General features: G+C 60.2%; 42 protein-coding genes and 5 pseudogenes (1 of these 47 running past the window's edge). 23 read left to right on the plus strand and 24 right to left on the minus strand.

Annotation, left to right across the window (positions count from 1 at the left end; genetic code table 11):
* Window positions 1-505 (minus strand): annotated as a pseudogene (locus GCT13_RS11865) (molybdopterin-dependent oxidoreductase); the annotation flags it as partial.
* 266 nt (window positions 506-771) lie between these two features.
* On the opposite strand from GCT13_RS11865, the gene GCT13_RS11870 reads away from it, so the two are divergent.
* Together GCT13_RS11870 and GCT13_RS11875 are read left to right on the plus strand one after the other, a co-directional pair.
* Complete coding sequence (locus GCT13_RS11870) at window positions 772-2,127, plus strand: YhjD/YihY/BrkB family envelope integrity protein (RefSeq protein ID WP_152758107.1); 1,356 nt, start codon at window positions 772-774, stop codon at window positions 2,125-2,127.
* Window positions 2,128-2,523: 396 nt separating this feature from the next.
* On the plus strand, window positions 2,524-3,711 hold the full coding sequence (locus GCT13_RS11875; RefSeq protein ID WP_152758109.1) for a porin: 1,188 nt from the start codon (window positions 2,524-2,526) through the stop codon (window positions 3,709-3,711).
* Window positions 3,712-3,836: 125 nt separating this feature from the next.
* Here the strand turns inward: GCT13_RS11875 and GCT13_RS11880 are convergent, their stop codons facing one another.
* The gene (locus GCT13_RS11880) at window positions 3,837-4,748 is read right to left on the minus strand and encodes a proteasome-type protease (RefSeq protein ID WP_152758111.1); all 912 of its coding nucleotides are present in this window, start codon (window positions 4,746-4,748) and stop codon (window positions 3,837-3,839) included.
* A 279-nt stretch (window positions 4,749-5,027) separates the two neighbouring features.
* Between GCT13_RS11880 and GCT13_RS11885 the strand changes: the two are divergent.
* Together GCT13_RS11885 and GCT13_RS49135 are read left to right on the plus strand one after the other, a co-directional pair.
* Window positions 5,028-5,920: pseudogene (locus GCT13_RS11885) on the plus strand (hypothetical protein); the annotation flags it as partial.
* Window positions 5,921-6,328: 408 nt separating this feature from the next.
* Window positions 6,329-6,571, plus strand: coding sequence for a response regulator transcription factor (locus tag GCT13_RS49135; protein ID WP_227746802.1), 243 nt, complete (start codon window positions 6,329-6,331; stop codon window positions 6,569-6,571).
* Window positions 6,572-6,605: 34 nt separating this feature from the next.
* On the opposite strand, the gene glmS is transcribed toward GCT13_RS49135, so the two are convergent.
* On the minus strand, window positions 6,606-8,423 hold the full coding sequence (gene glmS, locus GCT13_RS11890; protein ID WP_152758113.1) for a glutamine--fructose-6-phosphate transaminase (isomerizing): 1,818 nt from the start codon (window positions 8,421-8,423) through the stop codon (window positions 6,606-6,608).
* 159 nt (window positions 8,424-8,582) lie between these two features.
* Here glmS and GCT13_RS11895 point away from each other — a divergent pair, with 159 nt between their 5' ends.
* From GCT13_RS11895 to GCT13_RS11915, 5 genes and pseudogenes are all read left to right on the plus strand, one after another.
* Window positions 8,583-10,541, plus strand: a complete 1,959-nt coding sequence (locus GCT13_RS11895; RefSeq protein ID WP_152758115.1) for a glycosyl transferase family protein — start codon at window positions 8,583-8,585, stop codon at window positions 10,539-10,541.
* Window positions 10,538-12,223: an NfrA family protein gene (locus GCT13_RS11900; protein ID WP_152758117.1), complete on the plus strand. Its 1,686-nt coding sequence runs from the start codon at window positions 10,538-10,540 to the stop codon at window positions 12,221-12,223. Before GCT13_RS11895 ends, GCT13_RS11900 begins: the two co-directional genes overlap by 4 nt.
* Before the next feature lie 23 nt (window positions 12,224-12,246).
* Window positions 12,247-13,356: pseudogene (wecB, locus tag GCT13_RS11905) on the plus strand (non-hydrolyzing UDP-N-acetylglucosamine 2-epimerase); the annotation flags it as partial.
* A gap of 278 nt (window positions 13,357-13,634) precedes the next feature.
* Window positions 13,635-13,982 (plus strand): hypothetical protein, encoded by a 348-nt coding sequence (locus GCT13_RS11910; protein WP_152758122.1) that lies wholly within the window; start codon window positions 13,635-13,637, stop codon window positions 13,980-13,982.
* 24 nt (window positions 13,983-14,006) lie between these two features.
* A pseudogene (locus GCT13_RS11915) lies at window positions 14,007-15,649 on the plus strand (DUF2334 domain-containing protein).
* A gap of 64 nt (window positions 15,650-15,713) precedes the next feature.
* Here GCT13_RS11915 and GCT13_RS11920 read toward each other — a convergent pair.
* From GCT13_RS11920 to GCT13_RS11960, 9 genes and pseudogenes are all read right to left on the minus strand, one after another.
* Window positions 15,714-16,481: an alpha-amylase family protein gene (locus GCT13_RS11920; RefSeq protein WP_227746795.1), complete on the minus strand. Its 768-nt coding sequence runs from the start codon at window positions 16,479-16,481 to the stop codon at window positions 15,714-15,716.
* A gap of 274 nt (window positions 16,482-16,755) precedes the next feature.
* A complete protein-coding gene (locus GCT13_RS51155; RefSeq protein ID WP_265335286.1) occupies window positions 16,756-16,878 on the minus strand; it encodes a hypothetical protein in 123 nt (40 codons plus the stop codon).
* A gap of 50 nt (window positions 16,879-16,928) precedes the next feature.
* Window positions 16,929-17,720, minus strand: a pseudogene (gene bcsG / locus GCT13_RS11930) (cellulose biosynthesis protein BcsG); the annotation flags it as partial.
* 337 nt (window positions 17,721-18,057) lie between these two features.
* On the minus strand, window positions 18,058-18,858 hold the full coding sequence (locus tag GCT13_RS11935; RefSeq protein WP_152758128.1) for a transglutaminase family protein: 801 nt from the start codon (window positions 18,856-18,858) through the stop codon (window positions 18,058-18,060).
* 13 nt (window positions 18,859-18,871) lie between these two features.
* On the minus strand, window positions 18,872-19,822 hold the full coding sequence (locus GCT13_RS11940; RefSeq protein WP_152758131.1) for an alpha-E domain-containing protein: 951 nt from the start codon (window positions 19,820-19,822) through the stop codon (window positions 18,872-18,874).
* Window positions 19,823-19,950: 128 nt separating this feature from the next.
* A complete protein-coding gene (locus tag GCT13_RS11945) occupies window positions 19,951-21,360 on the minus strand; it encodes a circularly permuted type 2 ATP-grasp protein (protein ID WP_152758134.1) in 1,410 nt (469 codons plus the stop codon).
* Between the two features lie 360 nt (window positions 21,361-21,720).
* Window positions 21,721-22,173, minus strand: coding sequence for an HU family DNA-binding protein (locus GCT13_RS11950; protein ID WP_152758136.1), 453 nt, complete (start codon window positions 22,171-22,173; stop codon window positions 21,721-21,723).
* 229 nt (window positions 22,174-22,402) lie between these two features.
* Window positions 22,403-23,899 carry a MocR-like pyridoxine biosynthesis transcription factor PdxR gene (gene pdxR, locus GCT13_RS11955; protein ID WP_152758138.1) on the minus strand — a complete coding sequence of 499 codons (1,497 nt, stop codon included), beginning with the start codon at window positions 23,897-23,899 and terminating at the stop codon, window positions 22,403-22,405.
* Between the two features lie 191 nt (window positions 23,900-24,090).
* Window positions 24,091-25,611, minus strand: a complete 1,521-nt coding sequence (locus GCT13_RS11960; RefSeq protein ID WP_152758140.1) for a peptide MFS transporter — start codon at window positions 25,609-25,611, stop codon at window positions 24,091-24,093.
* Between the two features lie 772 nt (window positions 25,612-26,383).
* Between GCT13_RS11960 and GCT13_RS11965 the strand changes: the two genes are divergently transcribed.
* The 7 genes from GCT13_RS11965 (at window position 26,384) to GCT13_RS11995 (ending at window position 34,291) form a co-directional block, all read left to right on the plus strand.
* On the plus strand, window positions 26,384-26,953 hold the full coding sequence (locus GCT13_RS11965; protein ID WP_152758142.1) for a cupin domain-containing protein: 570 nt from the start codon (window positions 26,384-26,386) through the stop codon (window positions 26,951-26,953).
* Window positions 26,954-27,162: 209 nt separating this feature from the next.
* On the plus strand, window positions 27,163-28,779 hold the full coding sequence (locus tag GCT13_RS11970) for a peptide ABC transporter substrate-binding protein (protein ID WP_152758143.1): 1,617 nt from the start codon (window positions 27,163-27,165) through the stop codon (window positions 28,777-28,779).
* 18 nt (window positions 28,780-28,797) lie between these two features.
* Window positions 28,798-29,736 (plus strand): ABC transporter permease subunit, encoded by a 939-nt coding sequence (locus GCT13_RS11975; protein ID WP_152758145.1) that lies wholly within the window; start codon window positions 28,798-28,800, stop codon window positions 29,734-29,736.
* 5 nt (window positions 29,737-29,741) lie between these two features.
* Complete coding sequence (locus tag GCT13_RS11980) at window positions 29,742-30,632, plus strand: ABC transporter permease (RefSeq protein ID WP_152758147.1); 891 nt, start codon at window positions 29,742-29,744, stop codon at window positions 30,630-30,632.
* Window position 30,633: 1 nt separating this feature from the next.
* Window positions 30,634-31,623: an ABC transporter ATP-binding protein gene (locus GCT13_RS11985; protein ID WP_152758149.1), complete on the plus strand. Its 990-nt coding sequence runs from the start codon at window positions 30,634-30,636 to the stop codon at window positions 31,621-31,623.
* Window positions 31,620-32,618 carry an ABC transporter ATP-binding protein gene (locus GCT13_RS11990; protein ID WP_152758151.1) on the plus strand — a complete coding sequence of 333 codons (999 nt, stop codon included), beginning with the start codon at window positions 31,620-31,622 and terminating at the stop codon, window positions 32,616-32,618. Before GCT13_RS11985 ends, GCT13_RS11990 begins: the two co-directional genes overlap by 4 nt.
* A gap of 155 nt (window positions 32,619-32,773) precedes the next feature.
* On the plus strand, window positions 32,774-34,291 hold the full coding sequence (locus GCT13_RS11995; protein ID WP_152758153.1) for an OprD family outer membrane porin: 1,518 nt from the start codon (window positions 32,774-32,776) through the stop codon (window positions 34,289-34,291).
* Window positions 34,292-34,369: 78 nt separating this feature from the next.
* On the opposite strand, the gene GCT13_RS12000 is transcribed toward GCT13_RS11995, so the two are convergent.
* The 3 genes from GCT13_RS12000 to GCT13_RS12010 all read right to left on the minus strand — a co-directional run bounded on the left by GCT13_RS12000 (window position 34,370) and on the right by GCT13_RS12010 (window position 36,346).
* Entirely contained in the window at window positions 34,370-34,669 is a 300-nt protein-coding gene (locus tag GCT13_RS12000) for a hypothetical protein (protein ID WP_152758155.1), read from the minus strand.
* Between the two features lie 71 nt (window positions 34,670-34,740).
* A complete protein-coding gene (panE, locus tag GCT13_RS12005; RefSeq protein ID WP_152758157.1) occupies window positions 34,741-35,676 on the minus strand; it encodes a 2-dehydropantoate 2-reductase in 936 nt (311 codons plus the stop codon).
* 313 nt (window positions 35,677-35,989) lie between these two features.
* Window positions 35,990-36,346 carry a glycosyltransferase gene (locus tag GCT13_RS12010; protein WP_152758159.1) on the minus strand — a complete coding sequence of 119 codons (357 nt, stop codon included), beginning with the start codon at window positions 36,344-36,346 and terminating at the stop codon, window positions 35,990-35,992.
* A gap of 295 nt (window positions 36,347-36,641) precedes the next feature.
* Between GCT13_RS12010 and GCT13_RS12015 the strand changes: the two genes are divergently transcribed.
* A complete protein-coding gene (locus tag GCT13_RS12015; RefSeq protein WP_152758161.1) occupies window positions 36,642-37,331 on the plus strand; it encodes a Crp/Fnr family transcriptional regulator in 690 nt (229 codons plus the stop codon).
* A 489-nt stretch (window positions 37,332-37,820) separates the two neighbouring features.
* Here GCT13_RS12015 and GCT13_RS12025 read toward each other — a convergent pair whose 3' ends face one another.
* The 4 genes from GCT13_RS12025 to GCT13_RS12040 all read right to left on the minus strand — a co-directional run bounded on the left by GCT13_RS12025 (window position 37,821) and on the right by GCT13_RS12040 (window position 43,072).
* Window positions 37,821-38,558: a DUF1796 family putative cysteine peptidase gene (locus GCT13_RS12025; protein ID WP_152758163.1), complete on the minus strand. Its 738-nt coding sequence runs from the start codon at window positions 38,556-38,558 to the stop codon at window positions 37,821-37,823.
* 285 nt (window positions 38,559-38,843) lie between these two features.
* Window positions 38,844-39,089, minus strand: coding sequence for a hypothetical protein (locus GCT13_RS12030; protein ID WP_152758165.1), 246 nt, complete (start codon window positions 39,087-39,089; stop codon window positions 38,844-38,846).
* On the minus strand, window positions 39,058-39,339 hold the full coding sequence (locus GCT13_RS12035) for a hypothetical protein (protein ID WP_152758167.1): 282 nt from the start codon (window positions 39,337-39,339) through the stop codon (window positions 39,058-39,060). The genes GCT13_RS12030 and GCT13_RS12035 overlap by 32 nt, the downstream gene beginning before the upstream one ends.
* Window positions 39,340-39,520: 181 nt before the next feature.
* Window positions 39,521-43,072: a beta strand repeat-containing protein gene (locus GCT13_RS12040; protein WP_152758169.1), complete on the minus strand. Its 3,552-nt coding sequence runs from the start codon at window positions 43,070-43,072 to the stop codon at window positions 39,521-39,523.
* 1,473 nt (window positions 43,073-44,545) lie between these two features.
* Here GCT13_RS12040 and GCT13_RS12045 point away from each other — a divergent pair.
* A complete protein-coding gene (locus GCT13_RS12045; protein ID WP_152758171.1) occupies window positions 44,546-44,770 on the plus strand; it encodes a hypothetical protein in 225 nt (74 codons plus the stop codon).
* Window positions 44,771-45,058: 288 nt separating this feature from the next.
* On the opposite strand, the gene GCT13_RS12050 is transcribed toward GCT13_RS12045, so the two are convergent.
* Together GCT13_RS12050 and GCT13_RS12055 are read right to left on the minus strand one after the other, a co-directional pair.
* Window positions 45,059-45,751 carry a Crp/Fnr family transcriptional regulator gene (locus GCT13_RS12050; protein WP_152758173.1) on the minus strand — a complete coding sequence of 231 codons (693 nt, stop codon included), beginning with the start codon at window positions 45,749-45,751 and terminating at the stop codon, window positions 45,059-45,061.
* Between the two features lie 632 nt (window positions 45,752-46,383).
* The gene (locus tag GCT13_RS12055) at window positions 46,384-47,532 is read right to left on the minus strand and encodes an acyltransferase family protein (protein WP_152758175.1); all 1,149 of its coding nucleotides are present in this window, start codon (window positions 47,530-47,532) and stop codon (window positions 46,384-46,386) included.
* Window positions 47,533-47,798: 266 nt separating this feature from the next.
* Between GCT13_RS12055 and GCT13_RS12060 the strand changes: the two genes are divergently transcribed.
* The gene (locus GCT13_RS12060; RefSeq protein WP_152758177.1) at window positions 47,799-48,881 is read left to right on the plus strand and encodes an acyltransferase family protein; all 1,083 of its coding nucleotides are present in this window, start codon (window positions 47,799-47,801) and stop codon (window positions 48,879-48,881) included.
* A 147-nt stretch (window positions 48,882-49,028) separates the two neighbouring features.
* Window positions 49,029-49,418 carry a hypothetical protein gene (locus GCT13_RS12065; protein WP_152758179.1) on the plus strand — a complete coding sequence of 130 codons (390 nt, stop codon included), beginning with the start codon at window positions 49,029-49,031 and terminating at the stop codon, window positions 49,416-49,418.
* A gap of 56 nt (window positions 49,419-49,474) precedes the next feature.
* On the opposite strand, the gene GCT13_RS12070 is transcribed toward GCT13_RS12065, so the two are convergent.
* The 3 genes from GCT13_RS12070 to GCT13_RS12080 all read right to left on the minus strand — a co-directional run bounded on the left by GCT13_RS12070 (window position 49,475) and on the right by GCT13_RS12080 (window position 54,217).
* Window positions 49,475-50,944, minus strand: a complete 1,470-nt coding sequence (locus GCT13_RS12070) for a TolC family outer membrane protein (RefSeq protein WP_321574302.1) — start codon at window positions 50,942-50,944, stop codon at window positions 49,475-49,477.
* Between the two features lie 103 nt (window positions 50,945-51,047).
* On the minus strand, window positions 51,048-52,412 hold the full coding sequence (locus tag GCT13_RS12075) for an HlyD family type I secretion periplasmic adaptor subunit (RefSeq protein WP_152758181.1): 1,365 nt from the start codon (window positions 52,410-52,412) through the stop codon (window positions 51,048-51,050).
* A 14-nt stretch (window positions 52,413-52,426) separates the two neighbouring features.
* On the minus strand, window positions 52,427-54,217 hold the full coding sequence (locus GCT13_RS12080) for a type I secretion system permease/ATPase (RefSeq protein ID WP_152758183.1): 1,791 nt from the start codon (window positions 54,215-54,217) through the stop codon (window positions 52,427-52,429).
* A 298-nt stretch (window positions 54,218-54,515) separates the two neighbouring features.
* Between GCT13_RS12080 and GCT13_RS12085 the strand changes: the two genes are divergently transcribed.
* The 3 genes in view from GCT13_RS12085 to GCT13_RS12095 are tightly spaced (at most 47 nt apart) and all read left to right on the plus strand, a layout consistent with a single transcriptional unit that may run on beyond the window.
* Window positions 54,516-55,679 carry a glycosyltransferase family 4 protein gene (locus GCT13_RS12085; protein ID WP_227746803.1) on the plus strand — a complete coding sequence of 388 codons (1,164 nt, stop codon included), beginning with the start codon at window positions 54,516-54,518 and terminating at the stop codon, window positions 55,677-55,679.
* 47 nt (window positions 55,680-55,726) lie between these two features.
* Window positions 55,727-56,509 carry an ABC transporter permease gene (locus GCT13_RS12090; RefSeq protein WP_152758187.1) on the plus strand — a complete coding sequence of 261 codons (783 nt, stop codon included), beginning with the start codon at window positions 55,727-55,729 and terminating at the stop codon, window positions 56,507-56,509.
* On the plus strand, window positions 56,506-57,671 hold the 5' portion of the coding sequence (locus tag GCT13_RS12095) for an ABC transporter ATP-binding protein (protein ID WP_193727645.1). It continues 88 nt past the right edge of the window; 1,166 of the gene's 1,254 nt are visible here — the first part of the coding sequence; it begins with the start codon at window positions 56,506-56,508; the stop codon falls past the right edge of the window. The genes GCT13_RS12090 and GCT13_RS12095 overlap by 4 nt, the downstream gene beginning before the upstream one ends.

A 57,671-nucleotide genomic window follows, 5' to 3' on the forward strand; every position in this document is an offset into this window, starting at 1 on the left:
CCGACGCCGCGAGCATGCCCGTGGTCAGCCAGCGGTTGACCTTCTTGCCGTCGGGCGTGCTCTCGACGAAGTTCGCGTCGCGGTCTTCCTTCATCAGCTTCGCGATGCGGTCGAGCGCGTCGTTCCACGAGATGCGTTGCCAGTGATCCGAACCGGCAGCACGATACTCGGGATATTTCAGGCGGCTCTCGCTATGGATGAAGTCGATCAGGCTCGCGCCCTTCGGGCACAGCGTGCCGCGATTGACGGGGTGATCGGGGTCGCCTTCAATATGGATGATGCTCGTGGTCGCGTTCTTTGCGCCGTCGCCGAGGCCATACATCAGGATGCCGCAGCCGACTGAGCAGTAAGGACACGTGTTGCGCGTTTCGGTAGTACGAGCCAGTTTGTACTGACGGACTTCGGCGAGCGCGGGTTCAGGCGAGAAGCCCAGCAGGGCCAGGCTCGATCCCGTTAGCGTGCTCGCCGTCACCTTCAGGAACTGACGGCGGGACATTTGCAGCATGATCGCCTCTCGTTCTATTTGTGGGGAGGTGAGAAAAAGTATAAGTCGTTTCTTGCACGTCGTAAGCACAACAGAGCAGAACGAGAGCACGTCATATGCCTGATGGTTCGCAGTTGTTGTATCGACATAGATAGATGGGCATGAGGCTTGCGTCATACCATTGACACTCGCGGCGTGTACGAGCACTGCGATGCACGGCGAGTCCGCGAGCACGTGCGTTGCTGTGTGCATGAAGTCTGATCGATTCTCTCGTCTAGAAGGACCTCATGGAACTCGATTCGCTCTCCGCTGAGAAGTTGCAGTCCGTTGCAAAAAAACAGGCATCGTGGGCTGTCGGCGCGCTGCGGCAGTTCGCCGATAACCGCTGCGCCGCGATGGCAGCGAGCATCGCGTTCTATGCGGCGTTCTCGCTCGCGCCCACTCTCGTCATGGTGATCGCGGTATCCGGCTGGTTCTTCGGCGCCGAGGCCGCGCGCGGCGAACTCTTTCGACAGGTGCACGGCGTGCTCGGCAACGACGCCGCCGCTGCCGTCACGACGATCGTGCAGAACGCGCATCGCAGCGGCGGCGCAGGCGGCATCGCCGCCGTCATTTCGTTCACGATGCTCGCGGTCGGCGCGTCGGCAACCTTCTCATCGCTGAACAGCGCGCTCAATATCGTCTGGCCATCCGCTGCGCCGCGCACGTCGAGCGTGATGGCTCTCGTGCGCGTGCGGCTGATTTCATTCGGTCTCGTGCTCGGCGTCGCGTTCCTGCTGATCGTGTCGCTGGTGCTCGACACCGCGATCACGTTCATCGGCAACATGCTGTGGGGCAATTCGCCTTATGTAGTGATCGGCAACGTGCTGCAACTGCTCGTCGGCTGGCTGGTGCTCGGCTTCGCCTTTGCCGCGTTGCTCAAGTTCCTGCCCGACGCGCCCGTGCGCTGGCGCGATGCGCTCGTCGGCGGGACGGTGGCGGCCGCGCTGTTCTCGGCGGGCAAGAAGCTGTTCGCGCTCTACCTCGCGCACGCAGGCATGGCGAATTCGTTCGGCGCTGCGGGCTCGCTCGCGGTGCTGCTGATGTGGCTGTACTTTTCGGCCGTCGTGCTGCTGCTCGGCGCCGAGTTTGCCGCCGCCCGCGGACGCATGCACGATCCGCGCGGCGCGTGGGGCTTCGCGCCCGCCACGCCGCCCGGCAGCCGCGTGATGCTGGCGTCGGTAATGGCCGCGTCGACGGTGGCGGCTGGTGCTGCGAAGCGCGGCTCCGTATGGGGCGCGGCGCCGCCGCCCGCAGCCGGCGCGACGGCGGGCGCGGCCGACGTCACGGCAGGTCCAGCGGGCGCAAAGCCGCGGCCATCGGCTGTGGCAAAGCTCGTCGCGAAGCACGATGCCGGCATCAGCAAAGCCGTGAGCATCGGCAAAACGGTCGTGAAAGCGGAAACGCACGCAACGCGCGCCGCCGCAAACACGCTGGTGCGCGCGGGCCGCACGGCAGTGGCCGCGGACCGCTATGTCCGGCGCCACCCGTGGAGCTCGGTGCTGGTCGCGGCAGGGACGGCGCTCTTTGTCGCCGCAGTGGCCGGCCGCCGCAACGGCGCCGACGATGCCGAAGCGCCGCCCGCCGCCGGCGACACCCGTTAAGCGTTCGCTTCAACGAAACTGCGCTTGCGTGATCACAACGGCGTGCAGATGTCCACCCGGAGGGTCAAGATTTTGCGCCGCCCGCGCCGACCGCCTCTTTATTTGGAGAAGGAAGTTTCCGCATTTGATTAGACAACTTTCTTACGTGACACTTGCGCAGGAACGCACAATTGACACCGACTTGCACGATCACTGTCATAAAAACAACAATAATGCATAGTCAACGATTCAATATTGCCAAAAGAGCAACAATCGTCCACAAGCCTGCAACACAAGGGCCCTAATGGGCTGTCACATTTTCGATACACCTTAATTTTTTTCAGTTCTTACACTCGGAGACACTGCGCTATTCTCCGATTCGCAACAACGAAACCAATCATCTGCGTGGAGAAATGGATGAAACGAATCGCACTGTCTACCCTCTCGCTGGCACTGCTCGGCGCTGCAGGCGCGGCGCATGCACAAAGCAGCGTGACGCTGTATGGCTTGATCGATGAATCGATCCAATACGTGAATCATGCGAACCCGGCAAACAACCACCTGTTCACAATGTTCGCGGGTAACCTGCAGGGCGACCGCTTCGGCCTGAAGGGCACGGAAGACCTGGGCGGCGGCCTGAAGGCGATCTTCCAGCTGGAAAGCGGCTTTGACGTGAACTCGGGCAAGATGGGCCAGGGCAGCCGTCTGTTCGGCCGTCAGGCATACGTCGGTCTGACGCACGATGCGTACGGTACGCTGACTCTGGGTCGCCAGTACGACCCGGTCGTCGACATGGTTCAGCCGCTGACGGCGGACAACTACTTCGGCAGCACGTTCACCACGCCGGGCGACGTCGATAACAACGACAACAGCTCGCGTACGAACAACGCAGTCAAGTACGTGTCGCCGGTCTGGGGCGGCCTCCAGGTTGAAGGCATGTACGCTCTGGGCGGCGTCGCAGGCGCGACGGGCGCAGGCCAGACGTGGTCGGGCGCGGCAACGTACGGCTTCGGTCCGTTCAGCGTCGCAGCAGGCTACCTCCACATGACCAACGGCAACACGGCAGCAGGCCGTGGCGTGTCCGCAACGAACCCGACGCCGGGCTGGGGTCCGGGCGCAACGTCGGACGGCACGTTCGACGGCTCGACGATCAACGGCGCATACGCGTCGGCGAAGTCGATCGGCATCGCTTCGGCTGCTGGTCAGTATGTCGCGGGTCCGTTCACGTTCGGCATCCGCTACAGCTTCGCGCAGTACAAGCCGGACGGCCTGTCGGCGTTCACGCAACAAGAGAAATACAACGTTGCAGGCGGCTATGTTGGCTATCAGGTGACGCCGGCCATGCTGCTGGGTCTGGGCTACATCTACACGCACGGCTCGGGCGACACGTCGGCAAGCTACAACCAGGTTTCGCTGGGTGGCGACTACTCGCTGTCGAAGCGCACGGACCTGTACCTGATCGGCGCGTACCAGCACGCAAACGGTCACCAGCGCGAAAGCCGCACGTCGGTCGTGACGGCGGATGCATCAGTCGGTTCGTACGGCTACCAGTCGGGCTCGTCGTCGCAAACGATCGTCAGCCTGGGTATCCGTCACAAGTTCTAATTCGAAGAACGAATGGCGTACGGCTCGAGACGTCGAGCCGTATTTCAAAAGCCAGCCGGAGGCGCAAGCCGAAGGCTGGTTTTTTTATTGGCGCTGGCTTGTTTCGGGCCCCCGCGCCCGGATCATCAACCGCGCGCTTTGGGCTTGTCGGCTTGCGCCAGGGTCTGCGCCGGACGCGCGCTGGCATCCACAGGGGCCTCATCGACATCGGCGTGCGAAGCGCCAGGCGCGCGATACAGCACCATCTCGCCGATGTGTCCGTCGCGCGGCACATCGCTCGCGCTCTGCCAGTCCGGCTCGGGAATCTCGCTGAACACCTGCCGCAGCCGATCGCCCCACGTGCGATGAATCATCTGGTAATAGGTGTTGTCCTGATCGATCGACACGAAGCGCGTCACGCGCAGCGCATCCTTTTCGTAGACGAGCAGATCGAGCGGCAGCCCGACCGAGAGGTTCGAACGCAGCGTCGAATCCATCGAGATCAACGCGCATTTGGCGGCTTCGTCGAGCGGCGTCGGCGGCACGAGCACGCGGTCGATGATCGGCTTGCCATACTTCGACTCGCCGATCTGAAAGTACGGATTCACGCGTGACGACTCGATGAAATTGCCCGCCGCGTAGATCATGAAGAGACGCGGACGCGGTTGTCCAACACCATTGCCGCTCGCGCTGCCATCGCGGATCTGGCCGCCGAGAATGAAGCTGCAATTGAAGTCGACGCCGAACTCCTGCAACGCATTCGCTTCGCGCTGATGGACGTCGCGCACCGCCTGGCCGACGACGCGCGCAGCATCCGCCATCGTCGAGACGGTCCATAGCGTGGGCCGCGACGGATCGGCGGGCTCGGATAGCTGGTGCAGCACGGCCTGCGTGAGCGACAGATTACCCGCGCTGAGCAGCACCAGCACGCGCTCGCCCGGCTCTTCGAACACCGACATCTTGCGCGCCGTGCTGATGTGATCGACACCGGCGTTGGTCCGCGTGTCCGAGAGGAACACGAGGCCTTCGTCGACACACATCGCCACACAGTAGGTCATTTCGGTACTCCCGCGTCTCTCGATGTCTCGACGATAGACGACGTGCAGATCGGCCACTGGATCGCCCAGAAAAAACCCGTTGCCAAAGCCGATGGCAACGGGCTCGCTTTTACGCTCTCTCTCTGCATGGTACTGCATGCCGGGTGCTCCGCTACAGGGGAAACGGAGCGCAAAACGCCATCTCGCGATAACGCCGACGGTAGTGGCAAACCATTATCTTCATACAATTACCAGTCAATTTGTTGGTAAACATCGCGCTTTTTTACTCTTTTCAGACGAATGACTTTTCTCGCCAAAACCAAAAAATCCCTCCCCGCCGCAGCCGTCGCCGCGTGTGTCGCAACTACATCCCTGATGTTCGCGCCGTCCGCCCATGCGCAGGTCGAAACGTTGAAAGCACCGTCTACGGTGTAACGCTCGATGATCTGACGAAACTGGATGCGATTGTCGCATCGCTCAGCAATTTGCCCTATCGTCCGACCGTGCGCGTCGTGTTCGATCCCGACACACCCGCTTCCGATTACTATGCGCCGTTGCTGCGTCTGCACGCCGTCGCCTATGTGATGGGCGAAGTCATGGACTCGTATTACTTCCCGACGGATCTCACCACGTATAAGGCGCGCACCCAAGAACTGGTGTCGAAGCTGAACGGCACCGTCGACGTATGGGAAATCGCAAACGAAATCAACGGCGAATGGCTGCGCCAACATCCTGCCGGTTCGGCCGCCACAGTCAACTCGGAAGAGACGCAGATCGGCCAGATGGTTCTGGCGGCCAACTCGATCGTCAAGGCGGCCGGCGGCAAGACGGCGATCACGCTGTACTACAACGATGACAGCAAGGGCAATAACTGCTGGGAAAAGCCGCAAGACTACTGGAAAACCTGGCCGACGAGTTTCCTGCCGGCGTCTGTGCTTCAGGCGACGGACTATGCGCTTTTCAGCTACTACCCGTATCAGGATTGCACGGGTCTGTCGCCGTCGTGGAATGCGGACTTCGCGGCACTCGAGAAGATCTTCCCCAATGCGAAAGTGGGCTTCGGCGAGATCGGCACGTCCAGCACGTCCGCTCCAGCGTCCGTTCAGCAGAACCTGATCAAGACGTATTACCCGATGGTCAACACCATGACCGATCCGCGCTTTATCGGTGGCTTCTTCTGGTGGAATTACGTCGTCTGGTATCGCTTCGCAGAACACGAAGAGGCACGCCTCGACGAGCCCAATCTGCGCTTCGCAACGCTCTCGTTTCTCGTTCTTTCACTACATCGTGATGGCGCGATGCGTTCGTTCACCGACAACGAACGCGATATCGTCCAGACGCTGCACACGCATATCAGCGAGGCGTGGGCAACGAACGCATCCGACGGGCTGCAGCGCTTCCAATACGACCAGCACGAGCGGGATCGAGCGGGCGCCATCGTGACTGCGAACGGCATCCTCTTATTTGGCGACGAGCGTTTTTTCCGCCACCTCGCCGAGCGATGGCCAAGACCGGTCGATGCACGTTTGCCGGAGCCACTGCGTCTCGCATTGGTCGCCGAGAAAACGCGCCACATAGAAGACACGCATGGATACCGGATCATGCGCGAGGGGACGATCGCGTATATTTACGCGCACCCGAGAAGAGCCGTCGATACTCTGACGGCGCGCGAGCTACAGGTTGCGCAAAAGGTGGCATCGAGCCTGACTCACAAGGAAATCGCGCGACTGTTTGGCGTCTCGCCAAGTACTGTCAGAAAACAGATCGTGTCGATACACGAGCGAATGGGTGTGCGCAACAATGCGAAACTTGCGGCTCAGCTTGGCCCAGGTCTTAGTCAGTAACCACAAGTTCTCGCATTGGCGAATCGCCGCTGGTTCATTCAACTGTCACCGACTTCGCGAGATTGCGCGGCTTGTCGATGTCGGTCTGTCTCGCGCACGCACAGTGATACGCGAGCAGTTGCATGGGCAGCACATGGAGTATCGGCGAGAGAAGCCCGAAATAGGCTCCTGTTTCGAGAACCCGCAATCCGTTCGCGCACGAAAGCCCTGTTCCGCTATCGGCGATCACGAACAACTGGCCTCCGCGCGCGCGCACCTCCTGCATGTTCGATTTGAGCTTATCCAGAAGCGCATCGTTCGGCGCGGAGACGATGGTCGGCATTTCCGGAGTGACGAGTGCCAGTGGTCCATGCTTCAATTCACCCGCGGCGTACGCTTCGGCGTGAATGTACGCGATTTCCTTGAGCTTTAACGCGCCTTCCATTGCAATGGGATAATGCGCGCCGCGTCCCAGATAGAACGCGTTCTCATGCTGGCTGATCTCGCTGGCCCACGCGATGATTTGCGGTTCTTGTGCCAGCACTGCGCGGCACGCTATGGGTAAATCCTGCAATTGCTGGAGATAGGCACTCTCCTGTTGCGACGGCACTGTGCCACGCACGCGCCCTAATGTCGCCGCGAGAAGAAAGAGGGCGATGAGTTGCGTCGTGAACGCCTTTGTCGAAGCGACGCCGATTTCCATGCCTGCGCCGGTTAGAAACGCGCTGCGCGTCGTTCGCATCATCGCACTGTTCGCGACATTGCCGATTGCCAGCGTATTGTCGAGCCCCATCATCTGCGCGTACTTCAACGCGGCCAGCGTGTCGGCCGTTTCTCCCGACTGGGAGACGGGCACGACCAGCGTGCGCGGATCATGGCATTGATCCCGATAGCGGAATTCGCTGGCAATCTCGACCTGCACAGGCAACCGCGCGATGGTCTCGAACCACTGCTGCGCGACAAGCCCCGCGTGGTGGCTCGTGCCGCATCCTAATAGCAAGACTTTACCGACCGATTCGAACGTCGAGCGGTCGGCGCCATTAAAAATCGACGGAGTTAGCGCGTCGATTTCTCCCAGCGTTCGGGCAATCGCAAGCGGCTGCTCGAAAATTTCCTTTTGCATGTAGTGCGAGAACGAACCGAGCGAAGCGCCTTCGAGCGATTGGGCGATCATGCGGTCGGGACGCTTCACGCTGCGCCCATTGCGATCCCATGTGATGAGGTTGCCCGGCGTCAGATCCACGACATCGCCGTCTTCCAGGAAGATGAAGCGATTGGTATAGCCTGCAAGCGCGATTGCATCCGATGCCAGAAACGCTTCCGTCTCACCAATGCCCGCCACCAGCGACGATCCATCTCTCGCGCCGACCATACGGCCTGGCTCGTCGTTGCTGAATGCGGCAATCGCATACGCGCCACGGAACATGCGGGTTGCGCGGATCACGGCCGAAAGAAGATCGCCGTCATAGAAAGAATGCACGAGATGCGCAATGACTTCCGTATCCGTCTCAGTCTGAAACTCGTAGCCTTGCGCGGTCAGAATCGCCTTCAGCGATTCGTGATTTTCGATGATGCCGTTGTGCACGATCGCGATCAGATCCCGCGAGAAGATCGGATGTGCGTTCTCAGTTGCGGGCGCACCGTGCGTCGCCCATCGTGTATGTGCAATACCCAGCGATCCTTCCAGATGAATGTCTGAGATCGTTCTCGCCAGCGAATTGACGCGCGCGGTGCATCGCGCTCGCCGGGGCATTCCGGCCCGATGCACGGCCACGCCGCACGAATCATAGCCTCGATACTCCAGCCGGCGTAGTCCCTCGATCAACATCGGCACGACGTTTCGCTGCGACACAGCTCCCACGATTCCACACATGACACACCTCCCGAGCAAATCATTCGACTGCAACTCAAGGACGATGTGAAAGTGATAGACGCTGGAGAAGTGGCAATCAATGGTTCAAATGTTCCATTGCTGACTGGACACGCGCCGCCTTCAATGAGAGTGCCGAGATCACGCGAGCATGAAGACGCCATGCAAACGACTGCCCTCTGGACTCTGTACCTGACCGCACTCAATGTCGTCGCGCTTTTCACCGCGTGTGTCATTTTCGTCAGCACGATCGACGATCTGATGCTCGACAGCTTTTTCTGGCTGACCGAGTTGAAGCGGAGAATGCATGGCGAACGGAGGCAAACAGTCGACGTACCGATGCTAAGACAGCTAAGCGAGCAGCACTTCGCCATCATGGTGCCCGCGTGGAAAGAATATGACGTGATTGCCAAGATGGTCGAGAACACGCTGGCGACTATCGAGTACGACCATTACACGATCTTCGTCGGCACGTATCACAACGATGCCGAAACGACGGCCGAAGTCGAGCGCATGATTCGCCGCTATCCCGGACGCGTCACGCGCGCGACCGTGCTTAACGACGGACCGACGTGCAAGGCGGACTGTTTGAACTGGATCGTCGCCGCGATCTTGCGTTATGAGGAGACACACCACATCCGTTTTGCAGGTGTCGTCATGCACGATTGCGAGGATGTCACTCATCCGATCGAACTGAAGTACTTCAACTATGCCGTTGAAAGCCACGACCTGGTGCAACTGCCCGTGCTCTCGCTGCCGCGCAAATGGAACGAGTTCGTCGCGGGAACGTATATGGACGATTTCAGCGAAACCCATCAAAAAGATATCCCGACGCGCGAGCGCTTGACGGGCGTCGTGCCCGGTGCCGGTGTCGCTTCATGCTACGGGCGCCGCGCGATCGAAACGGCCATGAGACTGCGCGGCGGGTGTCCGTTCAACACCGACTCGCTGACGGAAGACTACGACTTCAGCTTCCGGCTTCGCGAGATGGGCATGACGGAGACATTCGCGCATTTTTCCATTTCGGAAGATTCGACCGATTTGCCCCGTGTGCGCGGCGGACGCAACCAGCACACGACGCGCGCACTGCTCGCCACCCGTGAGTACTTTCCCGACACGTTCAGAACCGCCTATCGTCAACGGGCCCGCTGGATTCTCGGCATCGCCTTCCAGGGCTGGGAGCAACTGGGCTGGAACGGTAGCCTGCGGGCGCGCTACATGTTTTTCCGCGATCGCAAAGGCATGGTCACGTCTGTCGTGTCGGTAGTCGCCTATGTCGTGCTGGTCAATTTCATTACACTCGCCACATTGCAGGCGGGCGGCTATGACGTATACGTCGATGCACGGCTCGCAATGGCTACCGACTACCTGTATCCGTTGCTGTCGACCAATGCAGCAATGCTCTTTCTGCGCGTGTGGGAGCGATATTACTTTGTCGCAAAGCTCAATGGACGGCTGCAAGGGCTTTTGTCGATACCACGCCTCATCGTCAACAACCTCATCAACTTCTGCGCAGTATGTCGTGCGTGGAAGATCTATATCCGGCACCTCGCAACGGGCAAGCCAATCGCGTGGGACAAGACAGCTCATACGTTTCTCTCCAATGAAGCAATGGGGAAGTCCCGCCGCCGCCTTGGCGAGATTCTCATCGACTGGGGCGTGCTGACTCAGGAAAAGCTCGAGGCGATTTTGACGGTGCAAGGCCAGTGCGGCAGAAAGCTCGGAGAACTTCTTCTCGAACACGCATATGTGATGGCCGACACACTCGCCGACGCACTTGCGGAGCAGTCTGAACTACCGCGCGTCAGCCTCGCCAATGTGGCCGTCGATCTCTGTTCCGGAGCGTTGCCTTATGAGCTTCAGCATGCCTTCGCCATTGTGCCTTTTTCGATTGGCGAAGACGGCACGCTAAATTGCGCAGTCGGCAGTCCGTTGACAGCGGACGAACAAGGGATCGTCCGCCGAGGTGCCGGAACGAAAGTCGCGTATTTCATTGCTGCCGATTTAGAACTGAAAAGCCAACTTCGCAAGCACGCACGATATGAAGAACTGGAACGGGCGCGCGCGCAGGTTTTGCCGTTCATCGACCCAAAGATAAGCCCCGAACCGGGGGTCGCATGAACACAACCAGAGCAAAAGCATCCGACTACACCCGGAAGCAGCTTGGTTGTGCGGCTGCCGTACTCGTGTGCCTTACGCTTTGCAGCATCGACGCATACGCGCAACCGAAGCTGACTCCGCGTGCGTATCGGCTGGCGGACGCCGCGTACAAATCCATCGCTGACGGCAACCTGCCTCGCGCGGAGAGTTACGCGGAACGCGCATGGAACGTGCCGCCCGGTAGCGAGCAACTGGGCCTGCTGCTTCTCGATGTGTACGTCCGCGAAGGCAAAACGCCCGAGGCAGACTCTCTCGCGGAAACGCTGCTAGAGCGCTTTCCTGAGAGTCCACAAGTACTCGCGCAAAACGGCTTTCTCGCACAGCGTCAGCAACGAAGCCAGATGGCTTTCCGCTATCTGTCCGCGGCGCTTGAAAAAGGAAAGTGGACGACAGAACAACAGCGGACCTTGCGCCTGGCGTGGGTCGACAGCGCGCTCACCGCGCAGCGTCCCGACGAGGCTGAGAAAGCCCTCGCCCCGCTGGCGGACCAGACAGACGCCGCCGTACAGTTGCGGCTCGCGCAAACCCGATTGATCGAAGGCGACCGTCAATCGGCCGTTTCGGCCGCCCAGATGGCGCTCGATCACGCGACGACGGACGCCGACCGCACGTACGCGCAGGCAATCATCGACCAGGCTCACAATGCCGAACTACAGGAAACGCAGGCCGCCGCCACAGCGCATTTGCAGGCTGCGTATGACCTCCTGCGAGAGCGCAAGGACTCGCAGGCGCTGGAAGAGTTTCAAGCGGGTTTCGATCAGGGCGCAGGCACTGCCGGAAATTATGCGGACGCCGCTTATGCCGCAAAGCGCACTTTCGATAACGAGCGCTCCGTCAAACTCTTCGAGCAAAGCCTCGATGCCGACGACAAAGAACACGCTTTCGACGCGCAGCGGCGCTTCGGATACAAGCGCGAAGTCGAAGAACTGCAGAGAGAATGGGGCTTTCAACTGAGCTTGCCGTATCAGACGGCCGCTTTCGGTCCCGAAGGAACAGTCGACGTATTGCAACCCGGCTTTGAAGCATATTGGCAACCGCCGAAGATCGGCTATCGTGACGGCCGCATTCTGCAGTTCTTCGTGCGCGGTTACGGCACAGCCTACGATGGCGCCGGCAATGTGACGAGCGCGCCGACGATTCAGGGCTCGGTCGGCGTGCGTTACAAGCCACTCCCGTCCCAGAACCTGGTCGTGACGGGCGAGCGGCTCTTCAAGATCGGAAGCCTGTCGACGAACGATTTTCTATTCAGGCTGGGTTATTCGTCGGAGGACGGTACTGATCTGCGCGTCACCGAACCAAGCTGGCGAAGCTGGCAGGCCTATGTCGAAGGCGCGTATTTCGTCAATGCGGGCCGCTACATCATCTACACAGAACTTCGCTATGGGCATACGTGGCGCGCGACGCCCATCAGCGAAAAGCTCACCGTCTATCCCCACGTGGCGCTTGCGGGCGATCACGACAACAAGGCAACCGATCAGACGGCGCTCGGCATCGGACCGGGCGTGCAGTTCCGTTTCTGGTTCCGCGAATCGAAATACCGTGCCCCGGCAAGCTGGGCTGACGTGACGGTGCAATACCGCTTCCCGTTGACTTCGGCCGCACGCGCACGCGGTCTCGTCGTGCGCGCAACTCTGTGGTTCTGAAGTCGCAACTGAAGGAGGTCGCAATGAGGAAAGTATTGACGGTGTTCGGCACCCGGCCCGAAGCAATCAAGATGGCGCCGCTCGTCCAGAAATTGCGAGAGGCGCCAGGTTTCGACGTACAGGTCTGCGTGACGGGCCAACACCGCGAGATGCTCGATCAGGTACTCGGCCTGTTCGACATATCGCCCGATTTCGACCTGGACGTCATGCGCAAACGGCAGTCGCTGACGGAGATCACGTCGGACATTCTTAACAACATCGGCGACGTTTATGACTCGGTGAACCCGGAGATCGTACTCGTGCATGGCGATACGACGACGACGCTCGCCGCGAGTCTTGCGGCCTTTTACCGCCGTGTAAAAGTGGGGCACGTCGAGGCCGGTCTGCGGACGGGGAATATCTGGTCTCCGTGGCCGGAAGAATTGAACCGCAAGCTCTGCGATGCCGTGTCGAGCTGGCATTTCGCTCCAACCGCACGGGCCCGCGACAATCTATTGGCCGAAGGCGCAAACGCGAAGCAAATCGTGCTAACGGGCAATACCGTGATCGACGCACTGCTGGGCGTGCGCAGAAAAATCGAAAGTGATTTCACGCTGGCCGAAGCAATCTCGCTGCGATTTCCCGGCATCGACTGGACACGCCGCATCATCCTCGTGACAGGACATCGCCGGGAAAGCTTTGGCGAGCCGTTCCGGAAATTTTGCACTGCGCTGCGCATTCTCGCGCAGTCGTATCCGGATGTGCAGATCGTCTACCCCGTACATCTCAATCCGAATGTACGAGAGCCGGCTGAGCAAATACTCCGCGACTCACCGAACATTTATCTGACCGGTCCGCAAGACTATTTGCCTTTCGTGTTCCTCATGACGCGCGCGTATCTCGTGATAACCGATTCGGGCGGCGTGCAGGAAGAAGCGCCGTCGCTTGGAAAGCCCGTACTGGTGACACGCGATACGACGGAGCGCCCGGAAGCCATAGAAGCGGGAACAGCAAGACTGGTCGGCACGGATATCGGCCGCATTCTCACAGAAGCATCGAGCTTGCTCGACAACGAACATGCATATCGCAGCATGGCCTGCGCAACGAACCCTTATGGCGATGGACAGGCGTGCGCAAGAATCGTCGCTGCTCTCGAAGAAGCGTATGCGCATCCACCGATCGAAGTGGCAAACGCACCCACGCTCGTCGACGTTCTTGTTCCAATAGCTTCGCCATATCTCGCTGTCGACGGGTCCGAAGACATCGTGGTTCCGGACATCGACATTCCCGGGACAAAGAAGCCGGACAGTGAGCCTTCAATCGACGTGTCGCTCGATGAAACAGGCAATGTCAATGTGCGTCCCGACTAACTGCTTCGCCCTTTCGCGTCGACGTCACATTTATGCGCTCACGAAACGGCAATGGAGAGTTCATGATGAAACCACTGAGGCTTATCGCAAACACCGCCTTGTGCGCCGCCTGCCTCTATGCAGTGTGGCCGGCTGCTGCACAGGAGGTCGCCAGTGTTGTCAATTCCGCCGCCGTGGCGCGTCCAGGCGGGCTCACAGTGACGCAGAATTTGCAGGTTTACGGAACGAAGCCACCGATGCCTAAGCCGGGCGGAAAAGTGACGCCGCCCGACAAGCCGCCCGTCGTATCTGTCATTTCACCGGGCATGCCGGATAAGGACAAGAACGATAGCGAGAAGGGCCATGGTCAACGGAACGGTCAGAATCTGCGGCAGTTCAGCCGTGCTGACGGCACATTCGTTCGTCAGTAATGACGCGCACACAGGAGTCTCATCATGAAAAAGCTCATGACGATTGCAGTACTCTTCTGCGCGATATGTCTGGTTGGCACGCCTCGCCTGACAAGTGCGCAAACAACCGCGGCGAAAGTGCTCGTTCTGTACGATGCGCCCGTCAACAATGTCTATTCAAATCTCGGCTTCGCTTATGCGATCATGCTTCGCAACCTGCTCGGCCACTTCAATGCAACGGTCGATCTGGAACCCGTCAACAACTACACGGCGGGCACCCTCGCACCCTACTCCGCTGTCTTCTACATGGGCAGCTACTATGGCAATAGCACGCCCACCGCTTTCCTCGCCGACGTATCGGCGAGCACCAAGACAGTCGTCTGGTTCAAGTACAACATCTGGAACCTCGCATGGGACCAGACGTATAACTTCACCGGAAAAACGGGCATGACGTTCTCGGATCTGCGTGGTTTGAGTACGACGCCGTCATCGAGTAATCCAACGCCCGATTTCTTCGACACGGTCAGCTACAAGAACGTCAGTATGGTGAAGTACTATTCATATGATTCCACGTCCGGCGTCATCAGCGCGGACCCGGATATCGGCGTCGTCGCAATCGCCGATCCGACAAAAGCAACGACGCTCGTCACGATCAAGGACAGCCAGACCAGCGAGGTTGCGCCCTACGTCGTCAAGGCGGGCAATTTCTGGTATTTCGCTGACATTCTTTTTTCATTCATCGGACCGCGTGATCGCTACCTCGTGATCTGCGACATGCTGCACGACATTCTGCAAAGCGGTGCGGCCACTAGTCATCGAGCACTGGTCCGGCTGGAAGACGTCAGCGCGGTTACGACGGTCAGTTCAATGAAGTCGCTGACCGACTATCTATTCTCGACGAGGATACCTTTCTCAATCGCGACCATTCCACTCTATAAAGATCCGCTTGGCGCGTATAACGGTGGCGTCCCGCAGACCATTCATCTTGCGCAGGCCACGGGCCTAAAGCAGGCGCTGAACTATGCCCTCACGAGAGGCGGCAAGATCCTGATGCACGGGTACATGCACCAGTACAACTCGGTTCCCGATACTGAAAATGCCGTCAGCGCAAACGATTACGAGTTCTGGTACAAGCCTCAAGAACGGCCAGTGGACGAAGATTCGACACAATGGGCCGCGGGCCGTCTTTCGGCGGGCCTGCTGGAACTCTCGCAAAACGGCTATACGCCGTTCGCGTGGGAAGCGCCGCACTATCAGTCGTCGCCACTTTCGATCAGGGCCGTGCCGCCGCTCTTCAAGAAGACGTATCAGCGCGTCGTGTACTACACGTCCGATACGCCCCAGCTCAATTCGAATGTGCCAAACAAGGACTTCGTAGTCGGCCAGTTCTTTCCATACATCATCAAGAGCGACTACTACGGGCAAGTTGTACTGCCTGAGAACCTTGGAAACTCGAGTACAACATCTGTTCGATCGATCCGTTTTCATGTCTGACATACACGGCGCAGGACATTCTGACGAACGCACAATATGCGCTCAGCGTGCGTGACGGATTCGCGTCGTTCTTCTTTCATCCGTTCTGGCTCGAACCCGATCTGGGCCAACCCGGGCTAGCGGATTTCAAGTCGATCATCACGGGCATCGCGGGGCTTGGTTTTACGTTTGTCGATGCCAGTACCGCGCAGTAGCGGCACGGCAATGCTCTGTCAATGCGCGCCTGTCATTGTGACGGCGCGCATTGCGTTGAGTCGGCTACAAGCCTTTATGCGCTGACGCCTCGGGCGCGAGCAACCGGATAGTGCTGTCCGAGACGTAGTGCGGGCCGTCGAACAGATACACCGAATACCCTTTATAGGCAAGCAGTTGAGGACGGATTTCCTCGGCAGTGGCGGGACGGAAAGTCTCGCCGCCGGTCGGACGAAACGCTTCGGCTATCACGCGAATGCGCTGCTTGCCGAAACGTTCCGACAGTACATCCAGATATTGACGCGCGATGCGCGGTTCGCGGGCATAGACGCCGCAACCATCCTGAAAGAAGATACCAACGTCTGGCGGCAGCCACGTTTGCAGCCAGTCCGCCAGCGGGACGGGCCCGATGTTGGACTGATCGTAGACCGTGATCCACAGCGGTCGCGGCAGATCGGCAAGTCGTGCAGCGAATGCCGATACGTCCTTCCACGACGGATCGACCTCAACGGGAAAGTAATAACCCGTCACGTGCAGCGGGACGGGTACTCGCGCGATGTCGAGCGACTGGGTGACGAGCTTTGCGACGTTCGCGCGCGCCTTGGGTTCGGACGGGTACGTTGCCAGTCCGAGTATGACGTTTCTGGCCCATGGTTGCTGGCCGATTCGCTGCCAGTCGATACGGTACGGTGCCGTCGGTAAAGCGCTGCCGTCGATGAGCGACATGTCATCGAATGCCGTCCATTGAACGAGGAGGTTCTGGCCGCCCAGCACATCCCAATGTCCCGTTGGGTATGCCGTCTGTTCGTCCGGCTGCCAGACGGTGCCATCCACGTGGACGTCTTGTGCCATAGTGGAGCAGCCCGCGATCATCGGCACGAGCGCCGACATGAACGCCAGCAGGCGGAGATGGGAGATCGCTTTAACCGCGCTGCCACGTCGTAATGTCCCTGTTGCCGTTTTGGTCACTTGAGCTCACGGTTGGCGCTGTGCTGCGGTTTTGCGCCGTGACTATTGCCTGAAGATATGCAACGCCAGCGTTATTAATCGTAGTTCCTGTGAGCAGCCCATTCAACTGGCTTTGCATGGCCCCTGTTCCAGTGACCTCTCAACGCCCTTCGAGCTTCATCAGCCGCGCGAGCAAAGGCCAGCGCACGAGCGCGTCCTCATACGCGCCGCGCGCCTGTTCGTCGACGTAGCGTGCAGGGTCGACCTCGGGGACATGGCGCACGAGGCCGCCTATGTCATGTCCGGGCTCGCACCCGTTTTCGGCGTGTTCTCTTATCGCGCATTCGCCCACACGCCGTCCGGGGTCCTGATCGTGTAGCCGTCGGCGGTCGCCATCGTCACGGTGCCCTCGTTCTCACCGATCATCTGCGTCTGCGGCAGATTCGTCGCATATTGTGAGAGCGCGACGCCGGGCTTGAAAGGACTGTTCGATACGAGGTTCGACAACAACTGCGCGATCGCGAGGAAACTCGTCGGATGATCGATCACGGTGGTCGGACCGTGATTTCCATCGAAGCCCACCAGCCGCACGCCGACCGGTCCGTGTACGATGCGCGGCGTCGAAATCTCGCGGAGCCACGCCACCTGGTTGCTGTCACCGCGCAACGCGGCACCATGCTCCGGTACGAACACGATCACCGCGCGCCGGCCTGACGACGCAATCAGGTCTGCAAAGCGGTCAAAGTCGCTCATCAGCCTGTTCACGCGCTGCGGATAGGAATCGAGGCTCGACAGGCTGCTGTTGGGCAACTGATTGCCGTCGTGCAGACTGATCGTGTTGTAGTACAACGCGACCGGGCCGGGAATTTGCGCGCGTTGCGCGTACCACTTTGCGAGCGAGCCGTAGTCGTCGTGAATCGCGGAGCCGTCGAACGCATGCATTGCAACGGGCACGTCAGTGTTCGAAATCATCGGTGCGTTGGGCACGCCGATGTTGTCGTGAATGATCTGCAGGAAATTGTCGAGATGGCCGTCGTGGTTGAGCAACGTCTGCGCGGTATAGCCTGCCGCCGCGAGTTGCCCGAACAGATGGCACTGCGGCGGTGCGTCCTTGTACAAATCCGCATCGTTTGCCCCATAAATTTCGCGGAAACATTCGAAATACCCCATGAAATTGGGCACGATGCAGTGATCGCGACTGCATCGAGCGGCAGGCTTGGACTGCAATCATTGCTTTAAAAAAGCGCCGCACCGCGTTTCTTTCAACTTATTAAGGGACCGCAGATGGAGCGGCCGTTGTTGCATCGTGCAACGCGATCGGTCTATGGACGCAGATGCATATCCGGACGATTTTTCTATGGGAATGACATTAGCCAGCTATGCGTTAGCGAAGCCATGTCTTTTCATTGGCTGCAACGCAATCGATTGCGTGACTAAAGACACGCTGCAGATGTGAAACGCCCTACTGCCCCGCCTGCCCCTTCACCGCAACCGACACATCGAGCGTCTCCTCCAGCCCGCCGATTCTCCGTCCACGCACAGGCGACGCCGCTTCGTAATCACGCGCCGCCGCGAGCCGGCAATACATCTCGCTTGCAAACACCGCATGCGTGACATCAACGGAAATCCAGCCCAGGCCCGAGAGCCACACATCGACCCACGCGTGACTCGCCGCATGCTCGACGTCACCGGGTTCGATATAGCCGCTCACGTAGCGCGCCGGCAGGCCGCGCGCGCGGCAACACGCGAGCATCAGATGCGCGTGATCCTGGCAGACGCCCTTGCCGAGCGCGAGCGCCTGCGACGCCGTGCTCGCCACGCCCGTGACACCCGGCTCGAACGTCACCCGGTCGATGATTTTCTCCGCCAGCGCGATCAGCGCCGCCGGCCTGTCGAGGGGCGGCGCCGACGCAGCGAGATCGCGAATCGCGGAATCGCACTCGGTCAGCCGCGTCGCGCACGTGAAATGCTCGAGCGGAATCGCGCCCGCGCCATCGCCGAGCCGCCCGTCGATCAGCGGAAAAGTGTCGATTTCGCCCGATACGTGCACGCGAATCTCGTCGTGCGGCTTGTTCAGCACGAGCGTGTGCAGCACGTTGCCGTAGGCGTCGAAGGTCGAGTCAAGCTTGCCGGGTGCATCGAGCGTCCAGCGCCGCACGACCTGCGAAGCACCGCTCGACGGCGTGAGGCGCAGTTGCTGGATCGAATAGTGGACCATCGATTCGTAGCGGTAGGAGGTGTCGTGGCGGATCGAGAGAAACATTGAGGGGACTCCGTCATGCAACAGCCAGCATCAGATAGGTCCGCGCGACCATGTTGCCGAGTTCGAACACGCGGGCAAGGAATTGCGTGAGCCACGCATGCAGGCCGGATTCGAAGATCTGCCGGATATCCGCGTAAAGCAGCTCGGCGCGCAGCTTGCCGGCAAAGCGCTCGCACTGGTTCGAGCCTTGCGTGCGCAACATCGCGAGGTTCTCGCAGACGCCGTCGAGCGACGCCAGCAGCGAGCGCGGCATCTGCGAATTGAGGATCATCAGCTCGACGACGCGCGCGGGCGTCACGACATCGCGATACACCTTACGGTAGATTTCCAGCGCCGACACCGAACTCAGGATCGACGTCCAGTAATAGAAGTCTTCGAGTTGACGCGCGGCCTCGCGCGAATTCGGCTCGGCGTCGGCGAAACGTACGTCGAGAATGCGCGCCGTGTTGTCCGCGCGCTCGAGAAAGGTGCCGAGCTGCGTGAAGAAGAACGCGTCGTCCTGCAACGCCGTGCCGATCGTCACGCCGCGCGACAGATGCGAGCGGAACTTCACCCATTCGAAGAGCGCGGCGGGATTGCTCGCCACCAGGCCGTGGCGCGTGCGCTCGTTGAATTCGAGCCACGTGTCGTTGATCGTTTCCCACCACTCCGTCGTCAGCGTGCCGCGTACCGCGCGCGCGTTCTCGCGCGCCGCCTGCAGGCACGCATGAATGCTCGACGGATTCGCCGGATCGGCGACCATGAAATCGAGCACGTTTTCGCGCGTCGGCTCCGAATGGCGCTGCGCGAACGCGTCTTCGAGCTCGGAGATGCGCAGTACCGAACGCTGCGCGCGCTCTTCCTGCTCAGGCGTCTGCGGCAGCAGTTGCGCTTTCAGGTTGATGTCGAGCATGCGCGCGGTGTTCTCGGCGCGCTCCATGTAACGGGCCATCCAGAACAGATGATCGGCGGTGCGGCTCAGCATGTCGGCTTTCCGTGTTGATGGGGCGCGCGTCCGTCAGTGTGATGGGAGCGCGCCGGGTTGCCCGTTTTTCGCGCGGCGTCCATCGTGATCGGCGGACGCCGGCTCTTCAAAACATCGGTCGAATGCAGTCAGTCGACCATCCAGGTGTCTTTCGTGCCGCCTCCCTGCGATGAGTTGACGACGAGCGAGCCCTCCTGCAACGCGACGCGCGTGAGTCCACCCGCGCACATCGTCACCGTCTTGCCCGACAGCACGAACGGACGCAGATCGATATGACGCGGCGCGATGCCCGCTTCGACGAAGGTCGGGCACGCGGACAGCGCGAGCGTCGGCTGCGCGATGTAGCCTGCGGGTTTCTCGATCAACCGCTGGCGGAACGCCTCGATTTCCGCCGACGTCGACGCCGGCCCGACCAGCATCCCGTAGCCGCCCGCGCCGTGCACTTCCTTGACGACGAGTTCGGGCAGATGCGCGAGCGTGTACGCGAGGTCGTCCGGCTTGCGGCACTGGTAGGTCGGCACGTTGTTCAGGATCGGCTTCTCGCCCAGATAAAACTCGATCATCTCGGGCACGTACGGATAGATCGACTTGTCGTCGGCGATGCCCGTGCCCATCGCGTTCGCGAGCGCCACGCGGCCCGCGCGATACGACGTCAACAGTCCCGGCACGCCGAGCGCAGAATCCGGGCGGAACGCAAGCGGATCGAGAAAGTCGTCGTCGACGCGCCGGTAGATCACGTCGACGCGCCGCGGCCCCTGCGTCGTACGCATGAACACGTAGTTGTCGTCGACGAACAGGTCCTTGCCTTCCACCAGCTCGACGCCCATCTGCTGCGCGAGGAACGTGTGCTCGAAGTAAGCGGAGTTGTACATGCCGGGCGTCAGCACGACGACGACGGGATCGTCGACGCCCGCGGGCGCCACCGAGCGCAGCGTATCGAGCAGCAGGTCGGGATAATGCGCGACGGGCGCGATGCGGTTCTGCACGAAGAGTTCGGGGAAAAGCCGCATCATCATCTTGCGGTTCTCAAGCATGTACGAGACACCCGACGGCACGCGCAGGTTATCTTCGAGCACGTAGAAGTCGCCGTTCTCGCCGGCGCGCACGACATCGACGCCCGCGATGTGCGCATAGACGCCGAGCGGCACGTCGACGCCCTGCATCTCCGGCCGGTACTGCGCGTTGGTGTAGACCTGGTCGGCGGGCACGACGCCCGCGCGCACGATCTTGCGCTCGTGATAGACGTCGTGGATGAACAGATTGAGCGCACGCACGCGCTGCCGCAGTCCCGCTTCGAGCGTCTGCCATTCGCCGCGCGGGATGATGCGCGGAATCAGATCGAACGGGATGAGACGCTCGGTGCCGGACAGATCGCCGTTGACCGCGAACGTGATGCCGACCCGGCGAAACAGAAGATCGGCCTCAGCCCGCTTTCTCGCGATCGCTTCGTTGCCCTGCTGCACGAGCCAGCGTTCGAACCGCTGATAATGCGGCCGCACGGCGTCATCGTGATGACGCATCTCGTCATAGCATCGCATGTCACGCCCCACTCTTTTTGTCGGATCGAAGGCGAATGCGCTGCGCATTCGGTTTTCGATCACGTTCAAGCAAGCGTTATGCCATTTGCTTTACACGCGGAGCGCGCAGCGGATGCACTCGAAGCGCGCACGCGGATGGGCAGACGACCCGACGCCATCGTAGCGCGGCGGTACGCGATGCGCCACTAAAGTGCGTGGCGTCGCGCACGCGGCTCGATTCGATGCAGACGCGAACCGTCTTTGGGAATGTGACGCGATGCAGGGACGAATACGTGCAGACAAAAAAATCCCCGCACGCTTGCGCGTTGCGGGGATCGGGATGAACGCGGCAGCGGTTTGCGCCGCTGCCGGTGACATCGATTACGCTGCTGCTGCGTCCTTCAGCTTCTTCAGCGCACGTGCCTTGATGCGCACGCTTGCCGGCTTGGCCGGGAACCAGCGCTCTTCACCCGTGAACGGGTCCTTGCCGAAGCGCTTCTTCTTTGCCGGAACAGCCTGAACGACGATCTTCAGAAGACCCGACAGCGTGAATTCGCCGGCGCCCTTCTTGTGAACCGAACCGAGGATCGTGTCTTCGAGAGCAGCCAGAACTGCCTTCGCCGACTTCGGCTCGACGCCTGCGCGCTCCGCAACGTGCGCAGCCAGCGAGGCCTTCGTGAAGGTGTCCTTGATCGGCGACGGAGCGCCGGACGCCTTCACGGCGACCTTCTTAGCCGCGACTTTCTTCGCGGGAGCAGCAGCTTTCTTTGCAGCAACCTTCTTGGTCGGTACCGTAGCAGCCTTCTTGGCTACCTTTTTTGCGGAAGTCGCCATGTTTCTCCTACCTCTAGGGTTCAGTAAAAGCGAGAAGCGCACGCGATATGCACACGCTTCAAGGCCGGATTCTACAAGCGCTTTTGGTTTCTGAGCGAATCTTTTGTGTGTAACGGTTACGGTTTGTTGCGCGGCGCAGACTACCTCGCTCATTTCACGCCTGCTTTTAAGGGGTAAACGTGAACGGCAAGCGAATTCGACACACCTGTCCAGTGCGAATCGTCGAGACTCAAGTCCTTGATTCGACACGCGGCATCAGCTTCGCGAGCTTCGTGAGCGCCGCGTCGATATGCTCCGCCTCGATGCCACCGTAGCCGAATACGAGCCCCGGCCGCGGCTGCGCGCGAACGAAGAAAGGCGCGAGACCGTGCAGCGCGATCGACTCGTCGCGCGCCGCTTCGATCACGGCTGCTTCCGGGAGCGGCGCCTTGAGCAGCGCGGCCAGGTGAATACCCGCCGTCGGCACGATCGGCTCGAACCAGCGTGCGAGGCCGCCTTGAAGATGCGCGAGAAGGCAAGCGCGGCGCGCGGCGTAGAGCTTGTGCATGCGCTTGACGTGCTTCGCGAAGTCGCCGTTCAGCATGAAACTGCCCAGCGCCGTCTGGGTCAGCGAGCAGCCATGCCAGTCGCCGATCTGCCTCGCCTTCTTCAGCGTGTCGAACAGCGACGCGGGCGGCACCGTGTAACCGACACGCAGCTCGGGAAAGATCGTCTTCGAAAACGTTCCCACGTAGGCGACGAGGCCCGCGCGATCGAGGCTTTTCAAAGGCTCCACCGGCCGTCCTTCGAAGCGGTATTCGCAGTCGTAGTCGTCTTCGATGATGACGGCATCGCGTTGCTGCGCCCATTCGAGCAGCTCGACGCGCCGTGCAAGACTCATCGGCATGCCGAGCGGAAACTGATGCGAAGGCGTCACGTAGACGAGGCGCGTGTTCTTCGGCAGCTTGCTGACGATCAGGCCATCGGCATCGACGGGCACGGGCACGACCTTCGCGCCCACGGCCGTCAGACATGCGCGCGCGGGCGGATAACCGGGATCTTCGACAACGGCCACGTCGCCGGGGCGCAGCGTGACGCGCGCGATCAGATCGAGCGCATGCTGCGCGCCCTGCGTCACGATGACGTCCTCCCAGTTGCTCGCGACCGCGCGGCTGAACGCGAGATAGCGCGAAATCGCAAGCCGCAGCTCCTGTTCGCCGGCGGCATCGCGATAGATGCCGCGCCCACGCGATTGCACGCGCAGCGCGTGATTCACGCAGCGGCGCCAGACGTCGAACGGAAAATGCGACTTGTCGGTGATGCCGCCGATAAAGTCGAATGACGTGCCGAGCGTCGGTTGCGGACCGAGCACCTCGGGCACGGCGGACCACACCGGCTGCGCGCGGGCGCTGGACTGCGCAGCCGCGCTTGCGCCATGCAAGCCGTGCGTGCCCAACGCGCCTTGCGCGGCGCGCGCGTGTGCCGAATGTTCGGCGGGGAGGCGCTGCAATCCTTCGGCGACGAATGTGCCCGAGCCCGCGCGCGCATTCAGAAAGCCTTCGGCGAGCAGGCGCTCGAATACGTCGAGCGTCGTCTTGCGGGACACGCCGAGTTGCGTCGCGAGATCGCGCGTCGACGGCAGTTGCGTGCCGCCCGCAAGGCGGCCTTCGATAATCCCCGCCCGCAGTTGCCGGTAGATCTGCCCGGCGAGATCGTGGCGGCCCTCGACGGCGATGTGAATGGCCATGTCGTCCCGTTGCTTCGCTTGCTGTGTTTTTGCAAGCTTACCGTGGGAATCGGCGGCCAGGTTCGCGACGGCTATCGCCTGATTCGTCGGCAAACGTAGCGCGCAAAAAAGGAGCGCAAAAACAAAAGGCGCGCCCAACGGCACGCCTTCCGGCATTCATTGAAACGGAACGGCCCCGCAGGGCCACGGCTTCATTGCGCCGAAGCGGCCACCGCTCCGGCCTTGCGCGAATTCTCACGCGCTTCCTCGGCGCAGCGCTGATGCGCGCGCGACAGCTTGCCCATCAGCGGCAACAGCAGGATCGCGACCACAGCGCCGAACGCCGCGAGCCAGCCGAGTTCGGTGAAGAGCTTCGTATACAGCGGCAGCGAAGTCATCGGATCGAGATCGCCGGCCGGCATCTTCGCCAGATTCGCGACGACGCTTCCCAGATACTGCGAGACACCCGTCGCCACGAAATACGCGCCCATCATGAAGCCGCTCATGCGAGCGGGTACGTAGCGCGCGATCATCGCGAGGCCAAGGCCGCTCACCAGCAACTCGCCGAGCGAGTACAGCCCGTAGCCGCCGACCATCCACCACGACGACACGCGGCCGTTCACCGCGAAGCTGCCGCTCCATGCATAGACGAAAAAGCCTGCCGCGACCACCGCGAAACCGAATGCGTACTTCGCCGCCACAGGCACGTCCTTGCCGTTTTTCGCGAGCTTCGTATACAGCGTCGCGAGAACCGGGCTCAGCAGCATGATCCAGATCGGGTTCAGCGCCTGGAACTGCGCGGCGCTCCACGTGAACAGATGCGAGCCGAACAGCGAGAACGTCGGATCGACATTGCGCAGCGCGAAGAGCGTCAGCGACGTCGACATCTGTTGATAGAACACGAAGAAGAGGATGACCTGCAGCACGAGAATCAGCGCGGCGAGCAGCCCCGAACGCTCGGAGCGCTCGCACTTGAGCAGCATGTACGCGAAGATCGCGAGAATCGCGACGCCCGCCGTGTACACACACGCGACGGCAATCGCCTTGTGCTGCAACACGAACATCGTCGCCGTGCCGAGCGCGATGCCGCCGAGCGCGACGGCCAGCACGCGCATCCAGCGCACGGGTTCGGCGTCCGGCCCGGAACCGATATGCGACAGCGTGCGGAACATCAGGAAGTAGTTGATCACGCCGATCAGCATGCCGCCGCCGCAGACGGCGAACGCCGTGTGCCAGCCCCAGTGATCCTTGATCCACGGCGTCGCGAGCATCGACACCGTCGAGCCGATATTCACCGCCATGTAATAGATCGTGAACGCGCTGTCGATGCGCGCGTCGTCGCCTTCATAGATACGGCGCACGAGATTCGCCGCGTTCGACTTGAAGAGGCCGTTGCCGACCACGATCACGCCGAGCGACGCATACATGTAGTCGAGGCTGTCGTTCGGCAGCGCGAGCATCAGATAGCCAGCCGCGAGCACGAGCGCGCCGAAGATCATCGAGCGGCGCGCGCCGAGAACCTTGTCGCCGATCCAGCCGCCGATCGACGGCGACGCGTACACGAGCGCCGCGAACGCGCCCCACGTGAGGTTTGCGTGGCTGTCGTCGAAACCGAGCTTGTCGATCATGAACAGCACGAGCAGTGCCGCCATGCCGTAGTAGCCGAAGCGCTCCCACATCTCGATGAGAAAGACCGTCGAAAACGACCGGGTCTGGGATACGGGTGAGTTCATGTGTTCCTCGTATTCATGCAAAAGCAGCCGCGCGCGCACGCGTCGATACGACGCCATGGTACGTGGCGAAGCTGGAAAAACTGTAGATCGTCGATGACTTGCCGTGGTGGCCGATGCGCAATGCGGCATCCGACGACGGTTCAGTGCGGTACGAGCGACGGACGTTGCGGTCCGCGTCGAAAACGGAACAACCAGGACTTCAGCGGGAGACCGTCAACGCGAGAAAACCGCGTGACGAAGGCTCAATGATAAAGCATTGCGCGCCCGGACCGGATTTGCGCCCCACTCGGGACACTCGTGCGCGACAGGCGGGATGGCGGAAAAAGACTGCAGGAAAGACTGTGGAATGAATCGACATGCGTGTTCACCTTCGGTTATCGGTGGCAGCCCGGTCAGGACGTGCCGATCAAGAGACCGCCGCAGGATCGCTGCGAACGGAAGTGCAGGCGGTTCGTCCCTGCAAGGCCGAACCGCGCGAGGTAGCGATTCTGCGCATGAAGAAGCGTCTTGTCGCTTCGGGAATTCACTGAGGTCCGCATTAAAACTCTCGTCGAAATTCACGCGCCATTCTTATGCGGATCGAGTCGTCTAATGCGAATCCGATGGACGCTCCTTGCGATCTGGCAACATAGAGTGCTTTCTCGAAATTAAATAACGCGCATGAGCGGTGTCGATGCGTGGTCAACGTCTTCGAGACGGGACACGCGCGGCACGTCATCTAACAAGATTTACTTACATCAAACTAATTTTGACGGACTAATTTGGTTTTGTTATGGTCACGACACTTGAGAAGGACACGGCACTTGCACTGGGGAGCAAGATCCGCGCGCTGCGGCAAAGGCTGAAGCGCACGCTCGATGAAACGGCGACGGCAGCAGGCATTTCGAAGCCGTTTTTGTCACAGGTCGAGCGCGGACTCGCATCGCCGTCCATCACGTCGCTGGCGGGAATCGCGCATGCGTTGGGTGTCAAGGTGCAGTACTTCGTCGATACGCCGAGCGAAGAGCGTTCGGTGTGTCGCGCAAACGAGCTGAAGTTTTTTGGTTTCGCAGACTCGGCGAATCTGTTTGCCCGGATGACCAATCTGTCGGGGGGCCGTCAGTTGGAAGCAATCCTCGTGAGGATGCCACCCGGGCAAAAGCGTTCCGAAGTCACGACACATGCCGGTGAAGAGTTCATCTATGTCATCGAAGGGCAAGTGTCGTTGACGCTGGAAGGCAAGACCTTCGTGCTGCGCGCGGGAGACAGTGCGCATTACGAATCGACGGTGCCGCATAGCTGGGCGAATACGGCACGGAAAGAGTCGGTGGTTGTCTGGGTAGGTACGCCGAGGCTGCTTTAGAAGGCGGGCATTCAATCCTGGTTGGAAGCGCTTCCGCATGTCGGGGAGCGCGATGAATCGGCGGTGCAGGATGCCTGTAATAATAATTGTAAGGAATCCTCTATGCCGTACACCGAGCAAGGGCCACCCCGGTCCACATCACGCGGATAACCGTTAGCGGCATCCGTGCCGCTTGCGTTCCTCTCCCGACTCTTTCTGCGACTTCAACCATGAAAACAACGTTCGTCTACGCGACGGCGCTGACCGCGCTCGTCCTTACACTTCAGCAAAACGCATCGGCCGTCGCGATTCCGCCCGGTGCAACGCTCGCCGCGAGCCAGGAACTGACACGCCAGGTGCCCGGTGAAACCGAATCGCTCGACCCCGCGCACATCGAATCGTGGACGGGCAACACGATCGGTCTCGATCTGTTCGAAGGCCTCACGCGCATCGACGCGGCAGGTGCGATCGTCCCCGGCGTCGCGCAGTCGTGGACGCGCACGGCGCCTGATACGTGGGTCTTCAAGCTGCGGCACGACGCGAAGTGGAGCAACGGCCAGCCCGTCACGGCAGCGGACTTCGTGTACTCGTGGCAACGCGTCGTCGATCCGAAGACGGGTTCGAAGTACACGGTGCTCGTCGAGTTCGTGAAGAACGCGAAGCAGATCATCGCGGGCAAGGCGCCCGTGACGAGCCTCGGCGTGCGTGCCGTCGATCCGTACACGCTCGAAGTGAAGACAGAAGTGCCCGCCGCGTTCTTCCCGCAACTGACCGCAATGGCGACGATGGCGCCCGTCGACAAGGCCATCGTCACGAAGTTCGGCAGCGACTGGACGCGTCCCGCGAACTTCGTCGGCAACGGTGCGTTCGCGCTTTCGGACTGGCAGCCGAACAATCGCCTCGTGATCGCGAAGAACGGCAACTACTGGAACGCGCCGAAGGTGGCGATTTCGAAGGTCACGTATCTGCCCATCGAAAGCGATGAAACGGCCATGCGCATGTATCAGGCGGGCCAGTTCGACTACACCTACACGATTCCTTCCGGCATTTTCAATCAGGTCGACAAGCAGTTCGGCCAGCAGTTGCAGAAAGGGCTGCAGATCGCGACGTACTACTACAGCCTCAATAACGACGAGACCGTCTTCAAGGACAAGCGCGTGCGCGAGGCGCTGTCGATGGTGATCGATCGCGATCTGCTGACGTCGAAGCTGACGTCGAGCGGCGAACTGCCGATGTACGGCCTGATCTCGAAGGGCACGGAAGGCGCAGCCGTCTACAAGCCGGAGTGGGCGTCGTGGCCGATGGCCAAACGCGTCGACTACGCGCGCAACCTGCTGAAGGAAGCGGGCTACTCCGATTCGAAGCCGCTAGTGTTCACCTTCACGTACAACACGAACGATCTGCACAAGAAGGTTGCGCTCTTCGTGACCTCCGAATGGCGCACGAAACTCGGTGCGAACGCGAAGCTGGAGAACGTCGAATACAAGGTGCTGCTCAAGCAGCGCCACGACGGCAAGGTGCAGGCGTCGCGCGACGGCTGGTTCGTCGACTACAACGACGCGATGTCGTACTTCGACCTGATCCGCTGCGGCAGCGTGCAGAACGACCAGCACTACTGCAATCCGAAAGTCGACGCACTGATCGATCAGGCGAACCAGCAGACCGACGACAGACAGCGCACTGCACTGCTCACGCAGGCGCATGACCTCGCGATGAAAGACTATCCGATGATCCCGCTGTTCCAGTACTCGGCGGCGCGTCTCGTGAAGCCCTACGTTGGCGGCTACACGTCGACCAACTATCTCGACATGCGCGCGTCGCAAGACATGTACGTGCTCAAGCACTAAACGGCAGGAATCGCACCCATGCTTGCATACACGTTGCGCCGCACGTTGTGGGCGATCCCGACCATCCTCGCCGTGATCACCGCGTGCTATCTGCTGCTGCATCTCACGCCGGGCGGCCCGTTCGACACCGAGAAGCAGTTGTCGGCGGCCACGATCGCGAACCTGAACGCGCGCTATCACCTCGACGAGCCGCTGTGGCAGCAGTATCTGCACTATCTGTGGGGACTGCTGCACGGCGACCTGGGCCTGTCGTTCCGTTACACCGACTGGTCCGTCACCGATCTCGTGCTGAAGGCGCTGCCCGTGAGTCTTGGTGTCGGCGGCGTGTCGGTGCCGATCGCGGTCGTCATCGGCGTCGCGCTCGGCACGATTGCGGCCGTGCGGCGCGATAGCGTGACCGATCACGCGGTGATGGTGCTCGGCAATATCGGCAACGTCGTGCCGCCGTTCGTGCTCGGCCCGCTGCTCGTATGGGTGTTCGCCATTCTGCTGAAGACCGCGGACGGCCACGGCTGGCTGCCCGCGGGCGGTTGGGGCGAAGGCGAATGGCGTTATCGCGTGCTGCCCATCGTGCTGCTGACTTTCATCAACGTCGCGCTGATCGCGCGCGTGATGCGCGGCAGCATGATCGAAGTGCTGTCGGGCAACTTCATCCGCACCGCGCGGGCGAAGGGCCTGCCCGCGCGCACGATCGTCCTGCGCCACGCGATGAAGCCCGCGCTGATGCCTGTCGTCTCGCTGCTCGGCTCGGTGTGCATCTCGTCGATCACGGCGGCCGTCGTCACCGAATCGGTGTTCGCGCTGCCCGGCCTCGGACAGCTCGTCGTCAACGGCGCAATCAACCGCGACTACACGCTCGTGCTCGGCCTCGTCGTGCTGACTACGGTCGTCGCCGTCCTCTTCAACCTGCTCGTCGACCTTGCGTATGCATGGCTCGATCCGCGTATCCGCTACTGATACCGATGAGAACGCCACCTGTCACCTTGACCGTCGCCGGCGCGCCGCCTTCGCGCAGCCCGCTCGCGACTGCCGCGCGCCGTTTCGCGCGCAACCGCGCGGCCTTCATCGCGCTGCTGTTGCTGGTCCTCATCGTGCTCGCGTGCTTCGCCGGGCCGCTGCTGTCGCCGAACAATGCGATCGACAGCGACTGGGCCGCGATCAGCCTCGCGCCGACCTTCGACAACATGCACTGGTTCGGCACCGACGAACTGGGCCGCGACCTGCTCGTGCGCACGCTGGTGGGCGGGCGCGTGTCGCTCGAAGTCGGCTTGCTCGGCACGCTCGTGTCGGGACTGATCGGCGTCGCGTGGGGCGCGACGGCCGGCTATCTCGGCGGACGCGTCGATGCCGTGATGATGCGCATCGTCGACATGATGTATGCGATCCCCTACATGCTGATCGCAATCCTGATGATGACGCTGTTCGGCCGCGCGTTCTATCTGGTCGTGCTGACGATCAGCGCGTTTTCGTGGCTTGACATGGCGCGCGTCGTGCGCGGTCAAACGTTGTCGCTGCGCTCGCGCGAGTTCATCGACGCGGCGAAGGCGATCGGCGTCGGTTCGCGTTCGATCATCACGCGTCATATCGTGCCGAATCTCATCGGCGTGGTGGTCGTCTACTCGACGGTCACGGTGCCGACCATCGTGCTGACGGAATCCGTGCTGTCGTTTCTTGGACTCGGCGTGCAGGAACCGATGACGAGCTGGGGCGTGCTGATCCAGGACGGCGCGCAGAAGCTCGAATCGACGCCGTGGCTGCTGCTGTGTCCCGCGCTCATGCTGTGCGCGACGCTGTATTGCGTGAGCTTTGTCGGCGATGGCCTGCGCGATGCACTCGATCCGAAGGACCGCTGACATGCCATTACTCGAAGTAAAAAACCTGAGCGTGCGCTTCTCGCGCCACGACGGCGCGCCCGTGGACGCCGTGCAGCGCGTGTCGTTCTCGCTCGAAAAAGGCAGGACGCTCGGCATCGTCGGCGAATCAGGCTCGGGCAAGAGCCAGACGGTGATGGCGCTGCTCGGGCTGCTCGCGAAGAACGGCAAGGTCAGCGGCGAAGCGCTCTATAACGGCGCGAATCTGCTGACGATGAACGACGCCGCGCTCAACCGCATTCGCGGCGATCGCATCGGCATGATCTTCCAGGACCCGATGACGTCGCTCAATCCGTTCCTCACGATCGAGCGGCAGATGACGGAGACGCTGCAATTGCATCGCAAGCTGTCGCGGCGCGAAGCGAAAGCACGCGCAATCGAAGCGCTCGAACGCGTGCGCATTCCCGATGCCGCGCGCCGCATCGGCATGTATCCGCACGAGTTTTCGGGCGGCATGCGCCAGCGCGTGATGATCGCGATGGCGCTATTGTCCGAGCCCGAAATCCTGATCGCCGACGAGCCGACGACGGCCCTCGACGTCACCGTGCAGGCGCAGATCATCGAACTGCTGCGCGAGTTGAACCGCGAGCGCGGCACCGCGATCATTCTGATCACGCACGACATGGGCGTGGTCGCCGGACTGTGCGACGACGTGATGGTGATGTACGCCGGTCAGACGGTCGAGCAGGCGCCCGCGCAACAGTTGTTCGCCGCGCCTACGCATCCGTACACGATCGGCTTGCTGAACGCGCTGCCGCGCCTCACCGACGAAGACGACCAGCCGTTGCAGACCATCGCGGGCAATCCGCCGCTGCCGGGCGAGGCGTCGCAGGGTTGCGCGTTTGCGCCGCGCTGCGCGTTCGCCGAGGACGCGTGCCGCGCGACGCGCCCCGCGCTCGAACCTCTCGGCGATGAAGCGCGTGCGTTGCGCGCGTGCCATCGTCCCGTCCAGACCATCGCGGAGGTGCTATGAGCGCTCATGAAACGCTACTCCAGGTCGACAACCTCAGCGTGCATTTCCAGATCGCACGGGGCGGCTTTCCGTGGTCGAAGAAGGCGACGCTGCGCGCCGTCGATGGCGTGTCGTTCGACGTGCGCCGCGGCGAAACGGTTGGACTCGTTGGCGAATCGGGCTGCGGAAAGTCGACGCTCGCGCGCGCGATCATCGGGCTTGCGCCCATCACATCAGGCAGCGTGCAATGGAAAGGCCACGAAACGGTTGCCGCCGATGCGAGGCGAGACACCGCGCAAATTCGCCGCGACGTGCAGATGATTTTCCAGGACCCGCTCGCATCGCTCGATCCGCGCATGACGATCGAACAGATCGTCGCGGAGCCGCTGAAGACGCATCAGCCGCAACTGGGCCGCGAAGAAACGCGCGTGCGCGTGCGGACGATGCTCGAACGCGTCGGCCTGAACAATCATCATCTGCGCCGCTATCCGCATGAGTTTTCGGGCGGACAGTGCCAGCGCGCCGGCATTGCGCGCGCGTTGATCGGCGAGCCGCAACTCGTGATCTGCGACGAGCCCGTGTCGGCGCTCGACGTGTCGATCCAGGCGCAGATCGTCAATCTGCTGCGCGACCTGCAACGCGAACTGTCGCTGTCGCTGCTGTTCGTCGCGCACGATCTCGCCGTCGTGAAAGCCATCAGCCAGCGCGTGCTCGTGATGTACCTGGGCCGCGTGATGGAGTTCGGCGACAAGCGCGACGTGTATCGCGAACCGCAGCATCCGTACACGCGCGCGCTGCTGTCGGCCGTGCCGCTGCCCGATCCGGCCGCGGAACGCGCGCGCGAACACGTGCTGTTGCGCGGCGAGATCCCGTCGCCGCTCAAGCCGCCGTTCGGCTGCGCGTTTCGCACGCGCTGCCCCGATGCGATCGACGCGTGCGCGCACGAGCGGCCCGTCGTAACGGCCACGGGCATCGGCCACACGCGAGTTGCCTGCATTCGCGCCGCGATGACCTGACGAACACTCATTTCGACGAGACCCCATTCCACGACGCAGCCAGCCGCTACGTCGAGGGAGGCGTTCGTTTCCGCGACGGTGGAAACGGGCGGAAAGCGTGGTTCGGCCGACCGCCGCGCCACTGTTCAATCAACTAGAAAAAAGCTGGAGTTTCAATGACGACCCAACGAACCGCATCAGGAGCCTCGACACTCGCGCTGCTGGCAATCGGCCTGCCTGCGTTGACGATGGCGACGAGCGCGCTCGCCGACGACGCGGCCGTTCCCGCCGCCGCAAGCGCAGCCGTGGCGCAGACCGCACCGCAAACCGCACCGCAGGCCGCGCCCGCGCCGCGCGCGAAGGCCAAACCGGCGGCCACGACGCTTGCGCAGGCGACGCCCGAAACGAACAACGCCGTCGTGAACGCCGAAGCCACCCAGGCCGTCACGCCGCCCGAGCAGTTGTCGAGCCAGGCGAAGAGCAAAGGCCTCGTCGCCGACAGCCATCTGAATCTGCTGTTCCGCAACTACGCCGACCAGTTCGACAACGAAGGCGGGCCGCATCGTCACGCATGGGTTCAAGGCATGCAGGCGAACTTCGAATCGGGCTATACACAAGGGCTCGTCGGGCTTGGCGTCGATGCGTCGCTGTTCGCCGCGCTGAAGCTCGACGGCGGCAACGGCGCGGGCAACATGGTGCACGTGCGCAAAGGCGGCGGCGGCTCCGATCAGCTCGCGTGGGCATATCCGGGCATGTACGACATCAAGGGGCGCATCTCCGAGACGGTCGTCAAGTACGGCTTGCAGATCGTCGACAACAATCCGTTCCTGGAACCGCACGACAACCGCTCGTTGCCGCCGACGTTCCTCGGCGTGTCGGCCGTGAGCAACGACATTCACAACGTCACGCTGCAAGCGGGCAGCTTCACGAAGGTCGACGCGCGCGGCCACACGAATCTGACCGATATGAACACGTCGTACGGCGGCACGACGTTCAAGCGACTGAGCTACTTCGGCGGCAACTGGGACTATTCGCCGAACGGCACAGTCACGCTGTACGCGGACCAGGCTGAAGACGTGTGGAATCAGTTCTACGCGTCGATCTCGCATTCGATCGGCGACGTGAATAACGTCAAGTGGGCAGGCCTCGCGAACATCTACTCGACGCACCAGACGGGTTCCGCGCTGCAAGGACATATCAACAACAATGCGTACAGCCTGTCGCTGTCGGCGCAGCATGGTCCGCATCAGGTGCTGCTCGGCTATCAGCAGATTCTCGGCGACCAGTTCTTCGACTATGTGAACGAGACCAACGGCATTTATCTCGTGAACTCGATGGACGTGGACTACAACGCGCCGCACGAAAAGTCATTTCAGTTGCGCTATACGTTTGATGGCAAGTATGCAGGTCTGCCCGGCTTCAAGGCGATGGTGTGGGGTGTGACGGGTTGGGGCGCAGATGCATCGGCCGGCGCGGCTTCCAATGCTATCGGCCCGTACACGCGAAATGGCGAGTATGTGCACGGCACGCACCACGAAATCGGCTTTATTCCGAGCTATACCCTGCAAAGCGGCCGCTTCAAGGATACGAAGATCACGTTCATCGCGATGTATCACAAGTCGACCGCGCATTACTCGGACCCGGACAACATGGAGTACCGGCTTGTCGTGAATGTGCCGGTGAAGGTGTTCTAAGCGGCGCTTCGATGCAGTTCATGCTTGCGGGTGTCGACGTTGGATGGCCGCAAGCGCGAGAACGGCCCGCACCAATGTTCAGAAGATAACGGACACCACAATCGCCGTCCACACCGCGATCACGCCCATCAGAAACATCACGCGCGCGATGCGAACCTTCGTATCGCTGGTTTCCGGTTCGACGGGACTCGTCGCCATCCACGGCACGAGCCCGAGAAACGCAAAACCGAGTATCGCAAGCCCCGCGACGAACTTGTCGGCGAGCGTCCAGTCGCCTGCTTCCTGCAGGCCCCAGTAGCCGAGAAAGATGATCCCGATCGAGAACATCGTCGCGGAAGCCGTGCAGAGGGCGGGCACCGATCCCTGTGGAGTGGGCATGATCCACCTCGCGTGAGTCAGTGCCGTCGATTCTACTTCAGCTTCCGCACGCCCCGCCCTGTATTCGCGGCCTAAGCTGATTGTCGCGCCTGCCGTGCCTCGTATGCTTTCAGATGGCTGTACGCGACGCGCAACAACGACAGCGCACCTTGTTGCGCGTCGCCGCCGCGTGCGATCAGATCGCCGACGATATGATCCGCCTCGATGCGCGACTGCCCTTCGATATCGCGCAGCATCGATGCCGTCAACGGCGAGCCCTCGGCAAAGAGAATCGTCTGCGCGCGCGCATTGGACGTTTCGCCGAGCGGATACCCGTTTGCCGTCGCAACGGCCTTGCATTCACTCAACATGCCTTCGATCACGCGTCGCCCATCCGGCGTCTTCAGAATGTCGCCGATGGCGGCACGATGCAGACAGGTGGTGGCCGCGAGCGTCGCGAGGAACATCCACTTCTCCCACATCTGCTGAAGGATGTTGTCGGCCGCCGTCGAATCGAAGCCCGCGCCTTCGAACGTCGACGCAATCGCGCGCACGCGCTCGCTGATGCCGCCGCCGAGTTCGCCGAAGCCGATCGAATGCATGTCGTTCAGATGCACGACTTCGCGCTCGCGATTGAGCGTCGCGGCGATCACGCACTGGCCGCCCAATACTTTCGATGCGCCAAACTTCTCTCTCAGCACATCGACGTGATGCATGCCGTTTAGCACGGGCAGGATCATCGTCGTTTCGCCGACGGCGGGCGCGAACGATTCGATTGCATCGTCGAGGCTGTAGGCCTTGCAGCTCAGCAGCACGAGGTCATAGGGCTCGCTGATCTGATCCGCGAGCACGGTCTTCACGTCGCGCAACGTGACATCGCCGCGCGGGCTCCTGATGACGAGCCCCGAGCGTTGAAGCTCTTCGGCGCGCTTCGCACGCACGAGAAACGTGACATCGCGTCCCGCCTGTGCAAGACGGCCGCCAAAATATCCACCTGTGGCACCCGCGCCGACTACGAGAATTCGCATTGCATCTCCTTGGGGTTTCTTCCTGTATGTTGGGATCGCGCGCGGCTTTGTGCGTTTGACGCCATGCTCATGCGAATCAGTCTATCGTAGGTACGGCATCCCTGCGCGCGGCGAACACACCCGCGTTGCGGCAGGTTCCAGGTCAGTCCACCAACGTGAGCGTCGCGTCGCGGGTTTCCGCCAGCACGGCGTCCCCGCGTTCTATCTGCAGGCACAACGGGATTTGTCGAAATTCGACACGTTGTTGCAATCGGCTGATGCGCGTGGAGTTCGACTTTTCTCCGTACCGGTACCGTATACATCGGCAGCAGATTCAACGGGAGTCTGCGCGCGAACGCGCCCCGGCTAGTGATTCCGCGAGATCGAGCAGGTTTGTTGCAAAAAGCGCCGTGGGTCCAGTGACGAATGTCGATGCGGCATTTTTCGAAAGCCGTTCCTGCAAGGCTGCATCCGCTGCCAGTAGCGCGATCCGGTCCGTCAATGCGTCGATATCGCCCTGCTTCACAATGAAGCCATTCTCCCCGTCGAGCACAAGTTCATTCGCTACGCCGTACGTTCGCGTCACAATGGCGGGCCTCCCGGCCGCAAACGTCTCATTGATGCGCAGACCACATTGATCGAATGCACCCGCGAGCACGACGAAATCGGCAAGCGCAAAGATGGTCGGCATGTCCCGGTTGTGACTGAATCTACGATCGTGACTTTATCCCTGCCGCGTCGATCAGTGGCAATGTGCAGCTGCCGTTCGATCGGCTGGAGTATCGAACGTGACTATCCGGACCTGATGCAGGAACTCGAATTTGGGTACTACCAAGGCGCGGTAATAGCTCGGCTTTGACCACCACGCGGTACTGGTCATTGCAGCGGTTGTCGCCAAACGAAGAGAATTGTGCTCTTGGTCACATAATTTACGTGCAAGGCGATTTCTAATTTTGCTTAATTGCGCTTAACCGCACGGAAGCAAAATGAAAGAAAAGACGATTCAGTTACTGAGAGAGCAATCGCTGCTTAAGACGGCTACCGAGGAAGAGTTAAAGCAGATCGCCGAATGGACGCGTATCAGCCGCGTGAAGTCAGCAGAATATGTGGCATTCGCAGGCGACGCAAACTCTGGTCTGCATATGCTGCTAGAAGGCGAGTTGCGTTCGTTCGTTGTGTCAGTTGACGGACGCGAGATCCCAATTCGCACGTATAGCAGCGGACAAGCCTTTGGCGCTGCAACAATAATTCAGCGCGTTCCATTGATATTTAGTGTTGCAGCGATAGGTCGCAGCACTATTGCCACGCTGAGTCGTACGCACGCCCGCACACTCTTTCGATCTCCCACGATCGTGCATTCGGTCAATGAGTTGATGGCGGCTGAGATTTTGGAATGGGCGCGGCGTTTTGCGGGATCGGGCTCGCCACGTGCGAAGACTCGCATTGCAGCGTTGATCGCTTCCAGTTTGAGAGAACATGTCTCAGGGGAATGGCCAGTAGTGGAAATTCCGGACCAGGCAACAATGGCAGCTTTAGCTCAAGTAAGCCGCGAAACCGTATCCCGGGTGCTAAAGTCTCTCGAGACCGATGAGGTGATCGTCCGGATGGGGCGGCGTTTACGTATTCGCAATGCCGCCAGGTTGCAAAGAATTGCTGCGGGATTTGAACTTGATTGATATCTAAACTGGCCGCTTGCTTGCCTTGTTTTGTCAGCGCCGGAAGGAGTCAAACGTTTGCGGTTACCGATTGAGCGCGTTCCCAAGTCTGACTGGTAATCCTTTCACAGTGTCAGCGCTTATGTTCATTGCAAAGATCTGACGCGTGCACTGATGTCTTCCCGGCGCCCCCTCTACTTGCGTCAGGCTCGCTCTGCCTCGACGGAATCGGTTACCGAACGTCTTTTCACGTCCGTTGCGAGGCCGCCGTTGGCTTTGGTATATGCAGTCTGGCTGCTCCGAGTCGAGCACCCGCGATGCTTCACGGCCGCCTGAAATAGATGCGCAAAAAGGGCTGGCTGCTGCTTGCCGAAACAGATGATAGGCGACGCAAACAGCTCGAACTCTCGCCTGCGGCGCAGGAGAGGCAAGCTCATTTCACGCCATCAGGTCCCGGACCGATAGGCGCCCATGATCTCCGCGAAGAAAATGATTTTCCTGCTCAGGCCGTCACGGCACGCGTCGATCGGCGACTGCGCCGCGAAGCACAATGCGGTTACGCTCGAACATCTCTGCCCAACCTTGAGGCGATACCATATAGTCGCTGCAATCGCCGTGCTCGATGATCAAGTCGCTGAAGATCTCTGACCCGCGATATGAAAAAGCCTCGAAACCGGGCTTGTTCGTCGCGAACAAGTCGAACTGCGTGTGCGGCAAAAGCGCCGAAAGTGCGCGTTGAATCTCCATGCATTGATCGGGTTGAATGTCGCCGTAATCGCCATTCAAATACGCCGGATCGTTGCCGCATCTGTTTCGGACGAACAACACCTTCTTGCCGTCTAGTTCGTTGACGAACCGATCAGCGCGTCGAGCGTATTTCTTTCGCAAATCCATGAGCTGTTTTTCCACGTCGCCCACAATCACCCGACCGTCTTCATCTCTTGCGAAATCGTGGTGATACATGAGATTGAACCGCGTGTCGACGACGGTCCCCCGGTCCGCCGGAATAGACAAATTCGACGGCTCGAAAAGGCCACTGAATCGCGCATCAAGAACATCGAGCAGCGCATGAAAGGGCGTCATCCACCAATCGAACGGATAAGCCTTTCCCGTCTTGAAGTGATGGCGGATATTCCAGGTCACTTCGCAATTTGAGCCAATGCTTACGACCTGATCATATGATCTGTCGAGGGGACTCTTTCGGCCAAACACGGCAAATTTTTTGAGGAATTTTAGCTTTGCTTGCATGAATGTCTCGGCGGCAATGCAGTTTCGTTCGTCGCGGAATGCGGCTCAAATGTGTGCTCGCAGACTTCCGACTCTTCGCACGTGCCTGGACACGGGGCGCGCCTTGCCTTGGCACAACTCCTCAGCGATACCTTTTCAGGTCCAATGCGAGGACGGGTGCGCTCAGGTCCCGAATAAGCTGCCGCGCCTGTTCCGGCTCAAGCGTGAACGTATAGACTCCATTGGGGTCGATGGGCACCAAAGTAGTACCTTCTGTCACGGGACCTGGTGCTGCCAGGGGGTGACTCATATTTGTTCGAGCGCCAGCTCAATGCGATTGAGAATGGCACGCTGTTGCACGTCGTCCGGTGACAGGCTCCCCTGAATGGCTTTTAGTGTCTCGATGAGAATCGAGTTCGTCTTCCATAGCGCCAGCAGGCGCACCTCGTAGTCAATCAACTGCTTCCGGTTGGAGCTGTACATATCGCGTATGAGGTGGGATAGGCGAAGATGAAAACGGTCAGCCCCGAAGCAGCGAATCGTCCCATCCATCCACTACGCCTTCGCCCTCTGCGGCTCGCGCCAGCGACGCGCTGCGTTGCAGTTCCAGTTCGCGCAGAGCAGTGTTTAGTGTCGAGATGAGTTCCTGCGCCTGGTCCTGCGTCAGCAGGATGGTCTGCACCTGCTGTTCACGGGTCTGTGTGTCCGAAATTGCGCGGCCCGACAGCCGGATATTCGACTGGCCGTAGGTCGATTCGGCCTGGACATTCCAGCGGCCAGTGGGAATGAGTAATCGCTGCACGATGTCTCGCCCGAATACATCGGGTCTTGTTGGGTTGAACGTGTCTTGAAGAAGTGGACAATCAGCAGCCGATAGACGGGCGCGGAAAACTTTGCTTAGTTATCCAAGTGACCCGTCAGCAAAAACCCCGCCTCTTTGTGAGAGGCGGGGTTCAATGGCTAAAACTCTACGAATTTACAGCTTAGGAAGCCAACGTGAAGGCGTGCGGGTTGAGAGGTGCACCCGCAGCACCGACAACGGTGTGAGCACCCGTCAACTGGATGAGCGTGTCGCCAGCCTGCAACGTGCCGGTACCTGCAGCCACGCTCTCAACGACGTAGGTGTTGCCACCGTACTGGAACGCAACAGCCGAATGCGCTGCCAGGCCGTTGTCTGCCGCCGCGAGCGCGGACGCAAAGCTGCTCGCGCCGCTGATGACGGTCTGTTTTGCGTCCGACACTTGAGCAACCGACGCAAGAAGAGCATCGTGCAGCGTGATGATGTCGCCGGCACCAGCACCGTTAATGACCGTGTTCGCAGCCGTCACACCCCCAGCATTCACTGCGCCAGTAGCGCCGAGCACGCCGACGTTAATCTGGTCGACGCCCGTCGCGGCCGAATGCGCACCGAGATTGACGGTCGCCGAGTAGCTGCCCGTCGCATCCGTGCCGCCACCAGCCGAGAGGTCAACCAGGTTCGAGCCCGTGCCGACCGTTACCTTGACGGTACCGTTCAAGCTGTCATCAGTGATGAAGTTGTTGCCGTTGCCGAGCGTAATCGTATCGGTAACGCCTGCGCCTGCCGCACCGCTGAGGTGGATGTTGACGTGCGCGTTGTCGGTTGCGCCCGAAAGCGTAAACCCGGTCTGCGCACCCGTTGCTGCCGGAACCGTCAGCGAGTTGGCACCAAACGCGACATTGCCGTTCAGGGTCAACTTCGTCAGGATGGCGTCGCTGAACGCCGTGCCGTCGCCGACCGTCGCCGTACCCGTTCCCGAGTTGGTAATGGTCAGGTTCGTGACCGTGCCGCCGCTAACAACGAGGTTACCGACGTCAGCGTTCGCCGTACCCGTGAACGTCAGCGTGCCGAGGTTGTTGTCAGTCAGGGTACCAATCGTCGTACCGTTTTGGCCCGACTCCGTCGAGTTAATGGTGAAGGCCGTTGCTTGGTGTGCCGACTCGCTCAGCGAGGTAATCGTCAAACCAGCCGTACCGCTGACGTTCAGAACGGAGAGGCCGTTATCGTTAAGCGCGCCGATGGTATCGACTGCACCGCCCAAGACACCAGCATCGGTACCCGTCGTGGTGAAGTTCACCGTGTTGATACCAACCGCGTTGGCATCCTGCAACGTCAGAGCACCAATAGTGAGGTTCCCGAGCGCCGAACCGATAGTCACGTTAGCCGTGTCGGTAGCACCATTGGTGTCCGCGTACGACAACGAAACCGTACCCGCAGACACGCCCGAGCCAGCAATGTTCAGCGTCGTACCCGCTGCAGCATTGATGATGGTGTTCGCGACGCTAGCAGCGGTATTGGAGGCAGTAACGTCGACGGCGTTGAAGCTCGAGCTGAGCTTGCTCATGTCCCACGTCGCGGCACCGGAAGCTGCGCCCAGACCCATAACGCTGAAGCCCGTCACGTTGGTGTTGGTCAGGTGTCCAGCCGTTGCGTTGAACGTCCCCGCAGCGTTGTTGAAGATAACTTCGTTATTCGCTGCCGAGCCGCCCGTGATGGCCTTGGTCGCGTCAGCCGAAATCGTAATTACATCCTGGCCCGTCGAACCTACGAAGGTTTGCTTCGTTGCATCAAGCGTCGCCGTAATCTTGCCGCTCGACGTCGTCGTGAACGAGGTCAGAGCGGTGTCGGCGGCCAGCGAACCGCCATCGTTGAAACCAGCAGCGCCGGACACCGCAATGGTCGTAACCGAGGTCGGAACGGTGCTCAGATTCAGAACATTCGTGCCGGAAACATTAATCGTCTTCAGATTGCTGTCGGTGATGGTCAGGTACGAGTCCTTCGCGCCCGTCGTAACATTCAACGTCTTGATTTCGTTGTTGGTATCAGCAAGCGTGACGTTAGTTACGACACCGGTCGTCGCCGACTTCGAGCCCACGCCATTCAACGAAAGGGCCAGTGCCGTATTCGTCGGAGTCGTTGCCGCGTTCGTCAACGTCAGCGTGCCCGTGCCACCCGTCAACGACAGCGACGTCAGCGCGTTGTCGTTGATTTGTGAGCCCGCGCCGAAATTGGCCAGCGATACCGAAGTGATGGTGTTGGCCAGGGTGCCCGAGGCAGCGTTCACGTCGCTGATAATGACTTGGCCGTCTACCACGCCGGCAACAGCAGGCTTAGCCAGAACAGCAGCGGCCGCCGTCGATGCGGGGACCGCTTGCAAACCGGGAGCTGCGGTAGTTCCTGCGTTGGCCGTCGATACACCAGGAACAGCCGTTTTCGTATCAGCAGCCATAGCCGCAGCCGTTTGATTAACGGTCACAGTGGTGGTAGCCGAAGTACCATTGACGGTGATAACGCCACCCGTCACGGTGTTACCTGCGCCAGCCTTTTCATTCAGGTTCGCCGTAACCGAGACAGTCGTGCCGCCCTTCACGTTGATAGCGTCAGCAATCGCTGCACCCGTTTGGGTCGCCAGCATGTTTTCGGTGACCGAAACCGTACCCGTTGCCTGCGCCACAGTACCGACATTAATGGTACCGCCAGCCGTCACGCCATTGGCCGTCACCGAACCGTTCGAACCGCCTTGAACATTGATGGTCGTCGCAGCAGCAGCAACGTCGGCCAGCGTCACGGCGGTCGTGCCAGCAGCGGTGATACCTGCGGCGCCGCCAGCTTCGTTGACATTCAACGTCGTCAAACCCGTAAAGCCAGAGAAGTCGCTCGTACCCGTCGCGCCACCGGAGACGAGGTTGACCGTTTGCACGCCCGAAACCGAGACGGTCGTCGGCAATGCATCGCCATAGACGGTCGACGACGAAGACGTTCCCGTCGTGACGCCACCCACCACCGTCGACGTGGTTGTGGTGCTGGTCGTGCCATTGTCGACGATATTCAGGGTGTTACCGCTGCCGGCGCCGACAATCTTGTCTTGAGCCGTCAACGTTGCACCGGTACCGATGGTGCCGTTGACCACGTTGTTGTTACCCGACAGCGTAACGTTATCCACACTCGTAGTGAGCGTAACCGTCTGACCAACCGTGCCGCTGCCGATATTCGCGACCGTCGTCGACAGATTAGCCGCTTGCGCTGCTTCCGATGCCGAGTCCGTCACCAGCGTCACGGCCGCGCGTGCGTTGGCTGACGCTGCATCGCCGTTGTAGGCAACTTGTGCCGACACCGATTGCGACACCGCTGTCGTGAATGCCTTAGCGTAACCGAACTTCGCCTGGATTTCGGCCAGGTCGCCATTCTGCGCACCGTTGTAAATGTTCAGTGCGACGGACGCCAGTGTGAACGTACCCGCATTGATGGCTTGCACGTAGAAGTTCAGGCCCGGCAGGTCTGCGTCATGGCCGAACAATTGATTGTAGATCGCGTTAACCTGGGCAGCCGTGCTCGAGCCACCATAGAGTTTCGTCGATTCCGTCGAGTTGCCGAACGCGTTGATGATGACATTGATGTCGCCACCAGCCTTGTCCATCTGCGTCGCCCAGTAGTCCTGGCCTGCCGGATCCGCGGGACGACCATAGTAGGCGATATAAGCCTGTTGAATCTGTTCGTAGTATTGTGCTGCAGCCATTTCTAGCTCCGAAAATTATTTATACACGTGTTTGCGTCATCAAGTGACCGGTCCCCGCGCTGTCCAAGACCTCCTGGTCCGGCGCGTCCTTCAACATCAAACGCGAACGCATTTTCAGATGAGTCAACACGCTATATTGTGATGGGGCTCACAAAACGTGAAATTGTGAATCTGGATGTCACTTAAAGAATTGAGCGATCGACATTACAGTGTGCACGCCGCAATTTCAGACTCAGTGAATAAGGAAGAACACTGTTCCACTTCGACTTGCCTCGCAAAGGCAAGCACGTAGCGCGATCTGATATGGGATTAACGGCTCACCCAACTACAGTTGCGGTGCAAATAGCGGATAGGGGTATAGCGCCCAACGATCGCGGGGGTGTTCTCAGATAGGAAACCGCTCGTCAAACGGCGAGCTCTGACTGGCAATATTGCAGAGGCGTACCGCCGCATATAGGAGGGCCGCCAGCCTCGAGGGCGAAACTGGCGGTTACATCTACTTCTGAGCAACTATGGCTGCTCACAATAATGCGAGCGCAACAATCTTAACGGCATGCCTTGACCTTTTTTGTGACGACAATCACACCATGTGATCAAGAAAAAGCCGCAATTTTTGCACCGCCCCGTCAAAAGCCTTCCGCAGACGCAGGTTGATTCGCCGCCGCCCTGCCCGACGTTTCACGTAATACTCACTCGTGGCGCAGTGTTTATGCAGACCACCTGCAATGAGCTCCGCAGCGCGTGAAGGTCCTCGTCGTTGAAGTTGGGTTGGGCTCAGGGAATTTGCCGAGCAGACCTTGCTGATACACGTTGTGCGTCAACGGCTGGAACGTGACCTGATATCCCGTAGGCGAGTCTTGCATGCTGAAGTTGAGATCATAGTTCACGCCTGATCCTGCCACGCCATTGTCTGTGCACGCGTGCACGACGAATGAGTTAGGGCATCAGGTTCTCGAACATCAATCTGTAGTACCTCGCGTTAGCCATAACCTTGATGCTGCCGTTGCCGTACCCGACATCGCGGACGATGATCATCGAGTAGGATCACTGCCTTTAGCCGGTGTGGATGCCAAGATCGTTTGGAATCTTGAGGACCACCGGTTGGTCCTTTGACACGTCGGTCCGATCGGCATCGGACGTCCGCGCACCCAGGCCCCTTTGAGTCGCTTGCTGTAGCGACCTGGTAGCGCCGCAGTTCGACGCCATAGACCGCCGACGATGGACTGAAGCACTGCGCAACGCCGCTCGGCATTCTATCGATCATCGGAGATACGACAGCACCCTGGCTCAGTCTGCTGACTGGCCAGTATCAGCTCGGTTCGACCGTTCTTGTTCTCAAGCTGTTGGGGCAGCAGTCCAACGGTATCGTGGTTGTGGATCGTGGCCGCGCACTGGGCGCCGCGATGGCCGAGCGCAACCTCGCCGCCACGCGGCGAGCAGCACAGAACGTCGAAATGCAGCGCCGACTACGGAATGAGCCCGACGATCACGTTCGCCACGCAGAACACGGAGGCCGGATTTTCCAACCTGCTGGCAATGGTACCGTGTGTCGGCGTAGCGCTGGCAGGCGCCGTAGGCACCATGACCACAATGGAGGCGTCCACGGCACTCACGCTCGTCGACTCGTGCTCGAGCGTTCAGCTTGCTGCGGCAACGGCCTCGGCGCGCGATATCGACTTGATGTGGTCGCCAGCGTGAAATCCAGCAAGAACCACGGGATGATCGGCGGTTATTCGACTACGCCGCGAGGCAAAGCGACATTACTGCAGTGGCGGGTTTGCGCAGGAAAAGAGCCCGACGCCTAAATGACTTGCGCTGAGCGGCCTGACCCGCCGCTAGTACATACCGAAGACTTCACCACCCAGCCTGGCCCGATCAACAGCGAGGCCGGTCGGTTCCACTCTGTTGCCCCAAGAAAGACTGGATTTCCGTCAGGTCTCGACACGACGTTTTGCCAACACCGAAACGACCCGTGCATCATCCGCTTCAGGCCAGTTCGACTCCCGATGCTATCCTCCGCAACATCGTGATATCCCGAATGCGTAATCGCCGGCCGATGCGGACAATAACGCCCCTTGACTCGAGTGATTTTAGAACTCGCGACACAGTTTCGCGACTCACTTTGGCCAGTGCTGCTACGGTTGCCTGATCTGGTATCTCGACCGCTGGCCACTCATCCACTTTTTTATCTCCGATGGACGTTGCGATCAGGGCCGAAACCCTGGCGCTAGCACGAGACAGTCCCGTTACAGAATAACGTTGAACCATCTGCAACAGATCCGCCGACATCATTTCGTTCACGGCCGGGGCAATCCTCGGTGAACGCATTAGCGACATTGCTTGCGCGCGATTCAGAATGGCGACTGTCGCATGGGTGATGGCAGCGATATTCCATGGCAAAACCGCGCGCTGGATGATTGTCGCAGCGCCGAACGTCTGTCCTGCGCTATAGGTGCGCATCGGAATTTCGTGCCCGTCTTCCGACGAGACAAACGAACGCAATTCGCCTTCAAGCAACATGAAAAGCGGGGAACTTGCGTCACCGGAAAAGGCGACATATTCGCCCGGGGTGAAGTGATTAACGCGCGCCAATCCAGTGGCCAGTTCTATCTCTTCATTGGTTGCGCTCGAAAATAGCGCTAGGTTTCTCAGATCGTGGCTCGGAGTTTCGTTTTTCATTTTCTTGCCCAAGATGCGAGACGCATTCTAAGAGAAAGAAAGAATCTATTCGCATGTTTTGTCGTTTTACAACATTTTACAATTTGTGAAACGTTTGCGATTTGGCCGGCTCTTTGATGACTTCGTGAATTGTAAGGATATTTCCGTTGTTTTCGGCGCTTTGTTTTGCGGCGTCGTAATTTTGTGAAATATAATTTCAACCTTTTCATTGAAAGAGCGAGTTCGCCATTTCGTGCAAAAGTTAACCGATTGGTCAGAATCTGTGTTAGCCGCGATTTTTGACCGTCGTTGATTTATCCGTTTTTTGGCTCTGACTGGCAGCCGAAGCGGACTTTGAGTGCGAGTACCGTTAAACGTCATGTTGTCAATTTCAACATGACGCGATTGAAGAGCGCCTGTGAAGCACGCTTAACGAGGTGTGCTTACAAGCGCGGGTACAGTCACGCCTGCATCAGGAAAGTCGCATTCGGAACTGTCGCAAAAGGGTGTGCAAGTCATCCGATCATTCATTCGGTTATTTCGTGCTCTGCGTCACGAGATGCACTTCTGCCAAGGGTAACGCTAGCCGACGCTGGCCACGATTCGTCCGCCTCAGAGCCCTGCTTCCAGGGTATCAAAGGCAGTTGGGATGTTCAAGCCACCTTTGGCAGAACAGCTTTCCGGGCACACAGTCCGCGCATCAACCAGTTTTTCAGATGCTCGGAAAGCCCACGTTCAAGCAGACTGTGAGCTACGTTGGCGACGACGATAGCAACCACCGTCGTCAGAACGAGAAACGAGTACCCATACGACAGGTTGCCATATCCCATCTTCACAAAAAGGTCGCTGAGCACTTCTTGCACCAATGGGTGCCACAAATACAAGGAGAACGATATATCGCCAAGATAGGTCAGCGCATTGGGCGCGGCCAGTTGCAGCCGCTTGCTGGCGAGTACCAGCGCGAGCATCAACGGTATCAACGACAGCCCCCATTGGGTGATGCCGTGTCCCATCTGGAAGCGCGCCATGTATTGCCAAAGCACAAAAGACACGGCCGTGAATAGCAGCAGTTTCAGCGTCGACCTGTTACGAATCTCGATACGTGACCGGTAGACCAGGCCGAGGATGACGCCCGCAGCGAATTGCCAGATGATCGGCGACGTCAAAAGCTGGCAGTACGCGTGACTGAATCTATAGTCGGTAAAGGCGTCGAACGTGATCTGGCCGTGCAGGCAAGGAATCAACAACAGCGTCACACTGAGCCATACACTCAGCGCAATCCATCGTCCGCGACCGAATAGCATCGACAGACCGAACACCGCATAAAAATACATCTCATAGTTCAGCGACCACCCGACCGACGGAATCGGGAAGCCAAAGTCGGGCGGCGTGCCGTTGCCAGTAGGCATAAAGAGCAACGTGTACAGAAGTTGTCGCAAATGGCCCGGAATCTGAAAGAAATGCCGGCCGTGCCACACCACTCCGACGAATGTGAGCGACGCGACGGCGTAGACGGGCCAGACACGGCAAAAGCGCTTGATCAAGAATCCGAGGACATAGGCCGTTGAGCCATCGGAGTGCGTGGTTGTATGAACCATGATGAAGCCGCTAACGATGAAAAAGAGCGCCACCCCCATCATGCCCGCAGGGCCGAACAGAACATCGCCCATGCCCATTCCGTAGGGACTAATAAAGCGGCTGCCATGGTAAAGCACGACCATCAACGCAGCGACGCCGCGAAGCGCCTGGATAAAGGCCAGCTTCTGGTTTGGCATTTGGGTCTGTTCGAACTGCTCAGGCATGTTGATGTGCGGCAGGAACCGAGAAATGTTCAGTTAACGGAAGCGGTTGGTATGAATTTAGAAAAATCGGTGGAATTGGTTGTAACGACATGCAAGTAAGGTGGTTGTCCGATCGCCCAGCGCACCATCGCATCAGTTGCACATTTGCGTTGTGACGGCCGTCACATGGAAAGAACGCTTCGTGAAATAGACTTCTTGCCTTTGGCCGTCGCACGAAACGCGCAATTACCGAATTTCCTCGATGAGCCAGGAACTCGAAGTCCGACATGCGTTCAGTCAATATCCAGTACGACGCGCGCCTCGATCATCTGAGGGCCGGCGCCGCGTTGCTCGTCTTTTTCTATCACACGTTTCACGTGCTATACGGGCACTGGCAGCCTTACCCACATGCATTTCTGGCCGGCTGGCTCGTCGAAGGTCACAGCGGCGTGGGCCTGTTCTTCGTGCTGTCCGGATTCCTCTTCATGCGTATCGCGCTGGGTGCGCCGGCAATCCGCTGGAGCGCATTCATGAAGAACCGTCTGTTGAGAATCTTCCCGCTTTTCGTGGTGATGTTTGTCGTCGCCACCTCTATCGGACGTGACAACTTCGGACCCGCAGACCTGCTTTATCTGCTCGCGTCCAACCTGGGTCGGGCCCCGACATCAAACTCCTTCATGACGGGCGCCGCATGGACGATATCGCTCGAGTTTTCGTTCTACATGGTATTTCCGTTTCTGGCGCGCTTTACCATCCAGTACGGCATCGGATGGCTACTGAGACTGATCGCGCTGTGGCTGTTGCTGCGCTGCGGTGCGTATTTCTTTAGTGCCCAGTCCACGCACATGTACTACTCGACCTTGCTCGGTCGATTCGACCAGTTTCTGGTCGGCATGGCGGCCGCGCTGCTTGCGCGACGTGTGTCGACGCTTAGAGAGCGTCGTCTGCACGGTATCTGGTGCGTTGTCGCTGCGGCACTCGTCGTGACGCTGCTCGGCCTGCTCGCGCGCCACGCGAGCTATCAGTTGCCGCAGCCAAAGCAACCGGTATGGGCAGTCTGGGGACTCGTCGAAGCGCTAATGTGGAGTTTCGTGATCGTCGCTTACACGAGCTGGCGAGGCTCAGTCGACGGCATGTTGAGCGCGTTCCTCGCGATGGTCGGCGAGTCGAGCTATTCGCTCTATCTTTGGCACTGTGTGGTGCTCTACCTCTTTGCGAAACTTACGGCAGCCTCCTTTGAAGCCGTCAATTGGCGCATGGGCATGTGCGCAGCGATAATGGTACTGCTTCCGTTATGTCTGCTGGTCGCGCGCCTCAGCTATACGACGATCGAAAGACCGTGGCTTCTGATGCGCAGCCGCTATCACTAGCCGCGCCTTTAGCATTACGCAATTCTGCAAAGTGTGCGCATCCGCACAACTTCGAAAGTGTTCCTGCGATAAATTTCCGTGCAGGCATTGGTCGGTCGGGATATGGCTCAGCCACTCCGCCCTGGCTCATTTCACGGAAGAACCGTCATGGCTGTCACATCGAAGAAAAAGCGCAAAAGCCTGCGCGCAAACGGAAACGTTCCGAGTCATTGGACGGCCGAGTGGGCCGTCGAACCCGCAGCTACGGAAGGTTGGGTCAACGTCACGTTGACCGTCAAACAGACCGACGGTGTGTCGACGGTCCAACGAACATACCGCTATCTGCTGAGCCGCGAGCGCGCCAGCCAGCTCATGCAGGAGATGAACGAATCGCTGGCGAGGGAAGCAGCCAGCGAGAACCTCGATAGCACGGCGGCGCTTGTTGCGGCCAGAGCTGCCCTGCAAGCAGGGGCAAGCTCATCCGCATTGACGCCCGAAGAGAACAATACGCTGCTCGATCATTTCGCGCTCGGCGCCTATGGGCTCGTCGGTAACTAGGCTCGACGCCGACGCGGCACGACGGGCCCGCGGCGAGGAAACTGCGGGCGAGACCGTCAACGCCTCTGGGCCGGCCAGGAAGCGTTCGCGAGTGCCGGAGCAGGCGGCAGATTCAGACGCACCATCTTTGACGAGACGAGTGCCGATGGGCCGGGAGCCGGAAGGTCTCCCGCTGTCGCGCCTGTATTGGCGACGTTGGCGGGCACGAACCACTTCGAAACGTCGTACAGGTTTTCGGCTGTCAGTATGCCAGCCGCCTTTCTCAATTGCAGGGTCGCCAACAGGTACTGATATCGTGCCTTGGCCAGATCACGTCTGGACTGGTACAACTGCTGTTCGGCTGTCAGTACGTCCAGGTTGGTGCGCATTCCAGCCTGCACACTCTTGCGCGTTGCAGTGATGAGCAGCGTCGCGGATTCGACGGCGCGCTCGAGTGCGTCGATGCGCGTCAAGCTGCTCGTGCACACGTTGTACTGCTTGCGGACGTCGAGCAGCACCTTGTCGGTCTTGTCCTGCAGGATGAACTGCTCCCGCTCGTAGTTGTCCCTGGCCTGACGCGAGCTTGCGGAAACGAGGCCGCCGGAATAGAGAGGAATCGTCAGCTCGACACCAATGGACCTGGTCGAATATCGTTGTCCGATCGTATTGACGGAATCAGACTGATTGCGCCCCACGCTGGCAACGATATCGACGCGTGGGTAGAAGCCGGCCCGCACGATTTCGACCTGCTGACGCGCGGCTTCCACAGTATGTCTCTCCGCGATCAGGTCTGCGCTGTTTTCGAGCGCGATGTCGTGCCATTGATCGAAGCTGCCCGCCGCTGACGCATCAGGCTTGTACTTCCCGGTCAGTCTGTCGAGATTGACCGCCTCCTTGTCGACGGACAAGCCGGTGAGCGCCTCCAGCGTGTGCGCCATGTTATCGACGTTATCGCGCGCATCGGCGACATCGGCACGTGCGAGCTCGGCCTTTGCGCGCGTTTCGAGAATATCGGTGCGCGTTCCTTCGCCATTGCGAAAGAGCGCTTCGTTGCTGGCGAGCTGTTCGTCGAACGCCTTTTGTTGCGCGAGCGCGAGCGCCAGCTGATCGAGCGCGTACGCGGTGTCGGTGTACGCAGTCAGCACGCGCACGAGCAGGTCCTCGCTATGCCCGGCAAACGTCGCTTCCGAGGCGAGCGCCTGCGCCTTGCCGTACCGGTAGCGAGCGATGCCTTCATAGCTGAAAAGCGGCTGTCGCAGTGAAACGCCCGCCGCGTAGGCCCGATATTGCTGATCAGTTGTCTCTGGCTGGCCGGGGAAGAGCGGTCCGAGCTGCGTCGTCCGCGTCCAGTCGCGATAGTTGGCATAGTTGGCCGACAGGTTAGGCAAAAGATAGGAGCGGCCAATCACCCGGTTCTCTTCGCCCGCATCACGCTCCTTGATCGCTGCGGCATAGACGGGATCGTGCGTGAGGGCGGCGTCATACGCGTCGGCGGGGCCAAATGCGTGGGCGGGGCTGGCCGCTCCGAATGTCAGCGCTGCCCCCACTGCAACAGAAAGACGCCGAAAAGAGCCAGGAACCGCACGGAGCGAACGCGCGTTGGCGCACCGCGGCGCTCGCCGCGAATTCGATGCAATTGACTTCACCGCGTCAGTCCTCCGTCAGCGCCGTGCGCGCGCGATCGACGATCGGCTTGAGCAGATAGCTCAGCAGCGAGCGCTCGCCGGCCTTGACGAAGACCTCGACGGGCATGCCGGGCTTCACGTCGAAGTGCGCCAGCTCTTTCATGCCTTGCGGTGTGACCTTGACTCGCAAGCGGTAGAACGGGGCAGCCGTGCGTTCGTTCACGAGCCGGTCGGCCGAGACGAAGGACACAGTTCCCGGAATGCGCGGCGTGGTGTTCTGGTTGAACGCGGTGAACATCATGTCCACAGGCATCGCATCATGCACCTTGTCGACCAGATTGACGGGCAATTCCGCTTCGACTTCGAGCGGCTCGCCGCTTGGGACGACTTCCATCAGCTTCGCCCCCGCGGCGATCACGCCGCCATTTGTGAAAACATTGACGCCCACCACCGTGCCATCGACGGGCGCACGAAGCTCGGTGTTATTGACTTCAAAATCGATTTCGCTCAGCTTGCTACGAAGCGCGCTCGTATCGCGTTCGACATCGGTAAGCTGAGTGCGCACTTCCTTCATGTAGTCTTCCTGCTGTTGCGCGATGCGCATGCGCGCTTCGGCAATCTGGCTCGCCAGTTGCGCCGAGTATCCGGATTGCGTGGCGATCTCGCTTTGGACTCGCGCGTCCTCGCGTTCCAGATCCTGCAGCTTGGTGCGCGGCACGTAACCTTCATTGGCGAGCTGCCGCACCCCGGCTAGCTGGTCGCTTAGCACCTTCTGTTCTGCCTGTTTCTGCTGGTTCGCATCCTTCGAGCGGGCAAGCTGTGCGCCGTAACCTGACATCGTCTGACGCAGCGCGCCAATGGACGACTGCAACGCAGCGCGGCGCGAATTCAGGAGTTCCTGCTGCAGACGCATGTTGTCCAGGACCTGCTGGTTGTGCCCGGCAGCGGCCCTTTGCAGTTCGGCCGGAAATGCGATTTTCGGGGCGCCCGTTGCCTCGGCTTCGAGGCGCGAGCGCACGGCCAGTTCGCTCAGAAACTGCGCGCTGATTGCCGCCTGCTGGGCGCGGGCTTGCACGGAGTTCATCCGGACGAGCACCTGACCAGCCTTCACCACGTCGCCGTCGTGCACCAGGATGTCCTCGATGATGCCGCCGGTTGGGTGCTGGATCTGCTTGCGGTTGCCCGTGACGACAACCGTACCTTGAACAGGAACCCCCTTGCTGAGTGGCGCGAACGTCGCCCACAGCAGCGAGCCGACCACACCGACGAGAACGATGGTCCAACCGACCCTGACATAACGCAGTTCGTCAGTCTGGACTTCGGGTGGCACAGACGTGCCAAGTACTTCAAGCGCCGGCGTGCCGGCTTTCTTGCTTGCTGAATTGAACATATTGACTCTTGAGGTCAGGCCGTTGCGTCGGCGGTCTCGACAGACGGTGGCTGGTTTGGCGCGGCGGCACGTGCAGCGGCGGATGCCTCTGCGGAAGCTGGGGCTGCCTGCTGTTGTGCGGGTGCCTTCGACAAGGTGGCCATCACGTGAGCGGTTGGCCCGTAAAGCCGCAGTTGCCCTTCGACGAGTAGCAACAGCTTCGTGGTTGCCGCAATGATGCTTGTGCGGTGCGTGATCAGTACGACCGTCTTCCCTGCTTGACGCAGTTGATCGATCGCGTGCCTGAGCGCCGCCTCGCCCATTTCGTCGAGATTCGAGTTCGGTTCGTCGAGCACGATCAGCGCGGGATTGCCATATAGTGCGCGCGCGAGGCCGATGCGCTGCTTCTGGCCTCCCGAGAGACCCGAGCCGCCATCGCCGACGGGCGTATCGTACCCTTGCGGCAATCGCAGGATCATGTCATGGACGCCCGCAAGCCGCGCGGCTTCGATGACCTTGGCCGAGTCGATCTGCCCGAAACGGGCGATGTTTTCGGCGATCGTTCCACCGAACAGTTCGATATCCTGCGGCAGGTAACCGATGTGCGGTCCGAGCTGGTCCTTGTTCCACTGGTAGATGTCGGCGCCATCGAGGCGCACCGTGCCGAGCGCGGCGGGCCACACCCCGACGAGCAGGCGGGCCAGTGTCGATTTGCCTGAAGCGCTCGGACCGATCACGCCGACCACGTCGCCAGCTTCAATTGAGAAATTGAGGTTTTGCAGCACCGGCACGCGGATGCCAGGAGGCGCGGCGCTGACGCCTTCGAGCGCGAGGCTGCCCGACGGTGCCGGCAGGGTCATGCCGACACGACGCGCCGGATTGGCGTCGAGCAGATCGACCAGACGGTTATACGCGCTTTTTGCGGCATTCCACTGGCGCCACACGGAGATCACCATTTCGAGCGGACTGAGCGCGCGTCCCATCAGGATCGATCCCGCTATCATCATGCCGGACGTCACCTGCCCGCGAATCGCGAGCAACGCACCGAGACCGAGCACGAGAGACTGCAGCGACAGGCGCACGAACTTCGTGATGTTGCCAACCAGTGCCGCCTTCTCGCTCGCTTCGGCCTGACGTGCAAGGAAGCCCGTGTTCAGGACGGACCAGCGCGACAACAGGTCGGGCAGCATGCCCATCGCTTCGATAACCTGAGCATTGCGCAGATTGCTCGTCGCGAGCGCCGTCGAACGGATCGACAACTGGGTCGCGTCTGCAAGCGGTTGCCGCGACACGCGCTCGTTGACCACGGCCAGTGCGACGAGTACGGCAGAGCCAGCAACCGCGAACAGCCCGAGCCACAGGTTGAACGCGAAGATCACGATCAGATAGACGGGAAACCACGGTGCGTCGAAGAATGCGAAAAGCGCATTGCCGGTGACGAACTGACGGATCGTCGTCAGGTCGTTCAGCGATTGCCCGGCATTCGTACCCTGCCGTTTGAGGTTGGACTCGAAGCTGGCTGTATAGACGCGCGAATTGAGTTGCATGTCGAGCTTGGCGCCAACCCGGATAACGATGAAGCTGCGCACATACTCGAGCGCTGCCGATAATCCATACATGCCGAACATCATCAACGTCAGCATGGCGAGCGTGACACCATTGCGGCTCGGAATCACACGGTCGTACACCTGCAGCATGTACAGCGACGGCACGAGCATCAGCAGGTTGATGAACATGCTGAAGATGCCGATCGTGCGGAATACGCGCTTGTAGCCGAGTAGCGCCTGCACGATCTCGTTCGTTGGAAGTTTGAAATTCGTTGTCATTTTGCTGACGCCCGCGTTGAGCGGGTATGGCCTCTTTCTCGCGCGACTGGTGGTTCGCCCCTTTTCTCAAGGTGAAGTCGCAGTATTGTTATCCACCCACGAAGGCGCCATTCTGCGGGAATGACATTCGCAAAAATGTGATCGCTGTCACACGGATGAGGGGGTAGGCAATATGTGACGGCCGTCACATATAAAGACGCGTACAACAACGATACTTACGTCGCTCCACGCTGTGCACATCAATAAAAAGTCACGAATGGTCGAGAATCAGATTTCGGGGATGCCGCTCAGAGTTGCAATGGGTGGCCGTGCGCTCCTCACGCCACTAACGGGAATAGGGCAATACGCGTTTCATCTCGCGCACGAGTTCGTGCGGTGTGGCCACGACGTGCGTTTCTTTTATGGAACTCATTGGTCGTCATCGATTGCAACGGGAAACGATAGCGCATCATCGGCATCTCTTGGCGCCCCTTCGTTGCGCACCCGAATGGCAAGCGTCGCCAAACGGTTTGCACGGCGTCACGTGCCCTGTGTTTACAGGTACATGCCGCATGTCGAGCAGTTTCGCTTCAATTCAGGCGTGCGGCGCAGTGCGGCGCCCCACGTGTACCACGATCCGAACTTCATTCCGTTTCGCTTTGACGGCCCGACGGTGATTACCGCGCACGACGCATCGTGGGTGCGGTATCCGCAATATCATCCGGCAGCACGGCTCGCATTGTTGCGGAACAATTTTCCGAAAGCGCTCGAGCGCGCGGATCGTGTGATCGTCGTATCCGAATTCGTGCGAGACGAATTGATCTCCTGCTTCGGCGCGCGACCAGAGCGGCTGCGTGTTGTCCATAACGGTGTATCAGCACGCTTCAGGCCATACACGACTGAAGAGACGCGCGAGGTGCTGTCGCGCAACAATCTCATCCATGGGCAGTATTTCGCAGCCGTGGGCACGCTGGAGCCGCGCAAGAACCTGCTTGCGGCGCTCGATGCGCATACCCGGCTGCCAATGCCGGTAAGACGCAAGTTTCCGCTCGTGCTGGTCGGCGGCGAAGGATGGATGACGGAGTCGCTGCACACCGCGCTTGTGAAGTCGTTGAACGATGGCACGGTTCGCAGGCTCGGGTACGTGCCCGACGAGGCGCTGCCTTTGCTGACAGCCGGCGCGCTCGCTCTGCTCTACCCGTCGATGTATGAAGGCTTTGGGTTGCCGGTCCTCGAAGCGATGGCATCGGGTGTCCCTGTTATCTGCTCGAACGCTCGCGCGCTTGTAGAAGTGACGGGCAACGCAGGGCTCCTCTACGACCCCGATGATATTCCGGGATTCGCCGACGCAATGCAGATGCTCATCGACGATTCGGCGCTGCGCGCGCTGCTCGTCGCGCGGGGCAAAACGCGGGCGCAGCATTTCAGTTGGCGGCGCTCGGCGCAAGAGACGCTCGATGTATACAGGCAGGTTATCGTCTAGCGCAAACGCTGTCGCCTCGAATACCCGTTAATCGGAAATTGCTCAAAATGGTTAGCTTCAGGACCAGTCTCGATCATGTCTGGCTGCTGGCTCGACAGGATCTCGTGGATCGTCATCGTGAAAACGCGTTGGGCGCAGCGTGGTTGCTGTTGCAGCCGCTCGCGTTCATCGCACTGTTCAGCACGGTGTTTTCGCACTTCATGCGTTCGCGGCTCGGCACATACGCCGATCCATATTTGTATACGGTCTATCTGATCAGCGGGCTTCTGATGTGGAATCTGTTTTCCAACATCGTGAGCCGGCTCGCCGCGGTGTACAGCGGGAAAGCGCATCTGATTCGCAAGATCAGTGTGAACCTCTGGATCATGCCGCTTCACATCGTCGTCTCGGAGTGGGTTGTGTACGTGATCGCGATGTCGTTTTTTGCGGTGTTTCTTCTGGTGATCGGCCATCCCATCGGTCCGCAGTGGTGTCTGCTGCCTGCCGTCGCCTTGCTTCTAAGTGCGCTCGCTTATGGGCTCGGCGTCATGCTCGGCACCATCGACGTATTCGTTCCCGATGTGAAGAACGTGTTGAACATCGTATTGCAGTTCGGGTTCTGGCTGACGCCCGTTGTCTACCTGGCCGATATTCTGCCGCTTTGGGCAGAGCACTTGATGCATTTCAATCCGGTGTTCTGGGCAGTCGACGCGACGCACGGCATCGTCGTATGGCATCGCTGGCCGCCGCTCGAGGAGTTCGCCGCGCTTGCCGTGACTTGTGTTGTGAGCCTGGTCGCGAGCCGCGCGCTGCTCGCTCGCCTGCAGGCCGAAGTGAGGGATTTGCTGTGATCAGTCATGCACCTTCCGACGCGCCCGTGCTGGTCGTCGAGCACCTGCGCAAGCAGTTCAACATCTACAACCGTCCCGCGGACCGTCTGATACAGGGTCTGACGGGCAAGGCGCGCTATCGTCGTCACGTCGCCCTCGACGATATTTCGTTTTCTCTTGCGCGAGGTGAAGCGATCGGCGTGCTCGGCCAGAACGGCGCCGGCAAGTCGACGCTGTTGAAGCTCGTGAGCGGTGTGCTCGAAGCAGATTCGGGAACGATCCGCCGTAACGGTCGTATCACGGGTCTGCTCGAACTCGGCACGGGCTTCGACTCGAAGCTGTCGGGCCGGGACAACATCGCTGTCAATGCGCGCCTCATCGGCATGACGGGTGACGAGATTGCAGAACGCCTCAACGACATCATTGCATTTTCGGAACTGGGCGAATTCATCGACGCCCCCGTGCGCACGTACTCGTCCGGGATGGTAATGCGTCTTGGCTTCGCGATTGCGATCCACGCGGATCCCGTCTGCTTTATCGTCGACGAAGCACTGGCCGTGGGCGACGCACGCTTTCAGCAGAAGTGCCTGAAGCGAATCCGGGCCTTCCGCGACCGCGGCGGATCCATTCTGTATGTGTCGCACGACATCAACTCGGTGAAGCTGCTGTGCGACCGCGCGCTGCTCCTGTCAAACGGCAAGGTGATCTTCGACGGCGGCCCCGAAGAAGCCGCGCAAAGCTATTACCGGCTGATCGCCGGCGTCGACGATGCTCTGCGCAATGCCCGGGATGACGAGCAGGAATCGTATGGCGCGATGCGCACGCGAATTCTGCAAGTGACGATGGCGAACCGCTTCGGCGTCGGTGATCGGTTCGGCTCCGGCGAACAGGTAACTGTCACGCTCGACTGCGAGTCGTTGCAGGATGCGGAGCTGTCAGTTGGCATCCTGATCCGCGATCGTTTTGGTCAAGACGTGTTCGGGACAAATACTTCGCTACTTGGAAAACCGGCGGTCTTTCAGCAGGGCGGGCACGTCGAGTGCCGCTTTTCATTGCCGCTGAACTTTGCCCCCGGCAAATACACCTTGACCGTCGCACTGCATACGGACGACACGCACGTTCACGATTGTCAGCACTGGTGGGACGCGGCAGCGACGTTCGAGATCGCGGGTTTTACGAAGAC

This window comes from Paraburkholderia franconis, assembly GCF_009362735.1.
Lineage (GTDB): Bacteria > Pseudomonadota > Gammaproteobacteria > Burkholderiales > Burkholderiaceae > Paraburkholderia > Paraburkholderia franconis.

What these genes read in the sequence shown, in the direction of transcription:
- pdxR (WP_152758138.1), bottom strand. Translation starts at nt 23,899, where the DNA reads ATGGCCATTCACATCGCCGTCGAGGGCCGCCACGATCTCGCCGGGCAG.
- GCT13_RS49135 (WP_227746802.1), top strand. Translation starts at nt 6,329, where the DNA reads ATGCGCGAGGGGACGATCGCGTATATTTACGCGCACCCGAGAAGAGCC.
- GCT13_RS11900 (WP_152758117.1), top strand. Translation starts at nt 10,538, where the DNA reads ATGAACACAACCAGAGCAAAAGCATCCGACTACACCCGGAAGCAGCTT.
- GCT13_RS12000 (WP_152758155.1), bottom strand. Translation starts at nt 34,669, where the DNA reads ATGCCCACTCCACAGGGATCGGTGCCCGCCCTCTGCACGGCTTCCGCG.
- GCT13_RS11950 (WP_152758136.1), bottom strand. Translation starts at nt 22,173, where the DNA reads ATGGCGACTTCCGCAAAAAAGGTAGCCAAGAAGGCTGCTACGGTACCG.
- GCT13_RS12030 (WP_152758165.1), bottom strand. Translation starts at nt 39,089, where the DNA reads ATGGATGGGACGATTCGCTGCTTCGGGGCTGACCGTTTTCATCTTCGC.
- glmS (WP_152758113.1), bottom strand. Translation starts at nt 8,423, where the DNA reads ATGTGTGGAATCGTGGGAGCTGTGTCGCAGCGAAACGTCGTGCCGATG.
- GCT13_RS11975 (WP_152758145.1), top strand. Translation starts at nt 28,798, where the DNA reads ATGCTTGCATACACGTTGCGCCGCACGTTGTGGGCGATCCCGACCATC.
- GCT13_RS11970 (WP_152758143.1), top strand. Translation starts at nt 27,163, where the DNA reads ATGAAAACAACGTTCGTCTACGCGACGGCGCTGACCGCGCTCGTCCTT.
- GCT13_RS11895 (WP_152758115.1), top strand. Translation starts at nt 8,583, where the DNA reads ATGCAAACGACTGCCCTCTGGACTCTGTACCTGACCGCACTCAATGTC.
- GCT13_RS11995 (WP_152758153.1), top strand. Translation starts at nt 32,774, where the DNA reads ATGACGACCCAACGAACCGCATCAGGAGCCTCGACACTCGCGCTGCTG.
- GCT13_RS12080 (WP_152758183.1), bottom strand. Translation starts at nt 54,217, where the DNA reads ATGACAACGAATTTCAAACTTCCAACGAACGAGATCGTGCAGGCGCTA.
- GCT13_RS12010 (WP_152758159.1), bottom strand. Translation starts at nt 36,346, where the DNA reads ATGCCGACCATCTTTGCGCTTGCCGATTTCGTCGTGCTCGCGGGTGCA.
- GCT13_RS12040 (WP_152758169.1), bottom strand. Translation starts at nt 43,072, where the DNA reads ATGGCTGCAGCACAATACTACGAACAGATTCAACAGGCTTATATCGCC.
- GCT13_RS11870 (WP_152758107.1), top strand. Translation starts at nt 772, where the DNA reads ATGGAACTCGATTCGCTCTCCGCTGAGAAGTTGCAGTCCGTTGCAAAA.
- GCT13_RS11990 (WP_152758151.1), top strand. Translation starts at nt 31,620, where the DNA reads ATGAGCGCTCATGAAACGCTACTCCAGGTCGACAACCTCAGCGTGCAT.
- GCT13_RS11965 (WP_152758142.1), top strand. Translation starts at nt 26,384, where the DNA reads ATGGTCACGACACTTGAGAAGGACACGGCACTTGCACTGGGGAGCAAG.
- GCT13_RS12045 (WP_152758171.1), top strand. Translation starts at nt 44,546, where the DNA reads ATGAGCCCGACGATCACGTTCGCCACGCAGAACACGGAGGCCGGATTT.
- GCT13_RS12085 (WP_227746803.1), top strand. Translation starts at nt 54,516, where the DNA reads ATGGGTGGCCGTGCGCTCCTCACGCCACTAACGGGAATAGGGCAATAC.
- GCT13_RS12075 (WP_152758181.1), bottom strand. Translation starts at nt 52,412, where the DNA reads ATGTTCAATTCAGCAAGCAAGAAAGCCGGCACGCCGGCGCTTGAAGTA.
- GCT13_RS12065 (WP_152758179.1), top strand. Translation starts at nt 49,029, where the DNA reads ATGGCTGTCACATCGAAGAAAAAGCGCAAAAGCCTGCGCGCAAACGGA.
- GCT13_RS11985 (WP_152758149.1), top strand. Translation starts at nt 30,634, where the DNA reads ATGCCATTACTCGAAGTAAAAAACCTGAGCGTGCGCTTCTCGCGCCAC.
- GCT13_RS11940 (WP_152758131.1), bottom strand. Translation starts at nt 19,822, where the DNA reads ATGCTGAGCCGCACCGCCGATCATCTGTTCTGGATGGCCCGTTACATG.
- panE (WP_152758157.1), bottom strand. Translation starts at nt 35,676, where the DNA reads ATGCGAATTCTCGTAGTCGGCGCGGGTGCCACAGGTGGATATTTTGGC.
- GCT13_RS11935 (WP_152758128.1), bottom strand. Translation starts at nt 18,858, where the DNA reads ATGTTTCTCTCGATCCGCCACGACACCTCCTACCGCTACGAATCGATG.
- GCT13_RS12055 (WP_152758175.1), bottom strand. Translation starts at nt 47,532, where the DNA reads ATGCCTGAGCAGTTCGAACAGACCCAAATGCCAAACCAGAAGCTGGCC.
- GCT13_RS11880 (WP_152758111.1), bottom strand. Translation starts at nt 4,748, where the DNA reads ATGACCTACTGTGTGGCGATGTGTGTCGACGAAGGCCTCGTGTTCCTC.
- GCT13_RS11945 (WP_152758134.1), bottom strand. Translation starts at nt 21,360, where the DNA reads ATGCGATGCTATGACGAGATGCGTCATCACGATGACGCCGTGCGGCCG.
- GCT13_RS12050 (WP_152758173.1), bottom strand. Translation starts at nt 45,751, where the DNA reads ATGAAAAACGAAACTCCGAGCCACGATCTGAGAAACCTAGCGCTATTT.
- GCT13_RS12025 (WP_152758163.1), bottom strand. Translation starts at nt 38,558, where the DNA reads ATGCAAGCAAAGCTAAAATTCCTCAAAAAATTTGCCGTGTTTGGCCGA.
- GCT13_RS12090 (WP_152758187.1), top strand. Translation starts at nt 55,727, where the DNA reads ATGGTTAGCTTCAGGACCAGTCTCGATCATGTCTGGCTGCTGGCTCGA.
- GCT13_RS11980 (WP_152758147.1), top strand. Translation starts at nt 29,742, where the DNA reads ATGAGAACGCCACCTGTCACCTTGACCGTCGCCGGCGCGCCGCCTTCG.
- GCT13_RS11910 (WP_152758122.1), top strand. Translation starts at nt 13,635, where the DNA reads ATGATGAAACCACTGAGGCTTATCGCAAACACCGCCTTGTGCGCCGCC.
- GCT13_RS11875 (WP_152758109.1), top strand. Translation starts at nt 2,524, where the DNA reads ATGAAACGAATCGCACTGTCTACCCTCTCGCTGGCACTGCTCGGCGCT.
- GCT13_RS11960 (WP_152758140.1), bottom strand. Translation starts at nt 25,611, where the DNA reads ATGAACTCACCCGTATCCCAGACCCGGTCGTTTTCGACGGTCTTTCTC.
- GCT13_RS12060 (WP_152758177.1), top strand. Translation starts at nt 47,799, where the DNA reads ATGCGTTCAGTCAATATCCAGTACGACGCGCGCCTCGATCATCTGAGG.
- GCT13_RS12015 (WP_152758161.1), top strand. Translation starts at nt 36,642, where the DNA reads ATGAAAGAAAAGACGATTCAGTTACTGAGAGAGCAATCGCTGCTTAAG.